This is a genomic window from Halomonas colorata (assembly GCF_014897985.1).
Classification (GTDB): domain Bacteria; phylum Pseudomonadota; class Gammaproteobacteria; order Pseudomonadales; family Halomonadaceae; genus Vreelandella; species Vreelandella colorata.
The window spans coordinates 1-41,638 of sequence record NZ_JABUZA010000040.1; the positions used below are offsets into that span (position 1 = coordinate 1).

At 55.5% G+C, this 41,638-nt stretch carries 36 protein-coding genes and 1 pseudogene; 24 read left to right on the forward strand and 13 right to left on the reverse strand.

Translation table 11 applies throughout. The features are described 5' to 3' along the window. Nucleotides 1-73 precede the first annotated feature (73 nt). The 3 genes from INT33_RS16675 to INT33_RS16685 form a co-directional block, all read right to left on the reverse strand. Complete coding sequence (locus tag INT33_RS16675) at nucleotides 74-790, reverse strand: response regulator transcription factor (protein ID WP_193092462.1); 717 nt, start codon at nucleotides 788-790, stop codon at nucleotides 74-76. Then, the gene (locus tag INT33_RS16680; RefSeq protein ID WP_319643938.1) at nucleotides 783-1,838 is read right to left on the reverse strand and encodes a sensor histidine kinase; all 1,056 of its coding nucleotides are present in this window, start codon (nucleotides 1,836-1,838) and stop codon (nucleotides 783-785) included. The genes INT33_RS16675 and INT33_RS16680 overlap by 8 nt, the downstream gene beginning before the upstream one ends. 102 nt (nucleotides 1,839-1,940) lie before the next feature. Then, nucleotides 1,941-3,431, reverse strand: coding sequence for a TrkH family potassium uptake protein (locus INT33_RS16685; RefSeq protein ID WP_193092464.1), 1,491 nt, complete (start codon nucleotides 3,429-3,431; stop codon nucleotides 1,941-1,943). Between the two features lie 326 nt (nucleotides 3,432-3,757). On the opposite strand from INT33_RS16685, the gene zwf reads away from it, so the two are divergent. The 4 genes from zwf (at nucleotide 3,758) to INT33_RS16705 (ending at nucleotide 8,435) form a co-directional block, all read left to right on the forward strand. After that, nucleotides 3,758-5,263 (forward strand): glucose-6-phosphate dehydrogenase, encoded by a 1,506-nt coding sequence (gene zwf, locus INT33_RS16690; protein WP_193092465.1) that lies wholly within the window; start codon nucleotides 3,758-3,760, stop codon nucleotides 5,261-5,263. Nucleotide 5,264: 1 nt separating this feature from the next. Next, the gene (gene pgl, locus INT33_RS16695) at nucleotides 5,265-5,930 is read left to right on the forward strand and encodes a 6-phosphogluconolactonase (RefSeq protein ID WP_193092466.1); all 666 of its coding nucleotides are present in this window, start codon (nucleotides 5,265-5,267) and stop codon (nucleotides 5,928-5,930) included. Between the two features lie 35 nt (nucleotides 5,931-5,965). Beyond that, the gene (locus tag INT33_RS16700) at nucleotides 5,966-6,628 is read left to right on the forward strand and encodes a bifunctional 4-hydroxy-2-oxoglutarate aldolase/2-dehydro-3-deoxy-phosphogluconate aldolase (RefSeq protein WP_018917427.1); all 663 of its coding nucleotides are present in this window, start codon (nucleotides 5,966-5,968) and stop codon (nucleotides 6,626-6,628) included. 211 nt (nucleotides 6,629-6,839) lie between these two features. Then, nucleotides 6,840-8,435, forward strand: a complete 1,596-nt coding sequence (locus INT33_RS16705; protein WP_018917426.1) for a solute:sodium symporter family transporter — start codon at nucleotides 6,840-6,842, stop codon at nucleotides 8,433-8,435. Between the two features lie 104 nt (nucleotides 8,436-8,539). Here the strand turns inward: INT33_RS16705 and INT33_RS16710 are convergent, their stop codons facing one another. The 10 genes from INT33_RS16710 to INT33_RS16755 form a co-directional block, all read right to left on the reverse strand. Further along, nucleotides 8,540-9,424, reverse strand: coding sequence for an SMP-30/gluconolactonase/LRE family protein (locus INT33_RS16710; protein WP_193092467.1), 885 nt, complete (start codon nucleotides 9,422-9,424; stop codon nucleotides 8,540-8,542). Continuing rightward, a complete protein-coding gene (locus tag INT33_RS16715) occupies nucleotides 9,421-10,029 on the reverse strand; it encodes a 2-dehydro-3-deoxy-6-phosphogalactonate aldolase (RefSeq protein ID WP_192539099.1) in 609 nt (202 codons plus the stop codon). Before INT33_RS16715 ends, INT33_RS16710 begins: the two co-directional genes overlap by 4 nt. A 42-nt stretch (nucleotides 10,030-10,071) precedes the next feature. Then, nucleotides 10,072-11,097, reverse strand: coding sequence for a 2-dehydro-3-deoxygalactonokinase (locus tag INT33_RS16720; RefSeq protein WP_226940242.1), 1,026 nt, complete (start codon nucleotides 11,095-11,097; stop codon nucleotides 10,072-10,074). A 3-nt stretch (nucleotides 11,098-11,100) separates the two neighbouring features. Continuing rightward, nucleotides 11,101-12,249, reverse strand: a complete 1,149-nt coding sequence (gene dgoD / locus INT33_RS16725) for a galactonate dehydratase (RefSeq protein WP_193092468.1) — start codon at nucleotides 12,247-12,249, stop codon at nucleotides 11,101-11,103. Nucleotides 12,250-12,337: 88 nt separating this feature from the next. Then, complete coding sequence (locus INT33_RS16730; protein WP_192539097.1) at nucleotides 12,338-13,057, reverse strand: FadR/GntR family transcriptional regulator; 720 nt, start codon at nucleotides 13,055-13,057, stop codon at nucleotides 12,338-12,340. A gap of 139 nt (nucleotides 13,058-13,196) precedes the next feature. Beyond that, the gene (locus tag INT33_RS16735) at nucleotides 13,197-14,159 is read right to left on the reverse strand and encodes a carbohydrate kinase family protein (protein WP_193092469.1); all 963 of its coding nucleotides are present in this window, start codon (nucleotides 14,157-14,159) and stop codon (nucleotides 13,197-13,199) included. Between the two features lie 60 nt (nucleotides 14,160-14,219). Further along, nucleotides 14,220-15,188 (reverse strand): glucokinase, encoded by a 969-nt coding sequence (gene glk, locus INT33_RS16740; RefSeq protein ID WP_193092470.1) that lies wholly within the window; start codon nucleotides 15,186-15,188, stop codon nucleotides 14,220-14,222. After that, the gene (gene edd, locus INT33_RS16745; RefSeq protein WP_192539094.1) at nucleotides 15,185-17,077 is read right to left on the reverse strand and encodes a phosphogluconate dehydratase; all 1,893 of its coding nucleotides are present in this window, start codon (nucleotides 17,075-17,077) and stop codon (nucleotides 15,185-15,187) included. The genes glk and edd overlap by 4 nt, the downstream gene beginning before the upstream one ends. Nucleotides 17,078-17,394: 317 nt before the next feature. After that, the gene (locus tag INT33_RS16750; protein WP_193092471.1) at nucleotides 17,395-20,526 is read right to left on the reverse strand and encodes an efflux RND transporter permease subunit; all 3,132 of its coding nucleotides are present in this window, start codon (nucleotides 20,524-20,526) and stop codon (nucleotides 17,395-17,397) included. A gap of 9 nt (nucleotides 20,527-20,535) precedes the next feature. Beyond that, nucleotides 20,536-21,591 (reverse strand): efflux RND transporter periplasmic adaptor subunit, encoded by a 1,056-nt coding sequence (locus tag INT33_RS16755; RefSeq protein WP_193092472.1) that lies wholly within the window; start codon nucleotides 21,589-21,591, stop codon nucleotides 20,536-20,538. A 174-nt stretch (nucleotides 21,592-21,765) separates the two neighbouring features. Between INT33_RS16755 and INT33_RS16760 the strand changes: the two genes are divergently transcribed. From INT33_RS16760 to INT33_RS16850, 20 genes and pseudogenes are all read left to right on the forward strand, one after another. Further along, nucleotides 21,766-23,235, forward strand: a complete 1,470-nt coding sequence (locus INT33_RS16760) for an efflux transporter outer membrane subunit (protein WP_018917415.1) — start codon at nucleotides 21,766-21,768, stop codon at nucleotides 23,233-23,235. Nucleotides 23,236-23,346: 111 nt separating this feature from the next. Next, nucleotides 23,347-24,393: a nicotinate-nucleotide--dimethylbenzimidazole phosphoribosyltransferase gene (cobT, locus tag INT33_RS16765; RefSeq protein ID WP_193092473.1), complete on the forward strand. Its 1,047-nt coding sequence runs from the start codon at nucleotides 23,347-23,349 to the stop codon at nucleotides 24,391-24,393. A 5-nt stretch (nucleotides 24,394-24,398) separates the two neighbouring features. After that, nucleotides 24,399-25,361: an adenosylcobinamide-phosphate synthase CbiB gene (gene cbiB / locus INT33_RS16770; RefSeq protein WP_193092482.1), complete on the forward strand. Its 963-nt coding sequence runs from the start codon at nucleotides 24,399-24,401 to the stop codon at nucleotides 25,359-25,361. A gap of 280 nt (nucleotides 25,362-25,641) precedes the next feature. After that, nucleotides 25,642-26,178, forward strand: a complete 537-nt coding sequence (locus tag INT33_RS16775) for a bifunctional adenosylcobinamide kinase/adenosylcobinamide-phosphate guanylyltransferase (RefSeq protein ID WP_193092474.1) — start codon at nucleotides 25,642-25,644, stop codon at nucleotides 26,176-26,178. Further along, nucleotides 26,175-26,945 carry an adenosylcobinamide-GDP ribazoletransferase gene (locus tag INT33_RS16780; RefSeq protein WP_193092483.1) on the forward strand — a complete coding sequence of 257 codons (771 nt, stop codon included), beginning with the start codon at nucleotides 26,175-26,177 and terminating at the stop codon, nucleotides 26,943-26,945. The genes INT33_RS16775 and INT33_RS16780 overlap by 4 nt, the downstream gene beginning before the upstream one ends. After that, nucleotides 26,882-27,535 (forward strand): histidine phosphatase family protein, encoded by a 654-nt coding sequence (locus tag INT33_RS16785; protein ID WP_193092475.1) that lies wholly within the window; start codon nucleotides 26,882-26,884, stop codon nucleotides 27,533-27,535. Before INT33_RS16780 ends, INT33_RS16785 begins: the two co-directional genes overlap by 64 nt. Next, nucleotides 27,487-27,918 carry a bifunctional adenosylcobinamide kinase/adenosylcobinamide-phosphate guanylyltransferase gene (locus tag INT33_RS16790; RefSeq protein WP_193092476.1) on the forward strand — a complete coding sequence of 144 codons (432 nt, stop codon included), beginning with the start codon at nucleotides 27,487-27,489 and terminating at the stop codon, nucleotides 27,916-27,918. Before INT33_RS16785 ends, INT33_RS16790 begins: the two co-directional genes overlap by 49 nt. Nucleotides 27,919-28,079: 161 nt before the next feature. Then, nucleotides 28,080-30,158: pseudogene (locus INT33_RS16795) on the forward strand (type VI secretion system Vgr family protein). Then, nucleotides 30,159-31,133, forward strand: coding sequence for a DUF4123 domain-containing protein (locus tag INT33_RS16800; RefSeq protein ID WP_193092477.1), 975 nt, complete (start codon nucleotides 30,159-30,161; stop codon nucleotides 31,131-31,133). After that, entirely contained in the window at nucleotides 31,126-31,791 is a 666-nt protein-coding gene (locus INT33_RS21210; protein WP_226940243.1) for a toxin VasX, read from the forward strand. The genes INT33_RS16800 and INT33_RS21210 overlap by 8 nt, the downstream gene beginning before the upstream one ends. Beyond that, nucleotides 31,766-34,528, forward strand: a complete 2,763-nt coding sequence (locus INT33_RS16805) for a T6SS effector BTH_I2691 family protein (RefSeq protein WP_226940244.1) — start codon at nucleotides 31,766-31,768, stop codon at nucleotides 34,526-34,528. The genes INT33_RS21210 and INT33_RS16805 overlap by 26 nt, the downstream gene beginning before the upstream one ends. 9 nt (nucleotides 34,529-34,537) lie before the next feature. Continuing rightward, nucleotides 34,538-35,269: a hypothetical protein gene (locus tag INT33_RS16810; RefSeq protein WP_193092478.1), complete on the forward strand. Its 732-nt coding sequence runs from the start codon at nucleotides 34,538-34,540 to the stop codon at nucleotides 35,267-35,269. A gap of 138 nt (nucleotides 35,270-35,407) precedes the next feature. Beyond that, nucleotides 35,408-36,142 carry a hypothetical protein gene (locus INT33_RS16815; RefSeq protein WP_193092479.1) on the forward strand — a complete coding sequence of 245 codons (735 nt, stop codon included), beginning with the start codon at nucleotides 35,408-35,410 and terminating at the stop codon, nucleotides 36,140-36,142. A gap of 476 nt (nucleotides 36,143-36,618) precedes the next feature. Next, on the forward strand, nucleotides 36,619-37,224 hold the full coding sequence (locus tag INT33_RS16820) for a hypothetical protein (RefSeq protein ID WP_193092480.1): 606 nt from the start codon (nucleotides 36,619-36,621) through the stop codon (nucleotides 37,222-37,224). Nucleotides 37,225-37,231: 7 nt separating this feature from the next. Continuing rightward, a complete protein-coding gene (locus tag INT33_RS21215) occupies nucleotides 37,232-38,353 on the forward strand; it encodes a hypothetical protein (RefSeq protein WP_226940245.1) in 1,122 nt (373 codons plus the stop codon). Between the two features lie 4 nt (nucleotides 38,354-38,357). Beyond that, nucleotides 38,358-39,473, forward strand: a complete 1,116-nt coding sequence (locus INT33_RS21220) for a hypothetical protein (protein ID WP_226940246.1) — start codon at nucleotides 38,358-38,360, stop codon at nucleotides 39,471-39,473. Nucleotides 39,474-39,515: 42 nt separating this feature from the next. After that, the gene (locus INT33_RS16835) at nucleotides 39,516-39,887 is read left to right on the forward strand and encodes a hypothetical protein (RefSeq protein WP_226940247.1); all 372 of its coding nucleotides are present in this window, start codon (nucleotides 39,516-39,518) and stop codon (nucleotides 39,885-39,887) included. Further along, a complete protein-coding gene (locus INT33_RS21225) occupies nucleotides 39,875-40,636 on the forward strand; it encodes a hypothetical protein (protein ID WP_226940248.1) in 762 nt (253 codons plus the stop codon). Before INT33_RS16835 ends, INT33_RS21225 begins: the two co-directional genes overlap by 13 nt. Before the next feature lie 75 nt (nucleotides 40,637-40,711). Beyond that, on the forward strand, nucleotides 40,712-41,113 hold the full coding sequence (locus INT33_RS16845; RefSeq protein WP_192539082.1) for a hypothetical protein: 402 nt from the start codon (nucleotides 40,712-40,714) through the stop codon (nucleotides 41,111-41,113). A gap of 109 nt (nucleotides 41,114-41,222) precedes the next feature. Then, nucleotides 41,223-41,426: a hypothetical protein gene (locus INT33_RS16850; RefSeq protein WP_226940249.1), complete on the forward strand. Its 204-nt coding sequence runs from the start codon at nucleotides 41,223-41,225 to the stop codon at nucleotides 41,424-41,426. Nucleotides 41,427-41,638 lie beyond the last annotated feature (212 nt).

The following is a 41,638-nucleotide window of genomic DNA, read 5'->3' on the forward strand; positions in this document are numbered from 1 at the left end:
ATGTCGTTTTCCTCGCGGGCGAGGTGCTCCGCCAGGGTACCGCCGACCTGGCCGGCGCCGAGAATGATGATTTTCATAGAGTTGTATCCTCATGGCCAGGCTCGATGTAGAGCCGATAACCAATGCCGGGTTCGGTTTGAATAAGCGTAGGGAATTGCGAGTCATCGCTTAGCTTTTGGCGCAGTTTGCTGACCACAATCCGCAGGTAATGAGTGTCTTCCCTGTGGCTGGGGCCCCAAATATCGCGTAAGAGCTGGGTTTGGGTGACAATTCTTCCAGCATTGGCCATCAGCTGAGCAAGCACGGCAAACTCTTTAGGCGTCAGGTGAATGTCACGGCCGTTGAGCGTGATTTGATAAGCCGCCGTATCAAGGATTAGACCAGCCTGCTGATAGCGCTGCGGATGACGTTGTGGCGCCTGGCGGCGCAACAGCGCGCGGATGCGTGCCAGGAGCTCCTGGATACCAAAGGGCTTGGTAACATAGTCATTGGCGCCGTTATCCAGGGCATGGACTTTCTCTGCCTCGTGACCGCGTACCGACACGACAATAACCGGAATAGCGCTGCGCTTTCGAAGAGTCGCCAGCACTTGTTGACCATCCATATCGGGCAGCCCCAAGTCCAGCAGAACAAGCGCAAAAGCCGTCGGCTGGGCGTTGAATAACGCCAGCCCCTGTTGGCCGGTGCTGGCCTCGGCTACCTCAAAACCTTGCGAACTCAGGCTGATGCGCAGGAAGTGACGAATTTGTGGCTCATCATCAATAACCAGAACTTTTCCATGATCACTCATCCACAGCTTCCTCGTCAGTAGCAGCCTTGTGCGGCGCCGTAAGGGGAAGCGACATGACAATGCGGGTGCCAAGGCCATTAGATCCTTCATCAACGTAAACGCTCCCACCATGAGCGCCCAGCATGCCCCGGCATATGGCTAACCCCAGGCCGCTACCGTGTAGGCTGCGATCACCGCTGTTGCCGATAAAGAACATTTCAAACACCTGCTGACGCATTTCAAACGGAATACCTGGCCCCTGGTCGGTTACGGAAAACTGCAGCGTCTGAGCATCCACGTTGTGCTGGGCCGCAATCACAATAAGGCCGTTAGGTGGTGAAAAACGCGCCGCGTTTTCCAATACATTGATGAGTGCTTGTTCGATCAGCGCGGGATGGGCATACAGCAGCGGAAGTTCCGGGCTCCACGCTTGCTCGACCCGGCAGTGATCAAGTGCTGTGCCCAGGCGTTTGCACGCCGAGGCCACAATATCGTCAAACGCAATCCAGTCACGCTCGATTTTTAACTCGCCATGGCCCAGGCGCGTCATATCCAGCAGATTCTGGATATAGCGGTTAAGGCGTTCGCTTTCACTGAGCACGCCGTCTAAAAGCTCGATCCGGTCCTGCTGAGTCAGTTGGGCATCCAGGGTGCGCAGTGAGCTGGCGGCACCAATGATTGACGCAAGCGGCGTACGCAGATCATGCGAAACGGACGCCAGCAGTGCCGAGCGCAGCCGCTCTTGCTCTTCAGCCAGACGGGAGGCATTGAGTGCCAGCATACGTTGGCGGCTATCGCCTGCCACCTTGCCCACCACAATGGCAATCAGCAGGAAAAAAAGCAGGGTTAAAAGCTGTTCACGGTCGGCAACGGCCAGGGAAAAGTGGGGCGCCGTAAAACAGAAGTTAAAGGTTAAAAAGCCCACTACTGCACTTAATAGGGCGGCATAGCTGCTGGCCAGAATGGCGCAGGCCAGTACGGCGGTTAAAAAAAGCAGCGAAAGGTCAGCTAATGCAAGCCAGGTATACAGCCCCCAGGCGACCAGCAAGGCAGCCAGATTGCTTATCACTACGCTAAGGAATTCCTGCCTATTGGGCAGTCTAGGCGTTACGGGCAGTATCATTGTTCACCTTTATTCATAAGCTATTAGTCATCAGCTATTAATCACAAATTATCGACGCCAGAACATGGGTGTCAGCAGCACGATGACGGTCAGAATTTCCAGGCGCCCCATTAACATGCCGATGCATAAAAACCACTTGGCGGCGCTAGGCAACGGGGCGAAGTTGCCCGCCGGGCCAATCACATCGCCAAGCCCTGGCCCTACGTTGGTAACCGCGGTGGCCGCACCTGAAAGCGCAGTGATTAAATCCAGCCCCAGTGCGGCAAGGCTTAAAGCCAGTAGCGCAATGGTGATAAAGAAGAAAAATGAAAAGGCCATCACGCCCCGCGAAATATCGCTGGTGACCGGCTGCTGGTTATAGCGCGTGGTAAATACTCCGCTGGAATGAATCAGATAATGAAGCTGGTTACGCAACATCAGCATGGCAATTTGCAGACGAAAAATTTTCATGCCGCCACTCGTCGAGCCGCTGCAGCCACCTACAAACGTCAGGTAGAAAAACGCCATGATCGGCAATGCTCCCCATAGGGTGTAGTCATCTGAGGCGTAGCCAGTAGTGGTCACCACCGAGATCACGTTAAACGTAACGTGGGTAAAGGCTTCAAATGCCAGCGTACCCTGGGTGATGCGCCATACGCTTAGAACCATGATCGCGATCGACAGAAGTTTTAATAGCCCACGTACCTGCTGGTCTTGCCATAGCGCCGTTTTAAAACCCCGCAAAAACCGGATATAGAGCACGAAGGGAAGAGCGCCGCTTAGCATAAACAGGCTACCCATCCAGAGTAGCCAGGGCTGGTCGGCGTAGGCACCAAACGAGGCGTCGGAGTTGGCAAAGCCGCCGGTCGCAAGCGATGTCATTCCATGCACCACGGCGTCAATGGGCGTCATGCCGCCTAACCAGTAGCTCACCATGGCCAGCAGTGTCAGGCTGACATAAACCCCGAGCGTAGCCTTCGCAATGCCGCCGGTGCGCGGCATGACCTTATCCGACCAATCGGAGGATTCAGTATGGAACAGCCGCATGCCGCCCACTTTCAAAAACGGCAGAATCGCGATGCCCATCACAATAATGCCGATGCCGCCCATCCACTGCATTAGCCCGCGCCATAGCTTTAAACCGTCTGACAGCGTGTCGATACCTACCATCACCGTCGAACCGGTCGTGGTGATCGCTGATACGGACTCGAATACCGCATTGGTAAAGCTTAATTGCGGTGCGCCAAGCACCAGCGGCAGGCTGGCAAAGCCGCTGATACTGGTCCAACTGGCGACCGTCAAAATGAACATTTGCCAGGGCTTGAGTTCAAGCGGCGCGCGAAAGGTTATTAACCAGGTGCAGGCAACGGTCGTCAGCACGGCCAGTATGGCGATACCAAATGCCCGCGCGTCCTGCTCATGCTCCACCACCAGCACACCCCAAGGCACCAGCATAAACAGGGCAAGCACCAGCCAAAGCACTGAAAGAATTTTAAATATCGGTGCCCAATGTCGATATAACTCCCGACTACGGTAGAGCGTGGGGGCTAAGAGGTACATGCGTTACCTGCTGTGTAAGTGCCTTGTCGGGAGTATCACACCATAGCGAGGTATAAAAAGTACGTAAAAATAAGGCCGGCTAATGAGTGTTCGTAAAACGTCGGCAGAGCCTGAGCAAAAGTGCTATTAGTTGGCTACTCCCGTAAAGGGTGGTTTGTGCGCGGTGCAAAACGTAAAGTGAGTGTGAGGGCGGTTTTTACAAGACGAGCATTTGATTAAGGTCTTTTTGTAGTAAAATTACATTTAATATTGCTTTTGTTACCGCTTATTAGGTAGTTTTTAGGTAATCTAACCACCAAAGTGGTTCAGCAATCATAGGAGCAGAGATGAGCAAGTCATATGCCTCCCCAGGTGCCCCGTTAGGTGACCGTGATCATGCCATTGATTTGGCGCTTTTTGGGGCGCTGGGCGACCTTGCCATGCGCAAGCTGTTTCCTGCTTTATACCACCTTGATCGTGAAGGATTGATGCCGGAAGCCACGCGCATCATGGGGCTGGCCCGCCAGGAGCACGATCTGGCGGAATTTCGTGAGCTTGTTAGTGGCGCACTGCGTAAGCGGCTGAAAAGCAGTGAGCTGGATGAAGAGAGCTTTGAGCGTTTTTTAAATCGCCTGGATTACCGGCAGCTCGACTTTACGACGCTGAAGGGTTTTGAGGCCATTCGCCAATGGCGTGAAGGCGCAAACCATCCCATGGTGGTTTACCTTTCAGTTGCCGCGCGTATTTATGGCGATATTTGCCACAACCTTCAAGAAAGCGGCAGCGTGGATGACAATACACGCGTAGTGGTTGAAAAGCCGATTGGTTACGACCTTCGCTCATCGGAAGAAATTAACGATGCCATTGGCGCTGTCTTCCCCGAGTCCCGGGTGTATCGCATCGATCACTATCTAGGTAAAGAGACGGTTCAAAACCTGATTGCGCTGCGCTTTGCCAATCCGCTGTTTGGTACCCAGTGGAACCAGAACCATATTTCTCACGTTGAAATTACCGTGGCGGAAAAGGTCGGTATAGAGGGCCGCTGGGGCTATTTTGATGATGCAGGCCAGCTGCGCGACATGGTGCAAAATCACCTTCTGCAACTGCTCTGCCTGATTGCCATGGACCCGCCCTCCAACCTGGATGCGGATGCCATTCGTGATGAAAAAGTAAAAGTGCTAAAAGCGCTGAAGCCGTTTGCCGGTGAGGCGTTGGGTCGCGATGTGGTACGCGGCCAATATATTGCAGGCACAAGCGATGGCCAGACGGTCCCCGGCTATCTGGATGAAGAGGGCGCCAATACGCAAAGCCAGACAGAAACCTTTGTGGCCATGAAAACGGAGGTCTCCAACTGGCGCTGGGCGGGCGTGCCTTTCTATCTGCGTACCGGCAAGCGCATGCCTGAAAAGCTTTCCCAAATTGTGATTCACTTTCGCCAGCAGCCGCACTATATCTTTGACCCGGACCAGCGCGATATTGCTTCCAACAAGCTGATCATCCGTCTGCAGCCGGAAGAGGGCATCGCCCTACAGGTGCTGACCAAAGACAGCGGCCTGGACAAAGGAATGCGCCTGCGCCCTGGCCCGCTGCATCTCGATTTTAATAGCGCTTTTCCTAAATCGCGTATTCCGGATGCCTACGAGCGCCTGCTGCTTGAAGTAATGAAGGGTCAGCAGTATCTGTTCGTACGCCGCGACGAGGTAGAACATGCCTGGCGCTGGTGTGATCAGCTGATCGCTGGTTGGCAGACCCGTGAAACCCCGCCGCGGCGTTATCCTGCAGGCTCCTGGGGGCCTGTGGCCTCGATTGCGATGATTACCCAGGATGGCCGCAGCTGGTACGAGGATTATTAATATGAGCCAATCACGTCAAAAGCTTGCCGAACAGCTCGCTGAAGCGGTCTTCCAGGCATTAAGCGAAGACCTCGAGCGTCAGGAGCGTGTGCTTTTAATTGTCTCCGGTGGCTCGACCCCGATTGCCTTTTTTAAAGCGTTGGCTGCCAAGCCGCTGCCCTGGTCACGCATCGACGTTACCTTGGCCGATGAGCGTTGGGTGGACGAGCAGAGCAGTGACAGCAATGCCAAGCTGGTGCGCGAGAACTTGCTGCAGGGCGAGGCGGCGGCTGCGAATTTTGTGCCTCTGACATCAAATGCCTCCACCCCTGAAGAGGGCGTGGCGGAAGTCGCCGAACGAACAGCATCCCTTGCCTGGCCTGCCAGCGTGGTCATCTTGGGGATGGGAGACGATGGGCATACGGCGTCGCTGTTTCCGGATAGTCAGGAGCTGGGGCTTGCGCTGTCAACCAATGAACCGCTGGTGGCCGTGCGCACTCCCAGCCAGCCTCAGCCGCGGATTACTTTTTCTGCTGGCCACCTGCATCAGGCCCATCGGCATATCCTGCATATCACCGGTGACGATAAGCGCACCGTATTGGCAAATGCCCTAAACGGCGACGACGTAAGGCAACTGCCGATACGCGCATTTTTATCCTGCCCACTGGCTATTTACTGGGCACCTTAATAGTCAATTAATAACAAATTGTTTGGAGACTCACTATGTCAATTGATAAACAGCTACCTTCAACCCGTACCGCCGAACTCGACAGCATTTGCCACAAGGCAGAAGTCATTCCAGTGATTACCATTGAGCGTCTTGAAGACGCCGTGCCGCTGGGCCGAGCCTTAGTCGAAGGTGGCTTAAGCGTACTGGAAATTACCCTGCGTACCGACTGTGCTCTTGAAGCGATCAAGCGTATGAAGAAAGAGCTGACCGGTGCCAGCATTGGCGTAGGCACCGTGTTGACTCCTGCGCAATACCGCCAGGCTGAAGAAGTGGGTGCGGATTTTGTGGTATCGCCCGGCACGACCGAAGCGCTTTATCGCTATGGCATCGAAAGCCCGGTGCCCATGCTGCCCGGCGTTTCAACCGTGTCTGAGCTAATGACCGGCTGGCAGTACGGCTACCGGCGTTTTAAATTCTTCCCGGCGGAGTCCAGCGGCGGTGTCAAAGCATTGAAAGCCTTCGGCGCGCCTATTCCGGGTGCAAGGTTTTGCCCAACGGGCGGTATCACGGTTGATAACGCTGCCTCTTACCTGGCGCTGCCCAACGTTATGTGTGTGGGCGGCTCGTGGTTGACACCCAGCAAGCTGGTTGAAGCAGAGGACTGGGACGCTATTCGCAAGCTGGCGCAAGAGGCTGCCGAGCGTTTCCACCACTAATCCTTTTTAATTCGAATGCAAATACCCGCCGGGCAGGTTTATCCTGCCCGGTTTTTTTACGTGTAAATCAATGAGGTTAGCTACGACCAAAGGCGGATAACACGTAAATCCTCAGGTCAACTAAACTCCGGATATATATAATATGTCAGACATTTTTTTTGCGTGCTTGGCATACGAGCGTGAACCACTTACCAACATGGAGTAAGTTAGTATGCATATGCTGACCTTGGCGTCTTTCCTGTTTTTTACAGGGTTAGTCGCTTTTGTTACGTGGCGTATTACGCACCGTGATGACCATTCCAGTACCAGCGGCTACTTTCTGGCTGGTCGTTCGCTTACCTTCCCGCTGATTGCGGGTTCGCTCTTGATGACCAACCTTTCCACCGAGCAGATGGTGGGGCTTAACGGAGCAGCGTTTGCCGATGGTCTAAGCGTTATGGCCTGGGAAGTGGTCGCGGTGATTGCGCTAGTTGCTCTGGCGCTGTTTTTCCTGCCGCGCTTTTTGAAAAGCGGTATTGCCACACTGCCTCAGCTGCTTGAAATTCGGTTTGATAAAGACACCCAGCTGATTACCAATATTATTTTCCTGATTGCCTACGCGGTTATTCTGCTGCCAATCATTCTCTATTCTGGCGCTATTGGCCTGCAGGGGATGCTTGATCTGCAGGGGCTAACCGGTATCGAGTCTTCTACCACGCTGCTTTGGTTAACGGTCTGGATCGTCGGTATTATCGGCGCGGTGTACGCGCTGTTTGGTGGCCTGAGAACGGTTGCGGTTTCCGATACCTTGAACGGCATCGGGCTGTTAATCGGCGGCTTTGTAATCGTCTACTTCGGCTTACAAGCGGTAAGTGGCGGTACGGGTATTATGGAAGGCTGGAGCATCCTTAAAGAGAGCGACCCGGAAAAGCTGAACTCAATTGGTGGCTCGGAACAGCAGGTGCCATTTTTCACTCTGTTCACCGGGGTATTTCTGATCAACCTGTTCTACTGGAGCACTAACCAGCAGATCATTCAGCGCACCTTTGCCGCCAAAAACCTGGCGGAAGGCCAAAAGGGCGTGCTGTTGACTGGGCTCTTCAAGCTGTTGGGGCCGCTTTATCTGGTGCTGCCGGGCATCATTGCCTATCACCTTTACGCCGACCAGGGCGTGCGCGCCGATGAAGCCTATGGCCATCTGGTGTTTAACGTGTTGCCGCCTTACTTAACCGGCTTCTTCGCAGCCGTCATGGTTGGGGCCATTCTGTCTTCGTTTAACTCAGCGCTTAACAGCACCACGACGATTTTCAGTCTGGGTATCTATAAGGGCGTGTTAAATAAAGATGCCACCGAGCAGCAGGTCGTTAAATCGGGCAAGGTCTTTGGCTGGATCATGGCGGTGATTACCATGATTATTGCACCGCTTCTGGCCGGGCAGGATAGCCTGTTTGGTTATCTGCAGAAGATGAATGCGATCTACTTTATTCCGATTCTCGCGGTCGTTCTGGTAGGTCTGCTGACCAAGCGGGTACCTCCCATGGCGGCTAAAATTGCTCTGGTGGGTGGTTGTTTGCTGATCGCGGCAGGCTACTTCGTACCACCCTTTACCCTCCTGCCAGAGATTATGCACGAGTTCCATTTTGTGGCACTGGTGTTTGCGCTGTTAGTAGCGGTAATGCTGATTATTGGCAAGTTGCGCCCGCGCGAAACTGACTGGGTGCAAGAACACACCGGCGATGTTGACCTGACCCCTTGGAAAGGCGCGGTACCCGCAGGCATTGTGCTGGTGGTGCTGGTGATCGTGATGTATATAAGCTTTGCGGGTTAATTGCCCAACGGGCTATTAAAAGCTCAAGCATCGCTGTTAACCCCCAAAAGTAAGGCCCCGCTAGCATTCGCTAGCGGGGCCTTTTGGTTTAGCGGCCGTGTTATTTAGGTAAGCCGAAGCGGCGGCTCGGCAAGCCCGGCTATATCGAGTTGCACTGAAAAGAGCGCGCCAGCGTCAGGCTCTTGGGCAAGCTGATCTGGGGTAAAGCCTTCTTGGGCGGTGGTGATAAACAGCGTTTTAAGGTCAGCGCCGGCAAACGCCGGGCAGGAGGGCTGGCTGGTAGGCAGGTCAATACGGCCAATGACTTGACCTTGTGCATTTAAGCGCACTACTTGTCCGGCGCCCCAGAGGGCCAGCCATAGACAGCCTTGGCTATCCATCACGGCGCCGTCCGGGTTGCCGGTATGGTTGGAAAAATCAGCAAATGGCACGGGGTCATCAATGGGCCAGCCCTGATCATCCAGCGCCCAGCGCATCACCATGCCGGTCGGTGTATCGGTAAAGTAAGCGGCTGCACCATCGGGTGAAAAGCATAGCGCATTGGGAATGGTAAGCCCGGTGCGTAGCTTTTCAAGCTTGCCGCGATGCAGGCGGTAGAGGCTGCCCGCATTAGGCTCGGCCTGCTTGCCCATGCTGGAAAGCCACAGGCTGCCATGGCGATCAACCCGCGCATCATTGCTGCGCGTAACGGGGTTGTCGGCTTCAAAATCGGCAAAGTGAGTGGCTGTGCCGCTATCAGGCTCGAAGCGCGTCAATGAATGCTCACCGACCAGCAGCAGGCCACCATCGTCAAGCGGGGCGGCAAGCGAGACTTTTTGATCCAGCAGGTAATGACCGCTCTCCGCCGTAGCGGGGGAGTGCCAGTGAAGTCGTTTGCCCAGGATATCGCACCAGTAAAGCCGCCCACTGCTGGCATGCCACTGAGGGCCTTCCCCTAGCTCGCAGCGTGAATCTACGCTAAGTTCGGCCTGCCAGGTGGAGATATTCATGCATTGGCTCCTGCTTTCCAGGCGGCGACCAGCGCCTGTGCCTGTTGGCTTACCTGAGACGCCGTTTGGCCTGGTTTGTATAGCGCGCTGCCCAGCCCGGCGCCATCCACGCCTGCCGCTTGCCAGGTAGCAAAGTTATCGATACCCACGCCGCCCACGGCATACAGCAGCGTGTCGCTGGGTAGCACGGCGCGCACCGCTTTCATGCCCTCAAGACCTACCTGAACGGCCGGGAATAGTTTTAGGCCCGTGGCACCAGCCTCCAGCGCATCGAACGCTTCTGAAGGTGTGACAATGCCCGGCCAGCTGGCCATACCCAGTCGATGGGTTTCTTCAATCACGCTGGGGCGGCAGTTTGGCGAGACAATCAGGCGCCCGCCAGCAGCATGCACATCGCGCACCTGCGCGGGCGTGAGTACGGTGCCCGCGCCAATCACCGCTTGCTCGCCAACGGCATCTACCAGGCGGCGAATGCTCTCTAACGGGTCTGGAGAGTTGAGGGGCACTTCAATCTGCGTAATGCCTGCGGCAAGCACCGCGCGAGCAATCTCAACGACTTCATCGGGCGTTACACCGCGTAAAATACCGATCAAAGGTAACGTCATAGCACAATCTCTCCATTATCCGTTAGCATCAAGAAGACGGCCTTAGTGTGGCAGCGCCTGATGGGCAAGCTTAAGGCCTGCCAATACGGCGGTGTCGCCATCCAAATAGTGTGTCTGATAGCCGATAGCATTGAGCGCCATGGTGTAGCGCTGGCAAAGGGCCTGATTGCCTATCAGGGTGATCGGCTCATCGCTTGGGCGTGATTGGCAGGCACCGGATAGCTCAAGGCCGATGGCGAGCCCCGAAAGCCTAGCCGCGAGCACCGCTCCCCGCGTTTTGCCCACAGGCAACTCGCCGTCGAGTAAATCCTGCGCGCGCAGCCCAAAGAGGCAGCTACTAAACGTTTCGGGCGCGGCATGTGCTTCGCTCACCGCGCCAATAAACGCCGCGCGGCAGGCGGGGTCATTTAGCGCATCGTTTCCAATTGAGTGCTTGAGAACCGACTGGTTGGCCAGCAGTTGATAGAGTTCACCCGTAAGGTAGGTGGTGAACTGAGTTACCGCACCCGAGTCCAGGGTTGCCCATTTGGAATGGGTGCCCGGCAGGCAAGCAAGGCCGGAAAATTCAGGCGTATCGGCCACCAGGCCCGCAAGCTGGGTCTCTTCGCCGCGCATCACATCGAAATGCAGCGAACCACTGCGAGACTGGCTTAATCCGGGCAGCAGATAAACGCGTAGCTGGCTGCCTGTCAGGGTGGGTATGACGGCCCCTTGACTGAGCTGATCCAAAGGCGTGGGCACCGGTAGGTAGGCCGCTTCCTGCCAGCCTTGTCGGGCGCCCGCCATGCCGCAAACCATCACTTCTACCCCGTTGCTTGTAGGCAGCCAGGGGCTAATCAGGCGCAGCAATTCAGCTTCGTACTCGTCGGGTTTAAGCGAGAGCATGCCTTTATCGCTGCTGCTTTGGGCAATAACGTTGCCTTGCTGATCCATCCCCCAGGCGCGCAGATTGCTCGAGCCCCAGTCAACCGCCACCCAGGCAAGCGGACGGCTCTGCTCGTTAGTCATCTCCGCGGCGCTAGTTTCTATGGAGTTAGCTTTTGTGGAGTTAGTTTCTGTGGATTGCATGGATTACCACTCCGCAATTGAGCCATCTTCGTGGGTCCATACCGGGTTGCGCCAGCGGTGGCCGGTTTTGGCACGCTCTTCCACAAAGGCTTCGTCAATTTCAACGCCCAGGCCCGGGCCTTGGGGAATGGCGCAGAAGCCGTCGGTGATACTCAAGGCCGTTTTATCCACCAGATAATCCAGTACATCGTTGCCCTGGTTATAGTGGATGCCCATGCTTTGCTCTTGGATAAACGCATTGTGACTCACGGCATCCAACTGAAGAGAAGCGGCAAGCGTCAACGGCCCCAGCGGGCAGTGGGGGGCGAGCGCAACGTCATAAGCGGAGGCGAGTGCGGCAATCTTTAACCCCTCGCTGATACCGCCGCAGTGGGAAATATCGGGCTGGATAATATCGATCATGCCGTCCTGGAGTAGGTCGCGGAACTGAAAGCGGGTATGCAAGCGCTCACCGGTCGCCAGGGGATAGCCCAGCCCGCCGGCAATATCTTTCAAGCACGGCAGGTGCTCCGGTGCGACGGGTTCCTCGACAAACATGGGATGAAACGGCTCAAGCTCCCGCAGTAGCGCCTTGGCCATGGGGCGGTGAACGCGGCCGTGAAAATCGATGCCGATACCCACATCAGGCCCAACGGCATCGCGCGCCTCACGAACCCGGGCTACGGCTTCATCAACCTTGCGGTGCGAGTCGACGATTTGCATTTCAGGCGTGCCGTTCATCTTGAAGGCGGTAAAGCCTTTTTCGACCAGTGCCTTGGCGCCTGCGCCTACGTCACTTGGGCGGTCGCCGCCGGTCCAGGCGTACATACGCATTTTGTCGCGTACCGCGCCGCCTAGTAGCTGGTGGACGGGTACGCCCAGATCACGTCCTTTCAGATCCCAAAGGGCCTGGTCGATACCCGCTATGGCACTCATTAAAATAGGTCCGCCACGATAGAAACCGGCGCGGTAAAGCGTGTTCCAGAGATGTTCGATACGGTGCGGGTCCTGGCCGATCAGGTAGTCGGAAAGCTCATGCACTGCGGCTTCAACCGTGGCCGCGCGACCTTCTATTACCGGTTCGCCCCAGCCGTAGCAGCCTTCATCCGTTTCAATTTTAAGAAATAGCCAGCGTGGCGGTACTTGCCAGGTCTTCAAGCGGGTAATTTTCATGTTTAGCTGTCCTCTTAAAGCGTCATTAGCGAAATAGTTATTTATGAGTTGGTTATTGGCGAATAATTAAGTAATGGGATAGCCATCATTAACTGACAATGCCGAGATCAATAGCGGTACGCCGCAACACCTCGCGGGCGGCAGTCTCGGCGGCGTGAGCATCGCAGGCTTTAATGGCTTCCAGCACGTGGCGATGGCGCGTCAGGCTGTCGTCCAGCGTTTTGATATCGTGCTGTGAGCGGTGCACCAGCGCCATGATAGAAGGGCGCAGTAAATGCCCCATTTGCCGCCAGACCAGGTTGTGGGTGGCGCGGTAAGTGGCGTCATGGAAGGCAACGTCATATTCAGCATGTTGGGCACGAGCGTCAGGGTTGCCTGCCGAGCGGCGCATGCCTTCAAAGGCCGCTTCAAGCCGGGCGATATCCTCCGCGCTTGCCGCTTGGGCCGCTAAGCCGGCAACGGTAGGCTCGGCTGAAAAGCGAAACGCGTAAATCGCGCGTACCAGCTGAGGGTCCAGGTTGACCAGTCCCGTCATCCACTCACTCATCAGTGGATCAAGCAGGTGCCATTCACCCATCTCACGTACCAGCGTGCCGCGGCCTGCCGTGCGCTCTAAAAGGCCGGTAGCCGTTAAGCTGGCTAACGCATTACGCACCTGGTTGCGGCTAACGACAAAATGTTTGCCTATATCCAACTCTTTGGGAAACAGGTCACCGGGCTGCCAGTGCCCGGCTAGCAGTGCTCTGGCGAGTAGGCGTGCCAGGTTTTCAGCCCCACCGGGGTGGGAGGGTAAGGCATCTAGCGTCATGGCATGTCTCAGTAAATGACGATCATGCCTAGAGCTTATTAAATGTCTGACATTTTAACAAGCAGACGAAAGTTGGTATGCAAAGAGCTGCAAGTGGTTAGGAACAGTTGTTATGAACGGTCGGTCTAGACAGGGCGCTTTAAAGCGCCCGCAGTGCGTCAATATCTGTTTGGGTAGGCAAGGCGGCGTAGGCGCCCGGGCGGGTAACGGCGTGCGCGCCGCAGCGGCAGGCTAACGCTACCGCCGCGTTTAGGAAGGCATGATCTTCATGCCAGCCGTGTGCAATTCCATATTGGGAGAGCTCTGCCAGCAGGCCGCCAATAAAGGCATCGCCACCTGCTGTTGTATCGACGGCCTGTACGCTGGGCGGCGCAATGCGCTGTCCGAGGGCGGCGCTTTTGAGCACAACGTCATTCGGGCCGTCAGTGATAAGAATGACCTTTACGCCAGCATCCAGGCGCTGAGCCAGCCACGCATCCTGAGTCTGCTCGCCGCGCAGGTAGTCAACCTCCTCAAGAGATACCTTAAGCAGCTCGGCAGTGTCTAAAAGCTGGGTCACCAAGCCCGTATCGGCCGCGGCATCTGCCCATAAGTTATGCCGCAGGTTGGCATCCACGCTAACCAGGCAGCCCGACTGCTTGGCCATTTTTGCCAGAGCAAGAGTGGTTTCGGCAATTTCTGGGTCGGTGAGGCTATTGCTGCATAGGTGAACAATGGCCGGTTTTTCAAATACCCCTGGCGGCAAATGATGAAGGCGGTAGAGCAGGTCGGCAGCCGGTGGGCGGTAGAAATCAAAGGTGCGCTCGCCCTGAGCATCACGTGAGACAAACGCGAGCGCCGTACGGGCTGCTTTGGTCAGCACAACGCCGTGGGTATTGACGCCGTGACTATCAAGTTCGCGAATCAGAAAGTGGCCAAACGTGTCATCGCCCACCATGCCTAAAAAACAGCTGGGTACTCCCAGGCGAGCACAGGCAACCGCCACATTAGCGGGTGCGCCGCCAGCGTAGGGGGTGAAGGTTTCCTGATGATCGTGTGTATCCCCCAGGCGACTAGAGAGCATATCGACGAGCGCTTCGCCAAAGGTAATCACAGAAATCATGGGCGTTCCTTGTTGTTATATTAGTTATTAGACGATAGATATTCGGTGTTGACCTGGGTGTTAAAACACTTCTTCGTTGTGCAACGCTTCGGCCGCGCCCAATAAACCGGTCCAGGGAGCGGTGACGACCCATATGGGGATATCAGCGTTATAGGAACCCATGCGGCCTTTATTGATATACGCGCTGCAGAGTTCGCTTTTCGGCAGCCAGTCCAGCAGGCGGGGAATGATGCCGCCACATAGATAAACCCCGCCGCGCGCGCCCATGGTCAGCGTTGCGTCGCCACATACATCGCCCAGGATTTTTAGAAACCGCAGCAGCGTCCGGCAAGCGATTTCATCACCCTGGTTAGCGGCCTGAGTGACTTCGGCCGCGGTGGTAAAACCTGACGCTACGCCATCAAGGGCACAGTGCGCGGCATAAAGATCCACGATTCCCTGACCGCACAGCATGCGTTCTACACTTACGCGTGAATAGTGCTTGTGCAGCTCATCAAGCAGCTTACGCTCGTAGGTGTCGGTGGGCGCAAACGTCACGTGGCCGCCTTCCGTAGGTAGCGGGACCCAGGCGTGCAGCCCAGGAAATACGCCCGCGACCCCCAATCCTGTACCCGGGCCGATCACCAAACGCGAGGCATGCGCTTGGGTGGTGCCGGCCTTTACTTCCACTAGATCCTGTTCAGGCACGTGGGGAATGCCGAGCGCCTGTGCAGTAAAGTCATTAATGACCTTAAAAAGTGACAGGTTCAGCGCCTGCTGAACCTCGCTTTTTAAAAACTGCCAGTGGTTGTTGGTCATTTTGACCTGCTCGGCGTGTACCGGGCAGGCAAACGCCAAACAGGCTTCGGTGGGCGCGTTATTGCCGGTAGCGCCCACCTGACTTAAGTAGTCCTGAGCAGCTTCAACCACACCTGGATAGTCGGCGCAGGGCAAATTGATAATCTGCTGGGGGGCCGTTTGCCCCGGGGTTACTAACGCGAAACGAGCGTTAGTTCCCCCGATATCGCCAATGAGAGCGGGTCGGCTCATTGGTCCTCCTGCTCAATTTTTTCAAGCTCGCGCGACAGCACTTCGGCTTCGAAGCCGCCAAACACACCGGCGCCTTCTTCGGCTTTGGTCGCCAGGTGGCGGAAGCCGCCAAATAGTTCACGGCCCATGCCGAAGTGACTGTGTTCAAGATTGACCTGTGCACAGGGGCGGGCATTGAACGTGGCGGCATCCACCAGCACGTTAAGCTCGCCGGTTTCGGCATCCAGGCGCACGATATCGCCATCCTGAAGCTTGGATAACGGCCCGCGATCAACCGCCTCCGGCGTTACATGAATGGCGGCAGGCACTTTGCCCGATGCGCCCGACATACGGCCATCGGTGACCAGGGCAACTTTAAAGCCCTTGTCCTGCAACACGCCCAAAAACGGCGTGAGCTTGTGAAGTTCGGGCATGCCGTTGGCTTTAGGGCCCTGGAAGCGCACCACGACGATCACATCGCGATCCAGCTGGCCGGATTCAAACGCCGCTTTGACCTGATTCTGGTCATCAAACAGCTGAACCGGCGCTTCTACCACGCGGTGGGCCTGCTTGACGGCGGAAATCTTGATCACGCCCCGACCCAGGTTGCCGTCCAGCACGGTAAGCCCGCCGGTGGGTGAGAAGGGATTGCTGACCGGGCGGAGTACCTCTGAATCAAGGCTTGATTCAGGCCCTTCGCGCCAGGTGAGCTTGCCGTCTTCAAGGAAAGGCTCCTGGGTGTAGGCGCTCATGTCGGTGCCAAACACCGTAGGAATGTCGCCATGCATAAGCCCGGCTTGAAGCAGCTCGCGAATCAGCAGGCTCATGCCGCCGGCCGCCTGGAAGTGGTTCACATCCGCCTGGCCGTTGGGGTAGATACGCGTCATGCTGGGCACTACCGCTGAAAGCTCGGTGAAGTCATCCCAGTTGATGGTAATACCCGCCGCCGCCGCCATGGCGACCAGGTGCAAGGTATGGTTGGTAGAGCCGCCGGAGGCCAGCAGGCCGACCATGGCATTGACGATGGCACGTTCGTCGATCTGCTTGTAGAACGGGCGATAGTTGCCGCTCTGCTCGGTATTGCGAATCGCCTGCTCGGTGGCGTAGCGGGTGAGTGCTTCACGCAAAGGTGTGCCGGGGTTAACAAACGACGCGCCGGGCAGGTGCAGGCCCATCATTTCCATCATCAGCTGGTTGGAGTTGGCGGTGCCGTAGAAGGTGCAGGTGCCAGGGCTGTGGTACGACTGGGATTCGGCCTCCAGCAGTTCGTCTCGGCCAACCTTGCCTTCCGCATAGAGCTGGCGCACCCGGGCTTTTTCATCGTTGGGCAGGCCGGTCGTCATCGGCCCGCCAGGCACAAAGATGGCCGGTAGATGGCCAAAGCGCGCGGCACCAATAAATAGCCCAGGCACGATCTTGTCGCAGATCCCCAGATACAGCGTCGCATCGAACATGTTGTGGGAAAGCGCGACGGCTGTTGCCATGGCAATCACATCGCGGGAGAAAAGCGATAGCTCCATGCCGGGCTGGCCCTGGGTCACGCCGTCGCACATGGCGGGCACGCCGCCGGCAAACTGGGCGGTTGAACCCATTCCCCGGGCGGCTTCTTTAATAACCGCGGGGTAATCTTCAAAGGGCCGATGGGCTGACAGCATATCGTTATACGACGATACGATGCCCACGTTGGCGCTATTGGTTAACTTGAGGCGGCCTTTATCGGTAGGTACGTCACAACCGGCAAAGCCGTGCGCCAGGTTTCCGCAGGAAAGCTCACCACGGTGCACGCCTTGCTTATGCTGGTCGGCCATATGCGCTTCGTAAAGCGCACGCCGCTGCCGGGAACGCTCGCGTATACGTTGAGTAACCTCGGCGACGGTGGTATTTAACGTAGCAGGTGTTGGGCTCGGCATAAGGACCTCTGCATGATAGAAACGGCACGATTTGTGTAGTTATTTTACATACTAATGCGCGAAATTAAGAGTTTTAAAAGCGTAACAGAACCAATCGCGTAGTTTTATTACTCTATGTTGATAAAAACGGTTGATAAAAACGGTTGGTAAGACAGTTGATAAAAACAGCTGGTAAAGACAGTTGGTAAAAGAACGTCTTGCTCATTAAAAGCTAACCACGTGCAGTGCACTTCACGTGGTTAGCCCAGCGTAGGCCTCTGAATGAAACCTAGTATAGCGTATGCCGGTGCTCTCTCAGGCAATGCCGCCCCATAAGGCTATCGGCTCTCCACTTCGTCGCGTTTGATCTTGAAGAACATCGCATAAAACGTGGGAACGGCAATCAAGGTCAATATAGAGGCAAACAGCAAACCGCCCATGATGGTTACGGCCATGCTGTTGAAGAATGCATCCCATAAAAGCGGAATCATGCCCAGTATCGTCGTGCCCGCGGCCAGAAAGACCGGCCTCAAACGGCTGATGCTGGCATCCACCAGAGCGGTAAAGCGCGCGGTGCCCGAGCGTATCTGTTCATCAATCTCGTCCACCAGGACGATGGCGTTTTTCATCAGCATGCCCGAAAGGCTCAGCATGCCGAGCAATGCGGTAAACGAGAAGGGCAGGCCGGTGATTAAAAGCCCAATCACCACCCCGCATACTGACATGGGCACCACCAGCCATACGATCAGCGGCTGCCTAAGCTTGCCAAACAGCAGAATCGAGGTGAGTACCATGATCAAGAAGCTTACCGGGAGCTGCTCGCCCAACGACGCCTGGGCATCGCCCGAGTTCTCGTGCTCGCCACCCCACTCAAGCGTGTAGCCGGGCGGCAGTTCGATAGCCTCGATTTCCGAGCGCACGGCATCAAATGCCTGGGCGGCGGTATAGCCCTTGTCGGGCTCGGCGCCGACCGTCAGGGTTCGCACGCGGTTGCGCCGCTCAATCAGCGCTTCCTCTGCGCGTATTTCAAAATCGTCGACCACCTGGGTGATCGGCACGAACTGCTGCTGTGCTTCGCTGTAGATCTGGCGGTCGCGTAAAAGCGCCACATCATCACGCTCGGCCTGGGGGGCGCGTGCGATGATGGGAATCAAGTGCTCGCCCTCGCGGTAGGTGCCCGCGCGAATGCCGGAGGAGGCGAACTGCAGTGTCTGGGCGATATCTTCGCGGGTAACGCCGGCAATACGCGCGCGCTGCTCGTTGATGATCGGCGCCACGACAAGCTCCTGCTGGCGCCAGTCGATACGTTCATCGATCAACAGCGGGTTGGCCGCCATGCGCCGGCGGGCCTCGTTACCCAGCTCACGCAACACCTCGGCCGAGGGGCCTTGAAAGCGTGCTTCGATATCCGCGCCGTCGCCCGGGCCGAACTGCAGCCGTTGGGTGCGCACCTGGGCGTTGGGATAGCGCTCGTTTAGCTCCTTGTAAAACTCCCGGTCGAGCGCGTCGATGGCGTCAAGTTCGTTGGTGCGAATGATGAACTGCGCGTAGCCGGTATTGGGCTGCTCCGGGGAGTAGGTAAGCATGAAGCGCGTCGCCCCCCGGCCCACGAAGCTTGCCACGGACACCTCGTCCTCGTGTTCGAGAATATATGCCTCAATCTCGCCAACATCACGAATCGTTGCGCGGATATCCGTGCCCTGGGGCAACTCGTAATTGATAAAGAAAAGCGGCGTACTGGAGTCTGGAAAGAACGACTGCGGCACCAATGTGAATGCCCACATGCACACCCCGGTGAGTACCACCAGAGCCGTCACGGTGATAATGCGCAGTTTAAGCGCCGCCAGCAGCAGCATCCGGTAGGTGCGATAGACAATCCCGCCGTAGCCGCGGTCTTCGTTGTCTTCGTCGCGCTGTTCGCTGCTTTCCTCGCCTGGGTCTTTTTCTTGGTCTTGGTCTTGGTCTTGCTCTTCGTCTTTCTCTTCACCTTTCTTGCGCAGCAGAAAGTAGCCAAACAGTGGGGTCACGGTCAGTGCCAGCAGCCAGCTCAGCATTAATGAAACGAGAATGACGATAAACAGGGAGAACATGAACTCCCCGGTCACATCGCTTGAGAGGCCAATGCCGGCGAAGGCCATGATGCCGATCAGCGTGGCGCCCAATAGCGGTATCTGAGTGCGTTTGGCGGCAGCGCTTGCTGCGCGCTTGGCCTTCATGCCGCGCTTGATATTGGTGACCATGCCTTCGGCCACCACGATGGAGTTATCCACCAGCATGCCCATGGCGATGATCAGCGCGCCCAGCGATATGCGCTCCATCTCGATATTGAAAATACCCATGACAAACAGCGTGCCCAGCACGGTCAGCAGCAGCGTACTGCCGACCACTACGCCGACCTTCCAACCCATGACCAGACACAGCACCGCGATCACGATGGTCACCGACATGGCCAGGTTGATCAGAAAGTCATTGATAGCGTCGTTGACCACGTTGTGCTGTTCGTAAAGCGGATGCAGCTCCACGCCGAGAGGAATCCGGCTTTGCAGCTGCTCCATGCGTGCTTCTACCGCCTCGCCGATTTCGATGATGTTTTCAGTGGCGATACCGGCGATGCCCAAAGTAAACGCTGGCTCGCCGTTATAGTGCATGATGTGGTCGGGAATATCGGACGGCTGACGGTAGATCGTCGCGATATCGGCAAGCGCGACCTGCTCAGTGGTGCCGGGTCGGCCGATGCGGATGGATTCCAGAAGCGTCGTGCTATCGATATTGGAACGCGCCACCAGGCGCACCTGTCGATCGCCCGTTCTGAGCGTGCCCGCATCTTCCACAGCGTTCTCGGTCTGGATGGTGTTGATGACCTGCTCGATGGGAATGCCCAGCGTCGTCAGCCGCTCATTGGAGATATCGATGTAGATGCTCTCTTCGCGCTCGCCGGCGGTGGTGACCCGGGCTACTCCCGGCACGGCCAGTATTTCGCGCTGAAGAAATGTCGAGATATCGCGCACTTCCCGGGCGGAGAACCCTTCGGCCGTGACGGCGTAAAACAGCCCGTATACCTCGCCAAAGTCGTCGTTCACCTGAGATGCAAGAGCCCCCTGAGGCAAGTCAGACTGGGCATCGTTGACCTTGCTGCGTAGCTCGTCCCAGATCTGCGGCAACTGGTTGCTGCCGTAGTTGTCCTGGATCTCGACCTGAATCTCCGAGCGGCCCGGCAGCGATTTGGAGTCGAGCACGTCGAGCTGCTCCATCTCTTGAATCGCGCGCTCCAGGCGCTCGGTAACCTCTTCTTCCACCTCTTCGGCGGTTGCGCCGGGGTAAGGAGTATTGATGATGGCGTAAGGAATGGTAAAGGAGGGGTCTTCGAGCTTGCCAACGGTATTGAATCCCCAGATGCCGCCCAGCAGACAGATCACCACAATCAGCCACGTGTTGATCGGTTTCTCGATCGAACGTTTTGCAATATCCATGCGGCCCCCTTAAAGCGCGGCGTCGAGCGGTTTGACCTGCATGCCATCGCGCAGCAGATGAACGCCGGTGGCCACCACTCTTGAGCCAGCCTCAAGGCCTGCGGTAATCATTACCTGGTCGTCGACCATCTCGCCCACGCTGACGCGCTGCGGGGCCACCGTGCCTTCGTCTGGATCAAACACCCATACCCGAAACTCGCCGTCTGCGTCGTTATCCAGGGCGCTGCTGGGCAGGGTGATCAAGGGGCTATCGATCTGTGCTTCCGGTTGGATGTAGACCGTGGCGGTAGTGCCGGGCAGGGCGATAATGCCATTGCCCGCCGGGGCGAACTCGACCTCGAACGTCTGGGCAACGTCATCGGGCTCGGTGACGTGCTCGCGGTACTCAAGCGGAATGCGTTGGCCCGGGAGGGTGGCAATCTCCGCCTCGGCGCTGAAGTGTCGGCCGTTCTCCAGGTGCTGCATCAATGCCTGGGGCACATTGAAACGAATGCGCAGTTCTGAAACATCCTGAATGCGCACGACTTCGGTATTGGGTGGAACAGTGGTGTATTTCTCGACCAGACGCCGGGCGATCAGCGCATCAAACGGGGCGTGAAGCGTGGTGTAGGCGAGTTCCTGACGAGCGCTGTCGAGCTGGGTTTCGGCGCGCTCGGCCTCGGCAATGGCGGCATCGAGTGCAGACTGGGAAACCGCCCCCTGAGCGCGTAGGTTGCGCTGGCGGTTCAGGTTGCGCCGGGCCTGCTCATACTCGGCTTCAGCGGCGCGCACCTGTAGTGCGTAGTCGGTCTGGTCCAATTGGGCGATCAGCTCACCCTGGGGTATTACCGCCCCCTGTACGGCGGGAAATTCGGTGATCCGCCCGCCGACCTGAAAGGCGTAGTTCACCGTGCTTCGTGCATCGACCCGGCCCACGAAACGGCGTCCGGGGTAAACCGCTTGCTGGCTTGCCTCTACTAGCTTGACTACCTGTGCGGGGCGCTCTTGCTGCTCTTCGTCGTCACCGCAGCCGGCCATTATCAACGGTGCAATAAGTAAAAAGATCCCTAAAAAAACCGGCTTCATGCGCTGCCTCCCTGCAAGCGGTTAACATGTCCCAATGGTGTTATTACGTCAGCCACCTACTATAGTTGTTGGCTGAAAAAAGGCGAACAGTCGTTTAAATTTTTAATTGAGAGTAACACTTAAGCGAAATCAATAAAGGCGCACAGGTAAGCCAATAAAAAGCAAGGAGAATTAATGAAGAAGGGATGCACAAGAAGCCGTTGGACGGGCATCGCGCTGGCGCTACTTCTCAGTGGTTGTGCGGTGGGACCGGACTACCAGGCGCCAGAACTCGAGCTACCTGAAACTTGGCCTGAGCATATCGAGCTTAGCCAAACCGAGCGCATGGATTGGCGCAACTGGTGGCGCCAATTCGATGACCCGGCGCTCACCGCGCTTGTGGAGCGCGCCACCCAGGATAATCTGGAGCTTGCCGTTCAGCTGGCGCGAATTCAGGAGGCGCGCGCCCAGCTCGGCTTTGCCGATGCCGAACTGTTTCCAAGCGTTGGGTATCAGCTGGAGGCCAACCGCGAGCGCACGCCCGGTGCCTCCATTCCGATCGACATCGAGCCGGTGCAGGATCTGATTACCTCGACCAGTAACCAGTTTTCTCTGGCAGGAAGCCTTGAGTACGAGTTTGACCTATGGGGGCGGCTTGCCCGTCAGCGCGAAGCGGCGCTGGCCACGTTCAGCGAAAGTCTGTTTGCCCGGGACGCCGCCGAAATCGGGGTGATTGCCGATGTGGTCACCACCTATTTTGATCTCAAGAGCGCCCAGTACCAGCAGGATATTCTGGAGCAGACCGAAGCCACCTACGAAGAAACCTACCGCCTGCAGAAGCTGCGTTATGACGTGGGCGATATCAGCGAGCTTGCTTTTCGTCAGGCCGAGGCCGAGTGGCGAGGCGTGCGTACCGAGCTTCCCCAAGTGAAACAGCAGGTGGAAACCCTGAAAGGGGCGCTGGCGATTCTGGTGGGGCTCACCCCACGTGAACTGATGAGCGAGCTCGATTACGGCGATACGCATCTGGTGGAAATTGCCGAACCCCAGCGGCTACCGCGCCTTCTGCCCTCGGAACTTATTCAGCGCCGTCCGGACATTCGCTCCGCCGAAGCCACGCTGATCGCTGCCAATGCCGGGGTGGGCGTGGCTGAAGCCGCCCGGCTTCCCTCGATCAACCTCAACGCCTCCATTGCCAGCGTGGCCGCCGATACCAGCGACCTGTTCACCGACAACGCCCGCGCCTGGGGCCTGGGGGCATCGATCGTCGGCCCGCTTCTGGATTTCGGCCGCAGCCGCGCCAATGTGGAGATTGCGCGATCCCAAGTGGAGCAAGCCGATGCCCAGTACCGGCTGACCGTACTCACCGCTTTTAACGAAGTGCGCGATGCGTTGAATAACTTCGAGCTGACCGATCAGCGTGTCGATGCGGTGGACGCGCAGCTTGCCGCGGTCTCGCGCGCCCGCGATCTGGCGGTGCTGATGCATGACCAGGGCCAGACAAGCATGCTCGAACGTCTGGATGCCGAACGCTCGCTGCTCTCAGCCAAGCTTGACCGCGCCGAGGTGCAAAGCGAGCGCCTGACCGCCGTGGCCACGCTGTTCAAGGCGCTGGGTGGGGGCTGGAAGGAAAGCACCTCAACCGCCGGGGAAGAGACGATCTAACCGCCCCTCGCATGGCTTGCCTCAGTGAAAGAGCCACCCGCCAAGGCGCAAGTTTTGATACTATTTGCGCCTTTCGTCGCGGTTGACCTTTATCCTGCCCTGGAGCCTGCCATGCATTCCCTTATTGCCCAGATACAACCTGCTGATTGCGCTGCTGGCGACAGGGCGCGGGCTTATCTGGACACGCTTACCAAACCACCGGGAAGCTTGGGGATGCTGGAGCAATTGGCTATTCAACTTAGCGAAATCAGCGGTGAGCTTGCGCCTTCTATAACACCACCCGCCGTGATTGTATTTGCCGCTGACCATGGAGTCGCCGCTGAAGGCGTCTCGGCATTTCCTCAAGCCGTTACGGCGCAAATGGTAGCTAACTTTGCCAATGGTGGGGCAGCCATCAATGTGTTTGCTTGCCAGATCAATGCGCACTTGGAAGTGGTGGATGTGGGGGTGGTCAGCGATGTTGAGGCCCCTGGTGTGGTCGTTGATAAGATACGCCGCGCCTCGGGAAATATCGCGATCGAAAACGCCATGCTTCCCGAGCAAGCCGAGGCTGCGATTGAGGTGGGCATTAATGCCGTAACGCGTGCGCAAAAAGCCGGCTGTCGCAGTGTGATTGTAGGCGAAATGGGCATTGCCAATACCACTGCCAGCAGCGCCATGCTGGCGGCCTTCACCGGCACGCCGGTCGCGCAGGTAGTGGGTGCGGGCACGGGGCTGGATAGCCAGCAGCAAACGCATAAAGTCGATGTCATTCAGCGCGCATTAGCAGCGCGCGTATACCAAACTGATGAGCCGTTAAGCGTATTGACCGCGTTGGGCGGGCTTGAAATTGCCGCGATGACCGGCGCTTATCTAGCCGCAGCCGCTTACCGACTGCCCGCGATTGTGGATGGCTTTATTGCGAGCGTCGCGGCACTTGCTGCCTGTCGAATTTGCCCTGCCGTGCGCGGTTATCTCATTTTTGGCCACCGCTCTGAAGAGCCTGGGCACGGCGTGGTGCTAGATGCGCTTGAAGCAACCCCGCTGCTTGCTTTGGGCATGCGCCTGGGCGAGGGCAGTGGCGCCGCGCTGGCATTCCCGTTGCTTCAGGCCGCCACCGCCATGATGGCTGAGATGGCGACGTTCACCTCGGCAGGTGTCGCGGACAAAGCGCCGTGACCCTTATGCTGCTTATCACGCTCGCCATTGGCTTGGATTTACTCATAGGCGATCCACGCTCTTTACCGCATCCCGTCGTTGTCATCGGCCGCATGATCAGCTTTTTGGAAAAGCGCTGGAACCAGGGCACGCCCACCCAGCGAAAGCGGCGGGGCTTTCTACTCACCGCGACGGTAGTGATAAGCGTATGGGGAATAAGCTGGGTGGTGCTTGCGCTGTTGACGGCCATTCATCCCTGGCTTGGGTTGGCCGCAGAGCTTTGGCTGCTGACCACTACCCTTGCCATTAAAGGGTTGGCGGATGCGGGGCGTGCCGTGGCAGCACCGCTTATGCGAGGTGATTTGCCAGGCGCACGCCAGGCGCTTTCCATGATAGTGGGGCGCGATACGGCAAAGCTTGATGAAGCGGAAATTACCCGCGGTACGGTGGAAACCGTGGCAGAAAACACGGTGGATGGCATCACCGCACCGCTGCTTTTTGCCATGCTGGGTGGCGCGCCTTTAGCGCTGGCTTATAAGGCGATCAATACGCTTGACTCAATGGTCGGGTATCGTAACGAGCGCTATGAAAACTTCGGCTTTGCGTCGGCCAAGCTAGACGATATCGCCAACTGGCTGCCCGCCCGGTTAACGGCGGGTTGCCTTTGGCTGGGTGGCGTTGTATTGACTGCGGTAACAACCAAGCCGCTGCATTGGCGGGGCGCGCTGCGTGCTACCTGCCATGAAGCGCCGCGCCATCCAAGCCCCAATGCCGGTTGGCCGGAAGCCATGGTGGCTCGGCTACTGGGCGTGCAGCTGGGCGGTATTAACACCTATCAGGGAATTGTCTCGCGCCGCGCGCCGCTCGGCGAACCTTTAGAGCCGCTTAACGTAACGCATATTAATATCACCATTGCGCTAATGCATATGGCTTGGCTGCTGTTCCTGGGGCTGATGTGGATATGGATATTGCTGATGCATGCAGTGTGAATATTATGTGTGTGAGTGATAAACCGCCGCGTATCACAAGCGCAGGGAGGCGGCGAAATCTCTTCATACCTGTTGGCGACGCGTTATAGTGCACTTTTTTCGAGCAGAGCCTAATAATGCTTTGCGAAAGCGTGGGCTTGCCAGTAACGTATTTTTGAACGGCGGTTGCGCAACGGCATGCTTATTCGCCATCCCCATCGTGTTTCCGGTTTAAGCAGTGGCCGGGTGCGTATTGCGCTGTGTGATACAGGTTTAATCCATTGACTATTAACGGTGCTGAATGATTGTGTTTGTTAGTGGCGGTGCACGCTCCGGAAAAAGCGAGGTGGCCGAGCTGCACGTAAAACAGGCTGCCAGCGGGGGTAGCTGCTACTACATAGCCACCGCCGAGATTTATGACGCTGAAATGGCCGCCCGTGCAGCACGCCATCAATGCGCTCGGGATGCCCGCTGGATCACGCTTGAGGCACCGCTGGCCATTGACCAGGCAATTGCGCAGGTACCTGACGGTGCCGCCGTATTGCTGGACTGCTTGACGCTCTGGGCAAGCCAGGTTCTGTACGCCAGTGAGCTAACCGAATCCCAAGGCAAGATGCTTTTAGCAAAAAGCATACGTGATGCGCGGGCTCGTGGATTACAGCTGGTGCTGGTGTCCAATGACATTAACGAAGACTTACCCGCTCGTGACCCGGAAACCTGGCGCTATGTGGCCTTTTTGCAGTCGCTGCATTGTTGGCTTGCCGCTGAGGCTGACTCAGTGCTTGAAGTAGTCGCAGGCCGTGTCATCGAATGGAAGCCCAAGGCAACCGCATGCTGAAGAGTGCGCTTTACGGGTGCGTTCTGGCGCTTCAGTTTTTAACCCGGTTGCCGCTACCCATTGCCTGCCCGTGGAACTCTGAAACCCGCCGTTGGGCCATCCGTGCCTATCCCCTTGTTGGACTTTTTCTGGGCTGCCTATTGGCGCTGCTGGCGCTATTAATGCACAACGCACCCACGCCGATTACGGCGCTTGCGCTACTCAGCCTGTGGGTAGGCTTAAGTGGTGGCTTACACCTTGACGGAGTAATGGATTTAGCCGACGCGCTGGGCAGCAACCAGCCGCTGGCGCGCCGCTGGGAAATCATGAAAGACCCTCAGATTGGCAGCTTCGGCATATTAGCGCTGCTTTTCTTGTTAGCCTGGAAGGGCGTGTTGCTGTGGGCGCTACTGAGCTATAACGCGCCGCTGTGGTGGCTGATCGTTTTACCTGCCCTGGGCCGTTGGGGCGGCGCAGCGCTGTTGATATTAACGCCCTGTGCGCAGTCAAAAGGGCTGGCTTGGGCCTGGAAGCAATCGCTTGGCGTGCATGACGTATGGCTTTCGCTAGTGCCTTTGCTGGCACTGGCGCTTTTTTACCCAGGCATCATTGCAATGCTGATCGCCACTGGCGTACTAGTGGGCGGCTGCCGGTGGGCGCTGGTAAAACTGTTTCAGGGTATTAACGGTGATATGGTGGGCGCTACGATTGAAGGAGTGGAACTATGGCTGATGGGATTAATGTGGAGCTGGTGGTGGTTCGCCATGGCATCACCGCCTGGAATGTAGAGCGCCGCTATCAGGGGCAGCGTGATATCCCGCTGCTCTTTCCCGAAGCCGAAGAAGGGCTTTTAGCACTACGTGCAGGGTTGGCCGATGAGCAGTTTGACGCGATCTACTCAAGCGATCTTCGTCGCTGCCAGCAAACCCTTGAGTGGGTGCAAGCGGCCAAACCGGGCGTACCGCTAAGCCTGGAACCCCGTCTGCGTGAGCTGCACTTTGGCGAGTATGAAGGCAAAGTATACGACGAGTTAAAAGACCTGCCGCATTATCGCGCCTGGATCGATAGCGTAGGCGAGCTGCAGATCCCCGGCGGGGAGTCAGCGGCCCAGTTACGTGAACGTCTGGACCTATGGCTTGCCGATGTGGCAGCGGATGCCCTGGCACATGGGTATCGAAAAGTTCTCGCCGTGACCCACGGTGGGGTTATTCGAGAGCTACGCCGACGTTTTGAAACCATCGATTTTTGGGAGGGTACCGTACTTCAAGCCCAGGGACGACGCTGGGAATTGACGTATCAACCGGACGTTAATGGGCAAGGAGAGTGGCTATGCAAGTGTTCATCGGTGGTGCCTGTTCCGGTAAGCGAAGTGTTGTAAAAAAGCGCTTTCCAAGTGCCGTATGGTGGCGGCTGTCACCCGGCCAGCGGTTACGCGAATGTGTAGGCATAATGCTACCCGGCACGCCGCTGGTAGTGCACGGCGTACTGGGTTGGTTAACGGCGACCATTGAATCGGATGTAGGTAGCGACGATTGGCGCGCGCAGTGGTGCGATGATCTAAACGAGCTTCAGCAGTCCGCGCAAGCGAACCACGTTACCCTGGTGATGATCGTTAAAGAGGTCGGGCGCGGCATAGTGCCCATGGAGCGCCAGCAGCGCCGCTTACGCGATTTGAACGGCTGGTTTTGCCAGGACGCCGCTGAGCGTGCCGAACACGTTTGGTATGTGCGCCATGGGTTGGTGCAGGCGTTAAATAAGTAATGCTATGTATTTATAAATTCAAATCTTTTAGTTTTTTGTAAGAAATATCTTACTTGCTTGTAAGACATTGGCGCTTCGTGTCGTGAATGGGTTGCCCTTTAGACTAATGCCGTTACCCTGATTGTTTCTCATTTTTGAGTCTCGGTCCAAGGAGCGGCACGATGGCAGACGGCACTGGCCTACAATTCACCTTAAAGCTACCCGGCGTTGATGATGCCGCTGTCATCGATTTTGCCTACCGAGAAGCGCTTTCTCAACCGTTTGAGCTGGGGCTAAATTTTGCCAGTCGCGATAGCCGCTTAAGCGCAACCGAATTACTTGACCAACCCGCCACACTCACTATCTGGCAAGATAGCAAGCCGCTACGCTACGTAAACGGCATGATCAGTGAGTTTATTCTAGCCGACCGTGGTCACCGGCGCACATTCTACTCTGTCAGGCTTAGCCCTTCGCTATGGCGCCTTTCGCTACGCCAGAACTCGCGTATTTTTCAAAAAGTGGACCCACTCTCCATCATCAATACCCTGTGTAGTGAACGGGGCATTAATGACGTGGTTTTTAACGTGATCCGCGAACCGTTAGAGCGAGAGTACTGCGTACAGTATCGCGAAACAGACCTCGCCTTTATCGAGCGCCTGGCGGCGGAAGAAGGGCTGTTTTACTACCATACTTTTGAAGAAGGCGCCCATCGGCTGGTATTTGCCGACGACCCGCGCCTGCTTGGCCACGTAGGGCAGCGTACCTACCACAGCCGCGCCGGAGGCACCGCGCCGATTCGCCATGTGCGAAAGCTTCGCCAGACCGCTCGCGTAGCGGCGGCTTCCGCCACGTTGAAAGATTACACCTTCAAGAACCCGGCTTAAGCCCAGTTGCACGAACACGTGGGCCGCGACGTTGAACAGCACGGCCAGCGCAGCGACTACGAACATTTCGATTACCCTGGCCGCTATAAAGAAGACGCCTCTGGTAAGCCGTTTACGCGCATACGTGTAGAACATCTGCGCCGTGAAGCGCTCACTGCCCAGGCAGAAAGCGACCTGCCGGAACTCGCGCCGGGGCTGCGCTTCACGCTGGCCGACCACGATACCGAAAGCCTCAACCGCGACTGGCAGCCCATCGAGATCCTCCACCACGGCGAACAGCCCCAGGCACTTGAAGAGGACAGCGTCGGCCATTTCGACGCTAACGGCATGACGCGATATTTCAATCAGGTCACGCTCATTCCTGGCGACACACCCTGGCGAGCGACGCCCAACCCCAAACCGCGCGTGGATGGCCCTCAGGTCGCCTTCGTGGTGGGGCCGGAAGGTGAAGAGATTCACTGCGACGAACACGGCCGGGTCAAGGTCCAGTTCCCCTGGGACCGCTACGCCGAACCTAATGAAACCGCCAGCTGCTGGGTGCGGGTAGCCCAGGACTGGGCGGGCGGTGGCTACGGGGCCATGGCCATTCCGCGCATCGGCCACGAGGTGATCGTTTCATTTTTAGAAGCTGACCCGGACCAGCCGCTGGTGACCGGGCGTACCTATCACGCCGTCAACCAGCCGCCCTATGCGCTACCGGAACACAAGACCCGCACGGTATTGCGTACCCAAAGCCACAAGGCCGAAGGCTTCAACGAACTGCGCTTTGAAGATGAAGCGGGTGAGGAGCAGATCTGGCTACACGCCCAGAAAGACCTGGAGCTTTTGACGCTGAATGATCGCACTGAAGAGATTAAGCGCGACAGCCACCTCAAGGTGCACAACGACCGTATCAGCGAGATCGACAACGACGATCATGAAACGATGCACGGCAAGCGCCATACGCATATCAAAAACAATGACCACCACATCGTCGACACCACCCAGCACCAGAAACTCGGCCAGGCCCATCTGGTCGAAGCCGGGCAGGAGGTGCACCACAAGGCGGGTATGAAAGTGGTCATCGACGCCGGTGCCGAGATCACCCTGAACGTCGGCGGCACCTTCATGAAACTCGACGCCAGCGGGGTCACCATCGTGGGGCCTCAGGTCAAGATCAACGCGGGGGGTAGTCCGGGGAATGGGACGGGGCAAGCGGCGCAGCCTCCTAAACGTCCGCCGGTGTTGGAGGGTAAGGATCATGATCGGGTTGAGGCGATTGGGCATTCGCCGGTGTTGACGCCGATTCACCATGCCGCGCAGCTCAAGTCACTGCTGAAAGCCCCCGCCTACTGCGATATTTGTGAAGCGCCCAGCGATCAACAAGGGGAACGCTAAATGCGGACTTTCTCTACCGCGACGCACGCACTGATCGATGGCGTGCGGTATCCCGATGCCCTGAAACGCTTGTATCGCCGTGACGATGTCGAAGAGATCGAGCCGCTTTACCTCGCTACCCGCTGGAGCGATCTGGCCGAGCATGGCCCCATTGTGGTCAAACTCAAGCGACAAGGTTTGCTCAGTGAAGCCAATGATAGTCAAGACAACACGCTGTATCGGGCTCTCTCGTTTATCAATAGCCAAGCGGATACAGGGCAGCTTAGCCGCCATTTTCGCCGATTTATTACCTTCAAAGGCGCGGCTGGCCAGGAGCAACTGCTGCGTTTTGCTGATCCGCTGGTCACGCGCTTATGGTTGGAAAGTTACGCCGGGGCGCTGCTCCCTTCCCTGATGGGGCCTATCACTACCTGGTGGGTCGCCCACTGGTCCCCCAACTGGCGCGAGCAACGAACGTTCTCATGGCAGGCGTTTCAACGGAGCGACGATTCGTCTTCGGGAAATGCCCGTGTAGTCTCCAACAGCGCCCAGGCGCCCGATTTTCTACCCATGGCACACGCGCAATACGACGCATTGGAGGCAGTCGCTCACTGGCAGCTGAAAGAGCGCCTGACCGACTACTTTAATGAACATGCACGTACCGCCTGGCACGCCCTGCCTGCTCAGTACCGGGGGCAGTGGCTGGATGCACAATTGGCACAGGCCAAGGCCTGGGGCGCCAATACGCACCGCCAGCTGGCTATCTGGGTGGACCTCAGCTTGCACTGGGGGAATGACTTTAGTATCGCCAGTGATGGGCTTTACCATCGCTGGCGAGAACACGCCGCTGACGGCGCCCATCTCTCGGCGCAAGAGCAGCTGTATGCCATGGATCGTTGGAGCCGCACGCCCGCCGCGGATAGTGTTCCCTCTACTTCCCATCACACCGTCGCGACCCAAACACCACCTATCAATAATGAGGCCGCCCATGGCTAACACGGATGCTCAGGCGCAATCGCGCGATGCCGCCTTTGATGAAACGCCCATGGGAGGCGGTGTCTGCCCGCTGTTACTCGACATCGATATTTTTCCCGTACGTTATGCCATTGATGAGGCCCCCACCGAGGCAGGGGCGCCCGCGCCGCATCCGATTGCGGAAGAGTGGCAGGGCCCGGGTTATCCCGAGATCGACACCCGTGATTACACGCTACGGCAGTTGCGGGATGGCTGGCTGTACGTCTGGGTAAGCGAGGAAGGGGAGACGCGTATTGATGAGTACCTTATAGAGGGTGCCACATTCAATGGTGATCCCCATCTCACCTACTCCACCGGTATCTCCATCGCCATGGCGTACTCTTCCGTGAAATGGACCGAGCGCATTAACGAATATGTGCTGGAGAACGCGGATGTTCGTCAACGTATCATGCGCTCCGTCAATTTAAGCGCGGCGGTTAATACAACCACCAGCGCATCATTCTCCGCCCATGCCGGCCCGATCGCGCAGCTTGGCGAGCATGTGGCGGATATTACCCCCGATGGCGCGGTGGATGGGTTTACCAGTACCACGGTCTCAACGGTGGAAAGGCAGGCGGCAACGGAAAATGGCGACAATAGCGGTGATGAAAATCATGAAGAGACAGGGGGGGGAGAGTAACGCCGAGGCTGATGAGGAAAGCATTTATCGACTGCTTGAAGTCAAGCCGGAGATAACCCAGGCCAGCGTTCTTGCCAATATCGATAATCACGATGAAGCGATCTTTGTAGCCTTGGATGACGATTTGGGCATCGTCAACGACCTGGCCATGGCCCTGGTTGGACGTGAAATCGAACTAGAAGCTTTTCTAGATGAATACGGACATAAGCTCGAGACCGCGCAAGTCATCAAAGCGCTGTGCCTGATCGATATTGATGACTTGATCAGTGATGATATTCGACAAGACCCTGAGCGCTATCGCGAGATAACCGTCAAGACTGGTGAGTTGCTCGATGCCTTGAAAAACGTCACTAATGGATCGGACAATACGTTGCTCTATAGGGATCAGAGTGCCAGTCAGTTCCGTGAAGAGCTCATTGAGCTAGGCATGTCGAACCCACCTGATCGCAATAGCCCCCTATACGAAGAGTGGCATGGCAAAGAGCTTACCCGTCTGGACGTTAGGCTGGACGAGGCAATCGCCTTCCTGGCCGAAAAGGTGCCCCTACTTGAGCGACTACAGGATCATATCGAAAACAGTCTGGCCGACCTGATCATTTGGCTGGAACGCTTGCCGCTATCTGCTCAGGAACTCTGCTTCGATACTGTTGATGCTGAACAGAATCGGGCCATTCATGAATGCGGCTGTATGGCAATGGAAGCGCTCGGCGCGACACAAACAGGACGCGCATGGCTGGATGACACCTATCAAGCACGCGAATCGCTGATTGGTTTTGCGATGAGTAACTTCGACCCTGCGTTGACGACCGCGTTAGAAACCATCGTGCAACACTTCATCGATGAAGGTACCGAAGATGGGAAGCCAGCGGATAGCGGTGTAACGGCGACCAGCGCAGTGTCGCAGGTCAGCGCGGGTATCGGCGTGCTCAAACTGGATGTGGTGCAGAATCACCCAATATATAAGGCGTTAGCGCCGCCTGTAAAAGAAGCGTTTGAAACGCTGCGAGCGGATGTCAGTCGCTCGAACGCACGTATATGGGGAACGATTGGTTATCAGGTTTTGCCCTCCTTGAGCGCTAAAGGCCAAGTCTCATTGCAGAAAGCGGTAAAGTCACTGATGCATCCCTCGATGGTGGCGTTGGTACACCCCGACGTGATCTCTACAGAAATCGTCCTCGACCCTGAGTATGAGGCTAGGCATCGGGCGTGGCGGGAACAGGCATGGAAAATCACGGGAGACATTCACGACGAAAAACGGCGCAGCAAAAACGCGGATAGCGCTCAAAAGCGCGCGGCCAGCACCAGAACATTGGAGCGGCTTGAAGAACAGCGTTACGAGCATGCCTTTGATGAGCCCAAGCGTGTTACCGCCTCCGACGGTTCGCTGGATCAGAGCGCGTCAGGCAATCAAACGCGGGCCAATAACCTTACTAGTGCGGGTTATCACGAGCTTCGTTATCAGCATCAACTAAAATTGATGGACGGGGCCAGTGCCGCTCGCCGACACTTGGCAAATCGCGTTGAACAGTTGGGTGGTGGCTTGGCATTGTTAATCGCAGGGTTGAATCTTTACAACTTTATAGACGCCGCGCGTACCGCCCAAAAAGAGGGCGTAGATGAAGAGGATATGCGTAAACTGGCGGCGACCACCGGGGCGGCTACGGTAGCTGTTATGAGCCTATGGGTGATGCCGTTTTGGGATCGCGCAGCGAAAAGATCTTTCCGCTTTAATGGCAATATGACCCGACTTACGGATGCCTCTATAAGAGAATGGAACAGCAATGGTAGAAATGCGGCATCACGTATCGCCGCCAAGTTAGCGACTCGAATGGCGGGGTTATCGGCTATTGGAGCGATTGCTGCTGGGTTGGATGCACAGCAAAGCTATCGTGACTTGGGTAAAGCGACGAGTAGTCAAGAGTACTTGGCTCTTGGAGCCAAAACGCTAGCAGGAGTAGCTATTACCAGTATGGCTGTTATTCAGTTCGGTGGCGCTGTTCTGGGCCGCTGGTTTGCATTTGCCTGGATACTAGGGCCTCAGGTCGCTATTGCTCTCTTTGTCGCCGGGGTTATTCAATTGGTCGCTTCGAATTTTGCTGCACGCTATAAACGTGAAGGGATAAGGAAGTGGCTATATATTAGTACTTGGGGTCTGGGCGACCTAGAGTGGGAAGACAGTGACGAGGGCAATAAAAACGAGTGGAAGGCGTTAATGGAAATTCTGCTTCAACCTTCCGTGAAGTTGACCAGTGTAACTGATGTGGCATTTGACTCATCCAACATGAGCTATTACGGGGTGGGTGGTATTGCTAGAAGTTATCAAGGCTGCTGGGTGCAAATTGCTTTTCCCACTATGCTAGCGGGAGAAACAATTAAACTGTCTGAAAATGTTCGAGGTGGATTCTGGGCACCCACCGGCAGCTATGAGAAAAGCCCTTCTCAGCAAGGCGAGCGTGGCTCTGCACTACCTGCAGACGCTGACTATGACTCAAATCATGTGCGTGTTTGGCAGGCCTGGATACCTGCTAGCGAACAAGCAGAAAATGCTCCCTTTATCCTTACGGTGAGTTATGCCGAAACTTTGCTATCGGCAAACGAAGGCCGCTCAAATTATACCTTTTATAAAGTCGATGTCACCTCTGGCAAAAAAGAAATCGAACCTAATGATGATAAAAACCTTGGAATAACTGCGCCTACCCGTTTTACGCACACGGTTCCCATAACTACTGAAGAGTAAGGATGCATTATGTGGTTTATTCAACCCAAACAGGACTATTTTTCTCAGATGCCTTGGAAGCATGTGCATGAATCAGCAGTTATTAACTGGCAAATTCGAGCACGTAACTATAATGTTTTTTTAGCTAATGCTTTATTTTATGTGCTTACTATTGTATGTGCAGTGGCAGCATATTTATCTTCTTTTGTTGGGGTAAGTTTGCTATCTAATTTTCTAATTGGGGGAGGGATGTTTATTTTTTTAATGTTAATTAATATGAGTATGACGCATCAAACTGCAATCCTTGTCTATCGATTTACAGAAAAAAATGCTGAAGTGTGCTCCTGGAAGCCGAAAATGGATACCGTAAAACCATTTCTAAAGTGGTCAGCCATTATTCTAATGCCAATTGTGGGAGTGCTTATCCTTATGGAGCCTTCTTTACTGATTGCCAGTTTTGGCCCGTTAGCAATGGGCCTAGCAGCATGGATGATGGGTTCATCAAAAGGATATCAAGAAATGGCGCGAGGCAGCCGGTATGAAGAGATTAACTGGGCTAAGACAGAACAAATAAAGGTATGGCGGAAAAGAAGTATTATTTCGCTGACCTATCAATGGAAACCCTTTAAAAGGAACTCAAGCTATCGTCCGCGAACGCATCTGATTTACTGTCTACCAGAAGAATTGGAAGAGCGTATACAGTTTTTTAAAAGTCATCTACCTGATGCGGAATATGAAGAAGGGAAAGTAGATATACTATAATGTACTGTATTTCAAAATGTATTTGTTTGGTTTTGTGTGTATGGGAGAACTTAATAGTAAGGAGAGCTATGGGGTTGGTGCGCCTACCCGTTTTTGAACTCACTGCTCCTATAGACCAAGAAGAGTAAGGATACTGATATGTGGTTTATTCAGCCCAAGCAGGACTTCATTGCCGAAATGCCCTGGAGGTATACGAATGAAAATGCCGTAATGAGTTGGCAGATTAAAGCCCGTAATTATAACACTTCTGGCATGAATTTTATTTTAATTCCAATGGTGCTGGTTAGTCTTGGAACGGGTTTTTTTGGTTTCAATATTGGTTCTATTGGTAGTGAAGGACTTTTACTCCCGCTATTGGTAGGAGCAGTGTTTTTTTTGTTTACAATATCACTTTCCCTATTTATTACTCATAATACTACCATCTTTGTCTATCGTTTTACTGAAACGTTAGTGGAGGTGCATTCGTGGGAGCCGCGGGAGGTATCGGGCAAGGCATTCCTGAAGTGGTCCGCCATTATTTTGCTACCTGTAGTAGGTGTGCTGGCATTGTTTGAGCCAGCCTTGATAGTAGCGGGTATTGGCCCCTTGGGAATGGGGCTAATGGCCTTAAAAGCGGGATCTCAACAGACAAAGCAGGATAGTAGTAAGCATCATTCATTTTATTGGCAAGACACTGACAAAATCTATCTTTATCCTGGTAGAAATATTATAGGTTTGAACACCCCTTGGTACCACCCTGAAAAAAAAACAATTATTCCTAATGGAATGAATGCAATTTATTGTAAAGAGGGCGAACGTCAAGAAGTGTTTAGATTCTTTAAAGAAAGATTGCCAGATGTTGAGGTGGTAGAAGAGAAGTTTCATCTGTGGTGATGCTGATTTGGTTGCTGATGCAACACGAACCTACCCTATCGGCGTATCGTTTTTGAAAACTACTTTATGGAGTCGCTGCAGCATTTTGGACAATGTGTTAGCAGCAGGGCCAGCATTGGCACTCTTATGGTTTTACCGTCCCAAGTGACGCAGGCAATGAGCTACCGATAAACGAGGCTCAACGATACCTGGTCCATGGCCGCGTTGAATGGGGTATCAATCAGCGTCAGATCGGCTGAAATATGGGTGTTCACAACAGCACAGTTAGACGTAAGCTTCGCTGCCATTCGACCGGGTAGAGATCCCAAGTAGCCGCAGGCGTGCAGTGATCACTGCCGTGGCCGACTGGCTGTGGTAGGAGTGTATCCTTGAACCGATTCAGTGACCCGAAACGCTGCTCTCACCAGGCGAAGACCGCTTACGTTTTACCTTTTACAAGCCTGACGCTGCCGCAGGCAAAAAAGAGATCGAACCCAATGGTGAGGAAACTCGGGGTATCCGCGCGCCTGCCCGCTTTGCAACCTACGCATGCCATTATCGAGGCACATTACGGTAACACCTTCATGCCAGACTGGTTTGACGAATTGACCGAGGGCGTCCGTAATCCGACCAGTTATCGTATTGCTGTACATATGCCCAATGTATCGCCAGCCATGCTTGAGTCTTTGGGCGGAGAGCCACCGCTACATCTTGCGCTAAAAGTGTGGAGATTGACTCCAGCAGGCCCGCGGGGACGCTGGTCATCGTCTCACTGGGAAGAGATTACTGAGACATGGACCAATAGTATGGTAACCACTACCGCCCTATCACAACATGCTGGTTTGCTAGTGAGGAGCGAAACATTCCCTGAAGAGCCTGGCAAGGTGCGTTATGTAGTGGGAGTGCGTTATTCGCGGCCCAATGAAGAGGGTGAGCGTCGCAGAGAGGAGCAGTACATTCTGATTAATCCGCGCCATGGGCGGGATACTGGTGGCAAACACCGCCATATGCCTGACGCTGAGCTCACACCTAACTCTACTAATGGCGATTGGCATGATATCGACGGCCGAACCATCGTAGCCCCAGCCACGCGCACGGACTGAGTATCCAATGGTAAAAAAGACACTTAACGAAGCGTTTCCAGAGCCAGCACCGGGCCAGCCCCACAGGGCTGGCGATACTGAGCGCATGGGCACTAACAAGGTAACGTATCTGGCACCGTTGCCACTACCTACTGGTATGGCACCAGTAGATTTTAGTCATGTCATCGGTGAGCTAAACGATACCTGGCTCGATTATGGGGCTGGACCACCTAATGTTCTTGGTTACCAGTTGGCATTATTAGGCCCTTTATTTATTATTTTTTTCTGCCTTGTATTAGTCCCATTAGTATTGATCTCTATTCTAGATTGGGAGTTCTATCGTCTTTTAATTAGTAGCGCTATTTTTGGGGGGGGAGGAATTTTCTTAATCTCATTATGGTCTATTCGAGGAGCATATCGGGAGCGTTTGAAAGAAGCCCCCATCCGCTTCCATCGCCAGCGCCGTGAAGTGTGCTTTATCATTAAGGAACGACGCGTGGGGAATGAGGTAGATGCGCCAGTCATCCTCCCTTGGGAGTCGCTGATGGCCTGGGCGGTCGAAGGGCACGGGGCGACTCAATACGGCACCACTCGGCAGTATGGTCTGGGAATCGGCTACGCACATCCCAAAACAGGTAAGTGGCTCAAGACAGAAGGTCGGACTGCTGGAATGGCACTATCTCTGGGAGAGTGGGAAGTGCTGCGCGCTTATATGGAGCATGAGTTGCACAGCCTTGATGAAGTGCAAGATCCCTTCGGCTTGCGTGCACCCGGCGACCCACCCCATCAGGGCGTGCACACCATCCGCAATGCTCGCCGTAAACTCCATCAAAGCTTGCGTGAACAGCCCTCGCTCTGGCGCTATCTCTATGCGATTGGTTGGTACTTTATTCATGCACTGACACTATGGACGCTACCGGGCTATCTGGGCGAGCGAGAGCATCGAATCATTCAGCAGAAGCGGCCACTGCGGAAGTTAGCCGAAGTAGAAGAGTGGTCGAAGTCTCTTCCCAAAGAGCAGTGGGCCAAGCCGAGTGAGGAACTGGTACGTCTATCTGAAGAGGTGTACCGGATTCGTGAGCGCGACCTTCAGCGGCCCATCGAAGAAGTATTTGCTGAGGCTTACCGGCGGCAGGGGTTAGAAACCTGATTTTATGGCCAAAAAATATAAGGACCTCACGGGGCTAGACCCAACTAAACCGCAGCAAGCAGGAGATGTAGAGCGTCTGCCAGCTGGGCAAATCGTATTTCTGGCGCCTCACCCTCTTCCCACGGGGGAGGCGGCACTAAACGAAGGAGCGGTCAGCGAACTAAACGACACTTGGCTGGACTATGGTGCAGGATGGCCTGGCGTATTTGGTAATCAACTAATTTTGGGGGGGGCGTTTAAAGGATTTCTTCTGATTGCTGTTGTGGCGCCGCTATTGCTTTCTCCGTTTATGTCACAAAGACAGTTCAATGCTCTCGCTGATGGATTTATTATAAATGGCCTTTATATAGCGGCTGTTGTGCTGTTTTTTGGCCTATGGGGAGTACTTTCAGTGTACTCGAAACGCAAAAAAGTTATCCCGACGCGTTTCCACCGTCAACGTCGCGAAGTGTGCTTTGTTCCGGAAAGTAAAAACGGTAATGGCTACGAAGCACCTGTGTTTGTACCTTGGGAATCACTCCGGGTATGGGTTTTCGAGACCCGTGGCGCTACCCAGTATGGCGTGCAACAGCAATACGGCATGGGGATCGGCTATGTGCTGCCGGGTACTGATAAATGGGTAAAAACCGAATTTATGACCCCTGCTTTGCCGTTGGCTCTGGCCGAGTGGGAAGCGCTTCGCGGTTATATGGAGTATGAAATCAACTCCTTGGATGAGGTCCAGAGCCCCCTTGCCATTCGAGAAGAAGGTGATCCGCCTTGGGAGGGGGCGCATACCATCCGTAATGCCCGCCGCCGTCTGCATCGACGCCGTCGCAACGGGGAGGTTGGCTGGTTCTACACGCTGGGTTGGTATCTCTATCACCTGCTCACCTTCTGGACGCTTCCGGGGTATCTGGCCGAGCTCGAGACGTGGCTACTTAGACGCTCTGGTAAAAAGACACTGCCTGCTGAGATGGTGGAGTGGTCGAAACCATTGCCCGAAGAACAGTGGGCCAAGCCAAGCGCCGAGTTGGTAAGGCTCTCTGAAGAAGCCAGGCGGATTCGTAACGCCGACCCACAGCGTCCCATCGAAGAGGTTTTCGCGGAGGCATATCGTCATCAAGGTATAGAGGCCTGACGACGGCTACCCAAGTATATATTTTTCATGTAAGGCACCCCTATGTCGGCCAAACAACACCCAACGCCGCGTCCGGATATTCTTCAGTCCCACCGGGCTGGAGATGTTGTGTCATTTCCAGGTGGCAAGATTATTTACCTGTCGCCTGCTCCCTTACCAACAGGGTCGGCGCCCTTAGATTTCAACCAGGCGATTGGGGAAGTAAACGATGCCTATTTGGATTTCGGAGGAAGCCTTCCTACGCCATTTACTTGGCAGTTTACGTTGGGCATACCCTTTATAAGCTCACTTTGGGTTGTTGTGCTTACTCCATTGGTGCTCGGTTGGCTGACTTCTAATGAAGATATCTCTTTGGCCAGTGAGTTCATGGCATTCTTCGACATTACTATTGGAATAGGGCTATGGGGGGGATAATCCTTGCATTAGCTTTGGTAATCAAAGCCCACTACCACTTCAAGTTCCGTGAGGCTGTCCCTACTCGTTTTCACCGCCAGCGCCGTGAGGTCGCCTTTGCGCCGGGTGACGGCAAGCCGCCCATCATCGTGCCCTGGGAAAACGTGGCGGCTTGGGTGACTCAAGCGCAGGGTATGACGCAATACGGTGTGCAGCGTCAGTATGGCTTGGGGATAGGCTTTATCGAGCCTGAAACCGGGCAGCAGCACTTTCTGGAATTATCACAGCCCGGTATGCCCTTGGCGTTGGGGCTTTGGGAAGCGGTGCGGGCTTATATGGAGTACGAGGTCAATACGCGCGAAGAGATTCAGGATCCTCATGGCTTGCATCGCCCCGGTGATCCGCCCTACGAGGGCGTGCACACCTTCCACAATGCCCGGCGCCGGTTGCACCGCCGCTACCGCGAGGGCGACATCGGGCTGTTCACGGTCACCATGTGGTACCTGTGGCACATTATCGACCTATGGACGATACCTTTTCATCTGGCGGAATGGGAAATCCGCACCATCCAGAAGGCAGGGCAGAAGACACTACCAGAGAGCCTTGATGAGTGGTCACAACCTCTGCCTGAAGAGCAGTGGGCCAAGCCCAGTGAAGAGCTGATGCGGCTATCAAAAGAAGTTAAACAGCGCCATGACCGGCAGCCGAATCGGCCTATTACCGCTATCTTTGCCGAGGTTTATGCAAACGAAACGTCGCTCATAACATGAGGCAATGGTAGCTAACACTACAGTCAGCGCGTTCCATAACGCTATATCGATACACCAGTATTGGAGAGTAAAGAAGTGAGCGAAAAAGTAGTAAGTGATCAACAGGAAAAAGTCTTAATCGAAAATATTGATTTTAAGTGCCCCTCATGTGCTTCTTGCTTCAGTGAAGAATCGCAATGGATCACTAATCTTTTAGAATCCAAAACGACCACTTGCCCAAACTGTGGAAGCGAGCTGCTGATTGGAGCAGAAGAAGAGGGCCTTCTGGCAGCTTTAATGAAGAAGAAAGAGCGATTCGGTAAAGCAATGTTCGTCTTTATGGTGCCCTACGCTATAGGAGGGCTTATCGTATCCCTTTATTTCGGCGGGCTCGGTTTTATGCTTTATATGCCGGTCGGACTGGTTATTTTCTCTCTGTTGAAAATGTTGTTTGATAACCAACCTGACCTGACGATTGGCTTGAATCAAGCCTCATAACAGACATGCCAACGATGCAATCAACAATGGGGATAACGTAACCTCAGTAATGAATGGCAGCATGGCTCCAGAAAAGGTATTGCTCCTAAAGTGATTAAATGTAAATCGAATGTTTAAAACCAGCCCCAACAAAGCGCTGCCCCCCATGCGTGCGGGTGAACGGGAAAGCCGCGCAGGGGGCGAGCAATACTGTTTAAGCCCCCTGCCACTGCCTACGGACAGCGAAGGCTTGGCCGATGTAGCGCATATCGATGTACACCACGATGGTGTCACAATGGATATTCGCCAGGGCGCTAGCCTGGATTTCTCATAGTACCTCAGCCAGTACCGCACTCAGGCTGTAACACCGCTAAACACCTACTGGCTCGACTTACATCGGCTACTTTTTAACCACTTTCCGTCCTTCAGACACACTTCCCCCTTTCCCCCATTGCGTCGGGCCGGGGGCGCCCGAGCAGTCAGTTCGGCACCAACCGCCTGACGAGATCGGATAGCGCCGTTTTATAGGGGTAGCTGTCACTCATG

Coding starts and splice junctions, on each gene's coding strand:
- INT33_RS16675 (WP_193092462.1), bottom strand. CDS start 790: ATGAGTGATCATGGAAAAGTTCTGGTTATTGATGATGAGCCACAAATT.
- INT33_RS16685 (WP_193092464.1), bottom strand. CDS start 3,431: ATGTACCTCTTAGCCCCCACGCTCTACCGTAGTCGGGAGTTATATCGA.
- zwf (WP_193092465.1), top strand. CDS start 3,758: ATGAGCAAGTCATATGCCTCCCCAGGTGCCCCGTTAGGTGACCGTGAT.
- pgl (WP_193092466.1), top strand. CDS start 5,265: ATGAGCCAATCACGTCAAAAGCTTGCCGAACAGCTCGCTGAAGCGGTC.
- INT33_RS16700 (WP_018917427.1), top strand. CDS start 5,966: ATGTCAATTGATAAACAGCTACCTTCAACCCGTACCGCCGAACTCGAC.
- INT33_RS16705 (WP_018917426.1), top strand. CDS start 6,840: ATGCATATGCTGACCTTGGCGTCTTTCCTGTTTTTTACAGGGTTAGTC.
- INT33_RS16710 (WP_193092467.1), bottom strand. CDS start 9,424: ATGAATATCTCCACCTGGCAGGCCGAACTTAGCGTAGATTCACGCTGC.
- INT33_RS16715 (WP_192539099.1), bottom strand. CDS start 10,029: ATGACGTTACCTTTGATCGGTATTTTACGCGGTGTAACGCCCGATGAA.
- INT33_RS16720 (WP_226940242.1), bottom strand. CDS start 11,097: ATGCAATCCACAGAAACTAACTCCACAAAAGCTAACTCCATAGAAACT.
- dgoD (WP_193092468.1), bottom strand. CDS start 12,249: ATGAAAATTACCCGCTTGAAGACCTGGCAAGTACCGCCACGCTGGCTA.
- INT33_RS16730 (WP_192539097.1), bottom strand. CDS start 13,057: ATGACGCTAGATGCCTTACCCTCCCACCCCGGTGGGGCTGAAAACCTG.
- INT33_RS16735 (WP_193092469.1), bottom strand. CDS start 14,159: ATGATTTCTGTGATTACCTTTGGCGAAGCGCTCGTCGATATGCTCTCT.
- glk (WP_193092470.1), bottom strand. CDS start 15,188: ATGAGCCGACCCGCTCTCATTGGCGATATCGGGGGAACTAACGCTCGT.
- edd (WP_192539094.1), bottom strand. CDS start 17,077: ATGCCGAGCCCAACACCTGCTACGTTAAATACCACCGTCGCCGAGGTT.
- INT33_RS16750 (WP_193092471.1), bottom strand. CDS start 20,526: ATGGATATTGCAAAACGTTCGATCGAGAAACCGATCAACACGTGGCTG.
- INT33_RS16755 (WP_193092472.1), bottom strand. CDS start 21,591: ATGAAGCCGGTTTTTTTAGGGATCTTTTTACTTATTGCACCGTTGATA.
- INT33_RS16760 (WP_018917415.1), top strand. CDS start 21,766: ATGAAGAAGGGATGCACAAGAAGCCGTTGGACGGGCATCGCGCTGGCG.
- cobT (WP_193092473.1), top strand. CDS start 23,347: ATGCATTCCCTTATTGCCCAGATACAACCTGCTGATTGCGCTGCTGGC.
- cbiB (WP_193092482.1), top strand. CDS start 24,399: ATGCTGCTTATCACGCTCGCCATTGGCTTGGATTTACTCATAGGCGAT.
- INT33_RS16775 (WP_193092474.1), top strand. CDS start 25,642: ATGATTGTGTTTGTTAGTGGCGGTGCACGCTCCGGAAAAAGCGAGGTG.
- INT33_RS16785 (WP_193092475.1), top strand. CDS start 26,882: ATGGCTGATGGGATTAATGTGGAGCTGGTGGTGGTTCGCCATGGCATC.
- INT33_RS16790 (WP_193092476.1), top strand. CDS start 27,487: ATGCAAGTGTTCATCGGTGGTGCCTGTTCCGGTAAGCGAAGTGTTGTA.
- INT33_RS16800 (WP_193092477.1), top strand. CDS start 30,159: ATGCGGACTTTCTCTACCGCGACGCACGCACTGATCGATGGCGTGCGG.
- INT33_RS21210 (WP_226940243.1), top strand. CDS start 31,126: ATGGCTAACACGGATGCTCAGGCGCAATCGCGCGATGCCGCCTTTGAT.
- INT33_RS16805 (WP_226940244.1), top strand. CDS start 31,766: ATGAAGAGACAGGGGGGGGAGAGTAACGCCGAGGCTGATGAGGAAAGC.
- INT33_RS16810 (WP_193092478.1), top strand. CDS start 34,538: ATGTGGTTTATTCAACCCAAACAGGACTATTTTTCTCAGATGCCTTGG.
- INT33_RS16815 (WP_193092479.1), top strand. CDS start 35,408: ATGTGGTTTATTCAGCCCAAGCAGGACTTCATTGCCGAAATGCCCTGG.
- INT33_RS16820 (WP_193092480.1), top strand. CDS start 36,619: ATGGTGAGGAAACTCGGGGTATCCGCGCGCCTGCCCGCTTTGCAACCT.
- INT33_RS21215 (WP_226940245.1), top strand. CDS start 37,232: ATGGTAAAAAAGACACTTAACGAAGCGTTTCCAGAGCCAGCACCGGGC.
- INT33_RS21220 (WP_226940246.1), top strand. CDS start 38,358: ATGGCCAAAAAATATAAGGACCTCACGGGGCTAGACCCAACTAAACCG.
- INT33_RS16835 (WP_226940247.1), top strand. CDS start 39,516: ATGTCGGCCAAACAACACCCAACGCCGCGTCCGGATATTCTTCAGTCC.
- INT33_RS21225 (WP_226940248.1), top strand. CDS start 39,875: ATGGGGGGGATAATCCTTGCATTAGCTTTGGTAATCAAAGCCCACTAC.
- INT33_RS16850 (WP_226940249.1), top strand. CDS start 41,223: ATGTTTAAAACCAGCCCCAACAAAGCGCTGCCCCCCATGCGTGCGGGT.